Annotated in this window: 54 protein-coding genes and 1 riboswitch (1 of these 55 only partly in view); of the genes, 31 read left to right on the top strand and 23 right to left on the bottom strand. The window is 73.2% G+C overall.

Annotated elements, in window-relative coordinates; genetic code table 11:
- The first annotated feature begins 362 nt into the window (after positions 1-362).
- Together ACIQU4_RS25210 and ACIQU4_RS25215 are read left to right on the top strand one after the other, a co-directional pair.
- Positions 363-1,892, top strand: coding sequence for a hypothetical protein (locus tag ACIQU4_RS25210; RefSeq protein ID WP_403734764.1), 1,530 nt, complete (start codon positions 363-365; stop codon positions 1,890-1,892).
- Between the two features lie 170 nt (positions 1,893-2,062).
- Positions 2,063-3,502: an alkaline phosphatase PhoX gene (locus tag ACIQU4_RS25215; RefSeq protein ID WP_403734767.1), complete on the top strand. Its 1,440-nt coding sequence runs from the start codon at positions 2,063-2,065 to the stop codon at positions 3,500-3,502.
- Positions 3,503-3,527: 25 nt separating this feature from the next.
- On the opposite strand, the gene ACIQU4_RS25220 is transcribed toward ACIQU4_RS25215, so the two are convergent.
- The 4 genes from ACIQU4_RS25220 to ACIQU4_RS25235 form a co-directional block, all read right to left on the bottom strand.
- On the bottom strand, positions 3,528-3,713 hold the full coding sequence (locus ACIQU4_RS25220; RefSeq protein ID WP_053688657.1) for a hypothetical protein: 186 nt from the start codon (positions 3,711-3,713) through the stop codon (positions 3,528-3,530).
- A gap of 112 nt (positions 3,714-3,825) precedes the next feature.
- Entirely contained in the window at positions 3,826-5,019 is a 1,194-nt protein-coding gene (locus ACIQU4_RS25225; RefSeq protein WP_403734770.1) for a TerD family protein, read from the bottom strand.
- 62 nt (positions 5,020-5,081) lie between these two features.
- Positions 5,082-5,303, bottom strand: a complete 222-nt coding sequence (locus tag ACIQU4_RS25230; protein WP_403734773.1) for a hypothetical protein — start codon at positions 5,301-5,303, stop codon at positions 5,082-5,084.
- A gap of 41 nt (positions 5,304-5,344) precedes the next feature.
- Positions 5,345-6,874 (bottom strand): aldehyde dehydrogenase (NADP(+)), encoded by a 1,530-nt coding sequence (locus tag ACIQU4_RS25235; protein WP_403734775.1) that lies wholly within the window; start codon positions 6,872-6,874, stop codon positions 5,345-5,347.
- 146 nt (positions 6,875-7,020) lie between these two features.
- Here ACIQU4_RS25235 and ACIQU4_RS25240 point away from each other — a divergent pair, with 146 nt between their 5' ends.
- From ACIQU4_RS25240 to ACIQU4_RS25270, 7 genes are all read left to right on the top strand, one after another.
- Complete coding sequence (locus ACIQU4_RS25240; RefSeq protein WP_403734777.1) at positions 7,021-7,833, top strand: IclR family transcriptional regulator; 813 nt, start codon at positions 7,021-7,023, stop codon at positions 7,831-7,833.
- Between the two features lie 93 nt (positions 7,834-7,926).
- Complete coding sequence (locus ACIQU4_RS25245; protein WP_403734780.1) at positions 7,927-8,877, top strand: hypothetical protein; 951 nt, start codon at positions 7,927-7,929, stop codon at positions 8,875-8,877.
- On the top strand, positions 8,877-10,163 hold the full coding sequence (locus ACIQU4_RS25250; RefSeq protein ID WP_403734783.1) for a sensor histidine kinase: 1,287 nt from the start codon (positions 8,877-8,879) through the stop codon (positions 10,161-10,163). Before ACIQU4_RS25245 ends, ACIQU4_RS25250 begins: the two co-directional genes overlap by 1 nt.
- Positions 10,160-10,831 carry a response regulator gene (locus tag ACIQU4_RS25255; protein WP_403734786.1) on the top strand — a complete coding sequence of 224 codons (672 nt, stop codon included), beginning with the start codon at positions 10,160-10,162 and terminating at the stop codon, positions 10,829-10,831. Before ACIQU4_RS25250 ends, ACIQU4_RS25255 begins: the two co-directional genes overlap by 4 nt.
- A 62-nt stretch (positions 10,832-10,893) precedes the next feature.
- Positions 10,894-12,342, top strand: a complete 1,449-nt coding sequence (locus ACIQU4_RS25260; RefSeq protein ID WP_403734788.1) for a peptidoglycan D,D-transpeptidase FtsI family protein — start codon at positions 10,894-10,896, stop codon at positions 12,340-12,342.
- Between the two features lie 62 nt (positions 12,343-12,404).
- Positions 12,405-12,914 (top strand): GNAT family N-acetyltransferase, encoded by a 510-nt coding sequence (locus ACIQU4_RS25265; RefSeq protein WP_403734792.1) that lies wholly within the window; start codon positions 12,405-12,407, stop codon positions 12,912-12,914.
- 43 nt (positions 12,915-12,957) lie between these two features.
- Positions 12,958-13,665, top strand: a complete 708-nt coding sequence (locus ACIQU4_RS25270) for a DsbA family oxidoreductase (protein ID WP_403734795.1) — start codon at positions 12,958-12,960, stop codon at positions 13,663-13,665.
- 49 nt (positions 13,666-13,714) lie between these two features.
- On the opposite strand, the gene ACIQU4_RS25275 is transcribed toward ACIQU4_RS25270, so the two are convergent.
- Positions 13,715-14,782, bottom strand: a complete 1,068-nt coding sequence (locus tag ACIQU4_RS25275) for a pyridoxal-phosphate-dependent aminotransferase family protein (RefSeq protein WP_403734797.1) — start codon at positions 14,780-14,782, stop codon at positions 13,715-13,717.
- Between the two features lie 78 nt (positions 14,783-14,860).
- Between ACIQU4_RS25275 and ACIQU4_RS25280 the strand changes: the two genes are divergently transcribed.
- Together ACIQU4_RS25280 and ACIQU4_RS25285 are read left to right on the top strand one after the other, a co-directional pair.
- The gene (locus tag ACIQU4_RS25280; protein WP_403734800.1) at positions 14,861-15,949 is read left to right on the top strand and encodes an amidohydrolase family protein; all 1,089 of its coding nucleotides are present in this window, start codon (positions 14,861-14,863) and stop codon (positions 15,947-15,949) included.
- Between the two features lie 331 nt (positions 15,950-16,280).
- The gene (locus ACIQU4_RS25285) at positions 16,281-17,204 is read left to right on the top strand and encodes an SCO1860 family LAETG-anchored protein (RefSeq protein WP_403734803.1); all 924 of its coding nucleotides are present in this window, start codon (positions 16,281-16,283) and stop codon (positions 17,202-17,204) included.
- A gap of 45 nt (positions 17,205-17,249) precedes the next feature.
- On the opposite strand, the gene ACIQU4_RS25290 is transcribed toward ACIQU4_RS25285, so the two are convergent.
- A complete protein-coding gene (locus ACIQU4_RS25290; protein WP_403734805.1) occupies positions 17,250-18,488 on the bottom strand; it encodes a CapA family protein in 1,239 nt (412 codons plus the stop codon).
- Positions 18,489-18,639: 151 nt separating this feature from the next.
- Positions 18,640-20,070 carry an Rv2231c family pyridoxal phosphate-dependent protein CobC gene (gene cobC / locus ACIQU4_RS25295; protein ID WP_403734808.1) on the bottom strand — a complete coding sequence of 477 codons (1,431 nt, stop codon included), beginning with the start codon at positions 20,068-20,070 and terminating at the stop codon, positions 18,640-18,642.
- An 86-nt stretch (positions 20,071-20,156) separates the two neighbouring features.
- Here cobC and ACIQU4_RS25300 point away from each other — a divergent pair, with 86 nt between their 5' ends.
- Positions 20,157-20,882: a ZIP family metal transporter gene (locus ACIQU4_RS25300; protein ID WP_030163119.1), complete on the top strand. Its 726-nt coding sequence runs from the start codon at positions 20,157-20,159 to the stop codon at positions 20,880-20,882.
- 2 nt (positions 20,883-20,884) lie between these two features.
- Here the strand turns inward: ACIQU4_RS25300 and ACIQU4_RS25305 are convergent, their stop codons facing one another.
- From ACIQU4_RS25305 to ACIQU4_RS25335, 7 genes are all read right to left on the bottom strand, one after another.
- Positions 20,885-22,285, bottom strand: a complete 1,401-nt coding sequence (locus ACIQU4_RS25305) for a cobyrinate a,c-diamide synthase (RefSeq protein WP_403734810.1) — start codon at positions 22,283-22,285, stop codon at positions 20,885-20,887.
- Entirely contained in the window at positions 22,279-22,878 is a 600-nt protein-coding gene (cobO, locus tag ACIQU4_RS25310) for a cob(I)yrinic acid a,c-diamide adenosyltransferase (RefSeq protein WP_054222705.1), read from the bottom strand. The genes ACIQU4_RS25305 and cobO overlap by 7 nt, the downstream gene beginning before the upstream one ends.
- On the bottom strand, positions 22,878-24,992 hold the full coding sequence (locus tag ACIQU4_RS25315) for a putative cobaltochelatase (protein WP_403734813.1): 2,115 nt from the start codon (positions 24,990-24,992) through the stop codon (positions 22,878-22,880). The genes cobO and ACIQU4_RS25315 overlap by 1 nt, the downstream gene beginning before the upstream one ends.
- 79 nt (positions 24,993-25,071) lie before the next feature.
- Positions 25,072-26,616: a cobyric acid synthase gene (locus ACIQU4_RS25320; protein WP_403734815.1), complete on the bottom strand. Its 1,545-nt coding sequence runs from the start codon at positions 26,614-26,616 to the stop codon at positions 25,072-25,074.
- Positions 26,613-27,572 (bottom strand): cobalamin biosynthesis protein, encoded by a 960-nt coding sequence (locus tag ACIQU4_RS25325; RefSeq protein ID WP_403734818.1) that lies wholly within the window; start codon positions 27,570-27,572, stop codon positions 26,613-26,615. Before ACIQU4_RS25325 ends, ACIQU4_RS25320 begins: the two co-directional genes overlap by 4 nt.
- 57 nt (positions 27,573-27,629) lie before the next feature.
- Positions 27,630-27,721, bottom strand: a riboswitch (cobalamin riboswitch).
- 171 nt (positions 27,722-27,892) lie between these two features.
- The gene (locus ACIQU4_RS25330) at positions 27,893-28,114 is read right to left on the bottom strand and encodes a hypothetical protein (RefSeq protein ID WP_385581468.1); all 222 of its coding nucleotides are present in this window, start codon (positions 28,112-28,114) and stop codon (positions 27,893-27,895) included.
- A gap of 28 nt (positions 28,115-28,142) precedes the next feature.
- A complete protein-coding gene (locus ACIQU4_RS25335; protein ID WP_403734821.1) occupies positions 28,143-29,435 on the bottom strand; it encodes an anion permease in 1,293 nt (430 codons plus the stop codon).
- A gap of 355 nt (positions 29,436-29,790) precedes the next feature.
- Here ACIQU4_RS25335 and ACIQU4_RS25340 point away from each other — a divergent pair, with 355 nt between their 5' ends.
- Together ACIQU4_RS25340 and ACIQU4_RS25345 are read left to right on the top strand one after the other, a co-directional pair.
- Entirely contained in the window at positions 29,791-30,921 is a 1,131-nt protein-coding gene (locus ACIQU4_RS25340) for an alpha/beta hydrolase family protein (RefSeq protein WP_403734824.1), read from the top strand.
- A 117-nt stretch (positions 30,922-31,038) separates the two neighbouring features.
- Entirely contained in the window at positions 31,039-32,508 is a 1,470-nt protein-coding gene (locus ACIQU4_RS25345; RefSeq protein WP_403734827.1) for a hypothetical protein, read from the top strand.
- Between the two features lie 39 nt (positions 32,509-32,547).
- On the opposite strand, the gene ACIQU4_RS25350 is transcribed toward ACIQU4_RS25345, so the two are convergent.
- Together ACIQU4_RS25350 and ACIQU4_RS25355 are read right to left on the bottom strand one after the other, a co-directional pair.
- Entirely contained in the window at positions 32,548-32,943 is a 396-nt protein-coding gene (locus ACIQU4_RS25350; protein ID WP_403734830.1) for a VOC family protein, read from the bottom strand.
- A gap of 60 nt (positions 32,944-33,003) precedes the next feature.
- Positions 33,004-33,894: a neutral zinc metallopeptidase gene (locus ACIQU4_RS25355; protein ID WP_403734833.1), complete on the bottom strand. Its 891-nt coding sequence runs from the start codon at positions 33,892-33,894 to the stop codon at positions 33,004-33,006.
- Positions 33,895-34,143: 249 nt separating this feature from the next.
- On the opposite strand from ACIQU4_RS25355, the gene ACIQU4_RS25360 reads away from it, so the two are divergent.
- The 3 genes from ACIQU4_RS25360 to ACIQU4_RS25370 all read left to right on the top strand — a co-directional run bounded on the left by ACIQU4_RS25360 (position 34,144) and on the right by ACIQU4_RS25370 (position 37,258).
- On the top strand, positions 34,144-35,742 hold the full coding sequence (locus ACIQU4_RS25360; RefSeq protein WP_403734836.1) for an ABC-F family ATP-binding cassette domain-containing protein: 1,599 nt from the start codon (positions 34,144-34,146) through the stop codon (positions 35,740-35,742).
- 352 nt (positions 35,743-36,094) lie between these two features.
- Positions 36,095-36,316, top strand: a complete 222-nt coding sequence (locus ACIQU4_RS25365) for a helix-turn-helix domain-containing protein (protein ID WP_030163146.1) — start codon at positions 36,095-36,097, stop codon at positions 36,314-36,316.
- A gap of 162 nt (positions 36,317-36,478) precedes the next feature.
- Positions 36,479-37,258, top strand: a complete 780-nt coding sequence (locus ACIQU4_RS25370; protein WP_053692585.1) for an enoyl-CoA hydratase/isomerase family protein — start codon at positions 36,479-36,481, stop codon at positions 37,256-37,258.
- A gap of 2 nt (positions 37,259-37,260) precedes the next feature.
- On the opposite strand, the gene ACIQU4_RS25375 is transcribed toward ACIQU4_RS25370, so the two are convergent.
- Complete coding sequence (locus tag ACIQU4_RS25375) at positions 37,261-38,214, bottom strand: zinc-binding dehydrogenase (RefSeq protein ID WP_403734839.1); 954 nt, start codon at positions 38,212-38,214, stop codon at positions 37,261-37,263.
- Between the two features lie 186 nt (positions 38,215-38,400).
- On the opposite strand from ACIQU4_RS25375, the gene ACIQU4_RS25380 reads away from it, so the two are divergent.
- The 5 genes from ACIQU4_RS25380 to amaP are packed head-to-tail and all read left to right on the top strand — an operon-like array spanning position 38,401 to position 40,628.
- Positions 38,401-38,832: an Asp23/Gls24 family envelope stress response protein gene (locus ACIQU4_RS25380; protein ID WP_403734842.1), complete on the top strand. Its 432-nt coding sequence runs from the start codon at positions 38,401-38,403 to the stop codon at positions 38,830-38,832.
- A gap of 10 nt (positions 38,833-38,842) precedes the next feature.
- Positions 38,843-39,025 carry a hypothetical protein gene (locus tag ACIQU4_RS25385; RefSeq protein WP_403734845.1) on the top strand — a complete coding sequence of 61 codons (183 nt, stop codon included), beginning with the start codon at positions 38,843-38,845 and terminating at the stop codon, positions 39,023-39,025.
- A gap of 7 nt (positions 39,026-39,032) precedes the next feature.
- Positions 39,033-39,443, top strand: coding sequence for a hypothetical protein (locus tag ACIQU4_RS25390; RefSeq protein ID WP_403734848.1), 411 nt, complete (start codon positions 39,033-39,035; stop codon positions 39,441-39,443).
- A complete protein-coding gene (locus ACIQU4_RS25395; protein ID WP_403734851.1) occupies positions 39,440-40,048 on the top strand; it encodes a DUF6286 domain-containing protein in 609 nt (202 codons plus the stop codon). The genes ACIQU4_RS25390 and ACIQU4_RS25395 overlap by 4 nt, the downstream gene beginning before the upstream one ends.
- Before the next feature lie 4 nt (positions 40,049-40,052).
- Positions 40,053-40,628, top strand: a complete 576-nt coding sequence (gene amaP / locus ACIQU4_RS25400; RefSeq protein WP_403734853.1) for an alkaline shock response membrane anchor protein AmaP — start codon at positions 40,053-40,055, stop codon at positions 40,626-40,628.
- A gap of 218 nt (positions 40,629-40,846) precedes the next feature.
- Here the strand turns inward: amaP and ACIQU4_RS25405 are convergent, their stop codons facing one another.
- From ACIQU4_RS25405 to ACIQU4_RS25425, 5 genes are all read right to left on the bottom strand, one after another.
- Complete coding sequence (locus ACIQU4_RS25405; RefSeq protein ID WP_403734856.1) at positions 40,847-41,602, bottom strand: SDR family oxidoreductase; 756 nt, start codon at positions 41,600-41,602, stop codon at positions 40,847-40,849.
- 9 nt (positions 41,603-41,611) lie between these two features.
- Positions 41,612-42,406 (bottom strand): SURF1 family protein, encoded by a 795-nt coding sequence (locus ACIQU4_RS25410; RefSeq protein WP_403734859.1) that lies wholly within the window; start codon positions 42,404-42,406, stop codon positions 41,612-41,614.
- Positions 42,407-42,559: 153 nt separating this feature from the next.
- Positions 42,560-42,793, bottom strand: coding sequence for a hypothetical protein (locus tag ACIQU4_RS25415; protein ID WP_403734861.1), 234 nt, complete (start codon positions 42,791-42,793; stop codon positions 42,560-42,562).
- A gap of 64 nt (positions 42,794-42,857) precedes the next feature.
- Positions 42,858-43,835, bottom strand: a complete 978-nt coding sequence (locus ACIQU4_RS25420) for a DEDDh family exonuclease (protein ID WP_403734864.1) — start codon at positions 43,833-43,835, stop codon at positions 42,858-42,860.
- Between the two features lie 74 nt (positions 43,836-43,909).
- Entirely contained in the window at positions 43,910-44,545 is a 636-nt protein-coding gene (locus tag ACIQU4_RS25425) for a TetR/AcrR family transcriptional regulator (protein ID WP_403734867.1), read from the bottom strand.
- 125 nt (positions 44,546-44,670) lie between these two features.
- Between ACIQU4_RS25425 and ACIQU4_RS25430 the strand changes: the two genes are divergently transcribed.
- The 7 genes from ACIQU4_RS25430 to ACIQU4_RS25460 all read left to right on the top strand — a co-directional run bounded on the left by ACIQU4_RS25430 (position 44,671) and on the right by ACIQU4_RS25460 (position 52,240).
- Positions 44,671-45,468: an acetoacetate decarboxylase family protein gene (locus ACIQU4_RS25430; protein ID WP_403734869.1), complete on the top strand. Its 798-nt coding sequence runs from the start codon at positions 44,671-44,673 to the stop codon at positions 45,466-45,468.
- Between the two features lies 1 nt (position 45,469).
- Positions 45,470-46,354, top strand: coding sequence for an SDR family NAD(P)-dependent oxidoreductase (locus tag ACIQU4_RS25435; RefSeq protein ID WP_403734872.1), 885 nt, complete (start codon positions 45,470-45,472; stop codon positions 46,352-46,354).
- Between the two features lie 12 nt (positions 46,355-46,366).
- Positions 46,367-47,674, top strand: a complete 1,308-nt coding sequence (locus tag ACIQU4_RS25440; RefSeq protein ID WP_403734874.1) for an amidohydrolase family protein — start codon at positions 46,367-46,369, stop codon at positions 47,672-47,674.
- Positions 47,671-48,894, top strand: a complete 1,224-nt coding sequence (locus tag ACIQU4_RS25445) for an amidohydrolase family protein (RefSeq protein WP_403734877.1) — start codon at positions 47,671-47,673, stop codon at positions 48,892-48,894. Before ACIQU4_RS25440 ends, ACIQU4_RS25445 begins: the two co-directional genes overlap by 4 nt.
- Positions 48,895-49,519: 625 nt before the next feature.
- Positions 49,520-50,458 (top strand): sterol desaturase family protein, encoded by a 939-nt coding sequence (locus ACIQU4_RS25450; RefSeq protein ID WP_403734880.1) that lies wholly within the window; start codon positions 49,520-49,522, stop codon positions 50,456-50,458.
- Positions 50,455-51,168 carry a lysoplasmalogenase gene (locus ACIQU4_RS25455; protein WP_403734883.1) on the top strand — a complete coding sequence of 238 codons (714 nt, stop codon included), beginning with the start codon at positions 50,455-50,457 and terminating at the stop codon, positions 51,166-51,168. The genes ACIQU4_RS25450 and ACIQU4_RS25455 overlap by 4 nt, the downstream gene beginning before the upstream one ends.
- A 28-nt stretch (positions 51,169-51,196) precedes the next feature.
- Positions 51,197-52,240, top strand: a complete 1,044-nt coding sequence (locus tag ACIQU4_RS25460; protein ID WP_403734886.1) for a zinc-dependent alcohol dehydrogenase family protein — start codon at positions 51,197-51,199, stop codon at positions 52,238-52,240.
- A 76-nt stretch (positions 52,241-52,316) separates the two neighbouring features.
- On the opposite strand, the gene ACIQU4_RS25465 is transcribed toward ACIQU4_RS25460, so the two are convergent.
- Positions 52,317-53,858: a S8 family peptidase gene (locus ACIQU4_RS25465; protein WP_403734889.1), complete on the bottom strand. Its 1,542-nt coding sequence runs from the start codon at positions 53,856-53,858 to the stop codon at positions 52,317-52,319.
- 276 nt (positions 53,859-54,134) lie between these two features.
- Here ACIQU4_RS25465 and ACIQU4_RS25470 point away from each other — a divergent pair, with 276 nt between their 5' ends.
- Entirely contained in the window at positions 54,135-54,512 is a 378-nt protein-coding gene (locus ACIQU4_RS25470) for a DUF485 domain-containing protein (protein WP_403734892.1), read from the top strand.
- Positions 54,509-55,735, top strand: partial view of a cation acetate symporter gene (locus tag ACIQU4_RS25475; protein WP_403734895.1) — the 5' portion only. It continues 411 nt past the right edge of the window; the window shows 1,227 of its 1,638 coding nt (coding positions 1-1,227); the start codon lies at positions 54,509-54,511; the stop codon falls past the right edge of the window. The genes ACIQU4_RS25470 and ACIQU4_RS25475 overlap by 4 nt, the downstream gene beginning before the upstream one ends.

Raw genomic sequence — 55,735 nt, forward strand, 5'->3', positions numbered from 1 at the left:
ACGAAAGCGAGAGGGGTGTTGCGTGCGTTTGGCGGGATACGTACGGAGGCCGTGCGGCCGGGCCGCAGGCGATCCGCAGGAATCCCGGAGGTTCCCCATAGATCTACGCGCGTCAATTTCCTGTGTGACCAGGGAAGTTGTCAAGGTCTCCAGGGGATACGGAAGCTGACTGTGGGATGAACCAAAGGAGATGGCCCCCCGGGAGCGCCCGATATGCGTCTACGCTGGTGCGCCGGACGGCCGCCCCGTGGCGGCCGGACCGGCGCCCCGGGGAGCCGCACCACCGTCCCGCGGGGCCGTGACCCACCGCCCCACCGCCCCATCGCCCCACCGCCCCACCGCGTTCGCGAGGAGACCGTCCCATGTCCGCAGAGCCGCACCCCACGCTGCCGCCGGTCCGGCTGCCCTCCGATGCGGAACTGGCCCGCCACGCCCTCGTCGCCCCGCTGTTCGCCCGCGCCGTACGGCTGGCCCGCTGGGCCGGACCGCACACCCGCGTGGACGCCGGCGGCGAACTCGCCGCCGCGCAGCTGCCCGAGGCCGCCGCCGCGCTGGGCTTCGACCCCGCCGACGAGGAAGGCCCGATGCTCGCGAGCCAGGCCTGGCGGGTGGCCGTGGACACCGGCCTCGTCGACGTGGCCGACCCCGGCGACAACGACAACGGGGACGGGGACGGGGAAGAGGACGGCGACGAGGAGTCCGGCACGGCCGTAGCGGGCGAGGACCTGGCCCTGGTGACCGGCGGCGCCCCCGGCGAGGTGCTCGGCCTGTGGCTGGCGGCGCTGGACTCCGTGCTCGCGGACGCGGCCGTGCCCGATCTGGACGACCTCGTCGACGCGTTGGACGAGGGCGGCGAGATCGACTTCGACCGGCTGGACTGGAACCCGAGCCGCGAGGCGGACTTCCTCGACGGGGTCCTCGCCAACCTCTACCTGCTCACCGTCTCCGAGCACGGGGCCTCGGACGGGCCGATTCCGCTGCCGGTGCTCGCCGCCTCGATGGTCATCCCCGAGGACATGGGCGAGCCGACCGACGCCGTGCTGGAGCAGGTCTCGGACGCGATGATGCGCCTCGACGACCAGTTCCGGCAGCTGGAGCCGATCGGGCTCGTCGAGTTCCGGCCCGTGGACGAGGCGCTGATGGCGGAGGCGGACGACGAGGAGTTCGCCGCGGCCGGTTCCGCGGCCGGTTCGGCCCCCGGTTCGGCCGCCGGCGAGGTCGACGACGAGGACGTCTCCCGGTACGGGCTGGTACGGCTGACCCCGCTCGGCCTGTACGGGATCCGTGCCCGCATGCTGGAGGCCGGGGTCACCGCCCCGGCCGTCGGCGAACTGGCCGACAAGGGCGCGGACGCGCTGCTCGACGCGGTCTCCGGATACCCCGAGGGCGCGGCCCAGGCGGAGATCGAGCAGTGGCTGGCCGGCCGCGAACTGCCCGACGCCGTCGCCGAACTGCTGGCCGCCGCCCGGGGCGCCGACGAGGGCGGCCCGCTGCGCCGGCTGCGCTGCCAGCAGGCCCTCGCCCCGGCCGGTCCGGAGGCCGAGCAGGCGGTCCGCGCGGTGCTGGACGACCCGGAGCTCGGCGGGCTCGCCCGGGTCTGGCTCTCCGAGCGCGGGGTGGCCGACGTACCGGCGCCGGAGGGGGCCATGGTGTTCTGGCTGACCGTCGACACGATCGCGGCGCAGCTCGCGGCGGACGGGGAGACGGCGGAACTGCCGCTGCTGATGCGGTCGCTGACCGAGCACCACACGGGGTTCTTCGACCAGGTCTGGCGGGTGGACCACCCGGCGACGGCGTACGTGCTGGAGGCGATGGGCCGGATGCACCCGGACAAGAAGGCCGCCAAGGAGGCCCGCAAGGCGGCGTTCAAGGCCCGTTCGCGCCAGACCTGACGATGGCCGGGCGGATGGGGGCGGATGGGGGCGGATGGGGGCGGCCGCCGGGCCCGCCAGGGATCCGGCCGTCCTTCGCGGGTAGTTCAGCCGCCGTTCACGTGCGGACGGGAGCCTGTGCGCCGACGACCGAACGACAGGCGCACCACCTCCCCACCCCTGGAGACCCGATGCCGCTCAGCCGTAGAGACTTCACCGCCCGCACCGTCATCGCCGGCGCGGGAGTCGCGCTCACCGGGACGGTCGGCGCACTCGCCACCGCCCCGGGAGCGCTGGCGGCCGACGACAGCACCCGGCGCGACGAAAACGGCCGGCCGTGTGAGCCCGGCTACGGCCCGCTCCTCGCGGACCCGGCCGGACTGCTCGCCCTCCCCGCCGGATTCAGCTACCGCGTGATCACCCACAGCGGGGTCACCACCCTCGACTCGGGCGAGTCCACCCCCTCCAACCACGATGGCACCGCTGCCTTCGAGGGCCACCGCGGGGTCACCCTCCTCGTCAACAACCACGAGCTCAAGGGCAAGCGGGCGGACTGGGCGCATCCCGTCCCGCTCACCGAGGGCCTCGTCTACGACCCGGCCGCGGCCGGCGGCTGCACGGTCGTCGAGGTCCGGCGCGGCGGCGAGGTCGCCGAATGGGTGGGCATCGCCGGTACGTCCACCAACTGCGCGGGCGGCGCCACCCCCTGGGACACCTGGCTGACCTGCGAGGAGACCGAGGACCTCGCCGGCAAGAACGGCATGACCAAGGACCATGGATACGTCTTCGAGGTCGACCCGCACGACCGCCGCGCGAACCGCGACCCGAAGCCGGTCAAGGCCTTCGGCCGGTACGCCCACGAAGCCGTGGTCATCGACCCGCGCCACGGCCACGCGTACCTGACCGAGGACGCCTCCGGACCCAACGGGCTGCTCTACCGCTGGACCCCGCCGAGCGGCTTCCGCCACGGGCGCGGCAAGCTCCGTACCCTCGCGGCCGACGCCGGCGTGCTCGCCGCCGCCAAGTGCTTCGACAGCGCGGGCCGGTTCGTCGACGACCTCTCGCGCGCGACGAAGATCGGCACCGTCTACGGGGTCGACTGGCTGACCGTGCCGGACCGCGACGCGCGGACGGTGTCCGTGCGCAAGCAGTTCGGGGAGGGCACGGTGACCCGCGCCCGCAAGCTGGAGGGCATGTGGTGGGCCGACGGGGGCACGTACTTCGTCTCCTCGTACGCCCGTGAGGAGAGCCCGGGCACGGCCCACGACGGCCAGGTGTGGTTCTACGACCCGAAGCGGCGCACGATCCGGCTGACGGTGGTGCTCGGGGTGAACGCCGACCCGGCCAAGGACGGCTCCTTCGACGGCCCGGACAACATCACGGTCTCCCCGTACGGCGGCCTGGTCATCGCGGAGGACGGCAGCGGCCTGCAGCACCTGTTCGGCGCGACCGAGTCGGGGCGCACCTACCCGCTGGCGCGCAACGAGCTGAACATGGGGACGGCGCAGGAGCCGGAGTACTCCGAGTTCACCGGTGTCTGCTTCTCCCCGGACGGGCGCACGCTGTACGCCAACATCCAGGAACCGGGCATCATGCTGGCCATCACCGGACCCTGGCGCCGCGCGCACTGACGCCGGGACGGCTGCGCCGCCGCCCTCACTGGGCGGCGGCGACCTCGGCGATATCGGTGCGGCTGGCGGCGGCCCATTCCTCCAGGAGGAACTCATACGCCTCGGAGGGCCACTCGTCGTCCACCCGGGTCTCGACGAGGTGCCGTATCGCCTCGTTCGCCTCTGCGGCGGACGGGCGGGCGGGACCCGCGGGCCGGAGTGTGCTGTACATGCTTTCAAGGCTACGGGCGGGCACTGACAGTCACCCACCTATTAAGGGTGGAATCCATCACCTCGGCCCTCCGGCCGCCGGTCACGGTCGCTCCATGTGCCCGCCCACCTGCTCAGAGTGTCTGCGAGGCGGGCTTGACCATCCCGCGCACTGTGCGGGACTTCACAAACTCTCCGATGGCCGTCATCTCCCATTCGCCCGAGAACTGGCGAATCAGTTTGGCCATCATGACCCCGGTCTGCGGTTCGGCACCGGTGAGGTCGAAGCGCACCAGCTCCTCCCCGCTCGCTGCGTCGATCAGGCGGCAGTAGGCCTTGGCGACCTCGGTGAACTTCTGGCCGGAGAAGGAGTTGACCGTGAAGACCAGGCCCGTGGCTTCGGCGGGCAGCCGCCCGAGGTCCACGACGATCACCTCGTCGTCCCCGGCGCCCTCGCCGGTGAGGTTGTCGCCCGAGTGCTTGATGGCGCCGCCCAGGATGGACAGCTTGCCGAAGTAGCAGCTGTCGATGTGGTTGCGCTGCGGGCCGTACGCGATCACGGAGGCGTCGAGGTCGATGTCCCGGCCGCGGAACGCCGGCTCCCAGCCCAGGCCCATCTTCACCTGGGAGAGCAGCGGGCGGCCGTTCTTGACGAGGGACACGGTCTGGTTCTTCTGGAGGCTGACCCGGCCCTTGTCGAGGTTGATCTTCCCGGTGCCGGGCGCGGCGGCCGGGGCAGCGGCGGGCGGGGCAGCGGGCGGGGCGGGCGCTGCGGCGGCGGGCGCTGCGGGGGCGGCAGCGGTCGCTCTGGGCGGGGCGGGCGGCGGGGTGGGCTCCTCGTCCACGGAGACCCCGAAGTCCGTCGCGATCCCGGCGAGGCCGTTCGCGTACCCCTGGCCGACCGCGCGCACCTTCCACACGCCGCCGCGCTGGTAGACCTCGACGACCACGAGCGCGGTCTCGGCACCGAGCTGCGGCGGGGTGAAGGAGGCGATCACCGCGCCGGTCTCGGCGTGCCGCACGGTGGCGGTGGGCTCGATGCCCTGGAACGTCTGACCGGCGGCGTCGGGGCTGGCCGTGACCACGATCCGCTCGATGCCCGGCGGCAGGGCGCCCGTGTCGACGGTGATCGAGTCCGGCGCCGCCCCGCCGCCGGACCGGTAGCTGACACCGGGCCCGGACGGCTGGTTGTAGAAGATGAAGTCGGCGTCGGAGCGCACCTTGCCGTCCGCCGCGAGGAGCAGTCCCGACACGTCGAGCCGCACCGGGGCAGCCACGTCCACCGTCACACGGACGGTGTTGAGCGGCAGGTTGGAACCTGGGGTCATAGCGGTCATGCCCGGAGAACGACCGGAGGCGCTTTGCCGTTCCCTTACCCTCGCGGCAGATTTCAGCGCCGGTTGCGGGGGTGGTTCTTCGCCGTCCGCTCGTTGCCGAACTTGTACGCGCCCGTCCAGCGGGCCATCACGAGCTGCGCGTCGCCGGACTCCAGCTCGGCGAGGAACTTCTCGGCCCGGCCGCCGCGCAGGGTGCTCGCGGCCCGCCCCTGGTGCGTGATGACCACGCTGCCGTCGGCGCGCTGTTCGTACGTGAATCCGTGAGGTCTCGGCATGACCGGCAGCCTGCCCCGCGGGGCCGGGGCGGGCAACGGATTTACGGGGCGGGGGGCGTGACCCGGCGCGGCAGTCCCAGCGGGTTCGCCTCGCGCAGCTCCGCCGGAAGCAGCGGGTCCGGCACCGACTGGTAGACCACCGGCCGCAGCCAGCGCTCGACGGCGGTCCCGCCGACCGAGGTGGAGTGCGAGGTCGCCGCCGGGTACGGGCCGCCGTGGTGCTGGGCCGGGGCCACCGCGACCCCGGTCGGCCAGCCGTTGACCAGGATCCGCCCGGCCAGCGCCGTGACCTGCGCGATCAGCTCCGCCGCCGGGCCCGGGCCGCCGTCGGCCTCGGCCGTGGAGAGCTGGAGCGTGGCGCTCAGGTTCCCGGGGAGCCGGCCGAGCACCGACCCCGCCTCGCTCTGGTCCGCGTACCGTACGACCACGGTCACCGGTCCGAAGCACTCCTCCAGCAGCACCTCGTACGCGCCGCCCTCCAGCAGGCTCCCGGCCGGCACGGTCAGGTACCCCGCGCCGACGGTGTGCTCGCCGCCGGAGCCCGGGGTGACGGGCGCGGAGACACTGGGCAGCGCGGCCCGCTCGCGCACGCCCGAGATGAAGTTCTCCCGCATCCGGTGATCGAGCAGGACGCCCGGCTCGGTCTCACCGAGCGCCTTCGTCAGCGCGCCGGTCAGCCGGTCGCCGTCCGCGCCCTCGGGGACCAGGACCAGGCCCGGCTTGACGCAGAACTGGCCGACCCCGAGGGTGACCGAGCCCGCGAGTCCGGCGGCGATCTCCTCGGCGCGCTCGGCGGCTGCCGCGGGCGTGACCACGACGGGGTTGAGGGAGCCGAGTTCGCCGTGGAACGGAATGGGCACGGGCCGGGCGGCGGCCGCGTCGAACAGCGCCCGCCCGCCCCGGATGGAACCGGTGAATCCGGCGGCGGAGACGAGCGGGTGGCGGATCAGCTCCAGGCCCGCGTCGAACCCGTGGACGACGGCGACCACTTCGGCCGGCAGCCCGGCCGCCACGGCCGCCCGGCGCAGCAGTGAGGCGCACAGCTCGGAGGTGGCCGGGTGGTCGGGGTGCGCCTTGACGACCACCGGGCAGCCGGCGGCCAGCGCGCTCGCGGTGTCCCCGCCGGGGACGGAGAACGCGAGCGGGAAGTTGGACGCGGCGTAGACCGCGACCACGCCCAGCGGCACCTTGTAGCGGCGCAGCTCGGGGCGCGGCGGGACGGCGCCGGGATCGGGGCGGTCGATGCGGACGTCGAGGTACGCGCCCTCGTCCACGGCGTCGGCGAAGGCCCGCAGCTGGCCGGTGGTGCGGGCGAGTTCGCCGGTGAGCCGGCCCGGCCCGAGGGCGGTCTCGGCGTCAGCGGCCTCGATCACGTGGGCCGCGGCCTCGTCGAGCAGCTCGGCGGCCGCGCGCAGGAAGGCCGCGCGGGCGGTGCGGTCGGCGAGGGCGGCGCGGGCCGCGTGGGCGGCGCGTACGGCCTCGTCCACCTCGCCGGACGTGGCTTCGACGGCAACTTGTTCGCGCTGCTTCCCGGTGCGGGGGTCCACACTCCAGACTGGTGTTGCTGCCATGGCGCACTGCCTCCTGGATCTCGCTGACCCGCGCGGTGGCGTTCAGTATTCTGAACGCCGTTCCGATGGATGGATGATCACATCCGTTCCGGACTCTATTTCCGGGTCTTCCGCGTTGACAAGGGACAAGAGGGGCAAGAAGGCGAATGACCACTGGTGAACCGGGCGGATCCGGCGCGCAATCGGAAGGGTCCGAGGGCCCGGGGGCGCCGGCGGCCGTCAAATCGGCCGTCCGTACGGTCCTGTTGCTCGAGCACTTCGCGGCCCGGCCCGGACTGCACAGCCTGGCCGACATCCAGCACGACCTCTCGCTGCCCAAGTCCAGCCTCTACATGCTGCTGCGCACCCTGGTGAACCTGGGGTGGGTGGAGACGGACGCGACGGGCACGCGGTACGGCATCGGCGTACGGGCCCTGCTCGTCGGCAGCTCGTACATCGACGGGGACGAGGTCGTCGCCGCGGCCCGGCCCACCCTGGACGGGCTCTCCGACGACACGACCGAGACCATCCACCTGGCCCGCAGGGACGGCACGAGCGTGGTCTACCTGGCCACCCGCCCGTCCCAGCACTACCTGCGGCCGTTCACGCGGGTCGGTCGGCGGCTGCCCGTGCACTCGACCGCGCTCGGCAAGGCGCTGCTGGCGACCCACTCCGACGAGGAGGTGCGGGCGCTGCTGCCGCGGCGGCTGGAGGCGGTGACCGAGCACACGATCACCGACCGGGAGCAGCTCGTGGAGGAGCTGGCGCTGGTACGGGAGCAGGGTTACGCGGTGGACCGGGAGGAGAACACGCTCGGGCTGCGCTGCTTCGGGGTGGCGGTGCCGTACCGGACGCCGGCCCGGGACGCGGTGAGCTGCTCGGTCCCGGTGGCCCGGCTGACGGCGGACCGCGAACAGCGGATCAAGGCGGCGCTGTTCGAGGCGCGGGACCGGCTGTCGGTGGCGACCCGGCGCATGTGAGGCGGTGGACGGGGAGGTTCCTCCCCCGGGCGGGGGAGGCGGTTCCCCTTCAGGGGGGAGGTGGCGGGGCGGCGGAGACGGGACCGTTGAGCCATGACCACACAAGCCGTTCACATGGGGGCGGGACGCAAGGCCCTGCGGGTGGCGGCCCTGGCCGCCACCGTGCCCTATCTGGTGCTCAAGTCCGCCTGGCTGTCGGGGAGCCGGGTCGGGATTCCCGACGACAGCCCGCTGCTGGACCCGGGGATGTTCCTCACCGCGGCCAACACGGTGACCCTGGCCATGGACGCGAGCGTGCTCGTGCTCGTCCTGGTCCTCACCAGACCCTGGGGGATGCGGGTGCCTCCCTGGCTGCTCACGCTCCCCGCGTTCGTCGCCACCGGGCTGCTCACCCCGATCCTCATCGCGTTCCCGGCCCAACTGCTCATACGGGCGGCGGGCCAGGGTGGGCCGGCGCATGCGGGGGAGGTGGCGCGGCCCTTCCTCGACTCCTGGGTGTTCACCGTCGTCTACAGCGGTTTCAGCATCCAGGCACTCGCCCTGGCCGGGCTGTTCGTGCCCTATGCGCGGGAGCGCTGGGGCCGGCGATGGCAGGGCGTCCTGGGCCGCCGGCTCCCGTCACCCACGGGGGTGGTGGCGGGAGCCGCGGCGCTGGGCGGACTGGTGCTCGCAGCCGTCCACGTGTACTGGGCCTTCGGCGGGGCGGCCGGGCTGGGGGAGGAGCGGGCGGCCGCCCATACGGCGGTGGCGGGCGTGGTGTCCGGGGCGCACGCGATATGCGCGCTCGCCGCCGCCGCGGGAGCGCTGCTGCTGGTCCGGGGCGGGAGCCGGGCCGCGTGGTGGCCGCTGGCCCTCACCTGGATCGGCTCGGCGGCGGCCCTGTGCTGGGGGCTGTGGCCGTGGGTCGCCTCGCTGGGCCCGCAGCTCGACGGCGGCGAACCGCCGTCCGGGGGAGTCCGGTTGATCTACGCTGGCCAGATGATCACCGGAATATGCGCCGCCGCCGTGTTGACCCGGTTCCTCACCTCTCGCCGCGAGGAGTGATGCGGACGGCGGCGTCCGGGCTGCTGGGGGCGCGGGCCCGGCTGCGCTGGGTGCACCTGGTCCTCGGCGGGGCCCTGCTGATGCCGTACTTCCTCGTCGCCGAGGTGGTGGTCGGCGTCTGGTCCGGCCGGGGCCACGTCTTCGGCTCCGCCCCGCTGACCTTCGCCTCGTACGGGCTGTCCCTGCCGCTGGTCGCCGCGACCGCCGTGTTCGGGCCCGTCCGGCCGCTGTCGGCCGGAGCCGTACGGGCCCTGTGCGGAGTGCCGGGCGAGCGGCTGGCCGCGGGGCCGGCCCGGTCCTGGGCGGCGCGGGGGCGGACCTCGGCCTGGTGGACCCTGCACCTGGGGGTCGGCGCGGCGCTCAGCGGGATGAGCCTCGCGGTACCGCCCATGGCGGTGGTGCTGATCGCGCTGCCGTTCGTGAGCGGGCTGCGGACCGCCGAGCTGGGGCTGGGCCGGTTCAGCACCGGCGCCGCGCAGTACGTCGCCCCGCTGCTCGGGATCGGGCTGCTGGGCGGGCTGGTCCTGTGCGCCGCCGTGGCCGGTGCGCTGCTGGCCCGGATGGCCCCCGTGCTGCTCGGGCCGACGGCGACGGACCGGCTGGCCGCGGCCGAGGAGCGGGCCGCCGACCTGGCCGTGCGCAACCGGCTGGCCCGGGAGCTGCACGACGCGGTCGGGCACGCCCTGAGCGCCGTCACCCTCCAGGCGGTCGCCGCCCGGCGGGTGCTCGACAGCGACCCCGGGTTCGTACGGGAGGCACTGGCCGCGATCGAGGACACCACCCGGCGGACGGTGGGCGAGCTCGACGCCGTGCTCGGCCTGCTGCGGGACGGAGACCCGGACCGGCCCGGCGCCGCGCCCGCCCCGACCCTCGCCGCCGACCTCGACGGGCTGCTGGCCCGCACCCGGGCCGCCGGGACGGCCGTCACCGTCCACCAGGACCCCGGACCGGCCGGGAGCTGGGAACGGCTCCCGGCGATCGCCTCCCGCGAGGCGTACCGGATCGTCCAGGAGGGCCTGAGCAACGCCCTGCGCCACGGCACGGGCCCCGTCGAACTGTGGATCGCCGTACGGGACACCGAAAGCGGCACCCTTCGTGAACTGGAGATCACCATGACCAATCCACCGGGTCCCGCCGCCGGGCCGCAGCCCCGTACCACCGGGGGGCGCGGGCTGCGCGGCGCCGCCGAGCGGGCCACCCTGCTCGGCGGCCGCGTCGAAGCCGGCCCGCACCAGGGGCAGTGGCGGCTGCGGGCCGTCCTCCCGCTCGGCGCAGGCTCCCGATGACCGCCGGGAGCCGGCCCCCGCTGCGCATCGTGCTCGCCGACGACGAGCGGATGGTCCGCACCGCCCTGCGGGTCATCCTCGAAGCGGAACCCGATCTGGAGGTCGTCGGCGAGGCGGCCACCGGTGCCGAGGCCGTCCCGCTGGTCCGCTCCCTGGCCCCCGACGTGGTGCTGATGGACGTCCGGATGCCCGAGATCGACGGCATCCGGGCCACCGAGCAGATCATCGCCACCCTGGCAGAACCGCCCCGGATCGTGGTCGTCACCACCTTCGAGAACGACGCGTACGTCTACGACGCGCTGCGCGCGGGCGCCGCCGGGTTCCTCCTGAAGCGGGCCGAGCCCGACGAGCTGATCGGCGCGGTCCGCCTCGTCGCCCGCGGCGACAGCCTGCTCTTCCCGGCGGCCGTCCGCGCCCTGGCCGCGTCCCACGCCCCCGGCGGCCGGGGCCGCGACGCCCCCTGGGTGGCGCGGCTCACCGGCCGGGAGGCCGCCGTACTGCGCCTGATGGCAACCGGACTGTCCAACCACGAGATGAGCGAGCGCCTCGGCGTCGGCCCGCAGACGGTCAAGACCCACGTCGCCGCGGTCCTCTCCAAGACCGGGTCCCGCGACCGCACCCAGGCGGTCATCGCGGCCTACGAGGGCGGCTTCATGAAGAAAGGCTGAGAACCCGGCCACAATCGGGGCAGAGCGGAACGCTCGGGGCCCTCGGCGCGTCCTTCTGGGGGATGAACAAAACGATCAGGCGTGCGTCGGTCTTCTGTCTGCTCCTGGTGCTGGCCCTTTTGGTGCGGGTCACCTGGGTGCAGGCCTACCAAGGCCAGGCCCTCGCAGACAACGAGAACAACCGGCGGAACCTCATCGGGCAGTACGAGAACCCGCTGGGCAACATCATCGTGGGCGGGGAGGCGATCACCGGCTCGGTGAAGACGGACGGAAAGGACTTCGGCTACAAGCGCACGTACGTCGACGGCCCGCTCTACGCGCCGCTCACCGGCTACAGCTCGCAGGCCTTCGGCACGAGCATGCTGGAGGGCGTCTACAAGAAGATCCTCAACGGGTCCGACGACCGGCTCAAGACGGTGATGGACATGCTCACCAACAAGCGGGCCGCGCCGGGCAACGTGCTGACCACCGTCGACAAGGACGTGCAGAAGGCCGCTTACGACGCGCTCCAGGGCAAGCAGGGCTCCGCCGTCGCCATCGACCCGGCGACCGGCGAGATCCTCGCCATCGTGAACAACCCCTCCTTCGATCCGGGCAGCATCGCCGGCGCCAACGACAAGGCCGCCTGGGAGAAGCTGATCGAGGACAAGGGCAAGGCCCTGGAGAACGTGGCCCTGCGCAAGCCGCAGGCGCCCGGCTCCACCTTCAAGCTGGTCACCCTCGCCGCGGCCATCGAGAACGGGCTCGTCACCAACCTCGACACGCCGACCGGCACCCCGGACCCGTACACGATCCCCGGGACCCGGACCCAGCTGCCCAGCGAGGCGGGCTCCGCGGCCTGCAACAACGTCTCGGCGCGCACCGCGCTGCGGCTGTCCTGCAACAACGTCTTCGCGGAGCTGGCGCACAAGCTCGGCCAGGACAAGATGCGGGCGATGGCCGAGAAGCTCGGTTTCAACACCGAGATCGCGACGCCCGTCACCGCCCGCCCGGCGAGCAAGTACCCGACGAACAAGATGTCCGTCGACCAGGTCGCACAGACGGGTATCGGCCAGTTCGACGTGCAGGCAACCCCGCTCCAGATGGCGATGGTGACCGCCGCGATCGAGAACGGCGGCAAGCTCGTCGCCCCGCACTCGGTCTCCGAGGTCACCGACGCGAACGGCAACGTGCTGGAGAGCTTCAAGGACCCGAAGTCCGAGCAGGTCATGAAGACCAGGACCGCTTCGATGCTCCAGGACGCCATGCGGACGGTCGCCACCGAGGGCGGCGGCAAGCCCGCGCAGGTGGCGGGCGCCGAGGTGGGCGGCAAGACCGGTACCGCGCAGCGCGGCGTGAACAACAGCCTGCCCCCGCTGGCCTGGTTCACCTCGTACGGCAAGCTCGGCGGCAAGCAGATCGCGGTTGCCGTGGTGATCGAGAACTCGGACACCGACCGCTCCGAGATCGGCGGCGGCAAGCTCGCCGCCCCCATCGCCCAGAAGATGATGGAGGCGTGGCTGAAGAAGTAGCCGCGCCGCCCGCTCCACGACGCGCCGGGAACCGACATGGCTCCCGGCGCGTTTCCTTTCCCATGATCAGAACCGCGCTGTCCGCAGATCTCGACGCCATAGCGGCCCTCCACACCCGGGCCCGGGCCACCTACTACCGCGGCCGGATCCCCGAGGACGCCTACGCCGGCGAGGCCGAACTCGCGCGGACGCGCGAGGGCTGGTCGCTGGCGGTCGCCCGGGCCGCGGGCGAGGGCGGGGTGCTGTGCGCGGAGCAGGACGGGGAGCTCACGGGGGTCGCCGCCTTCCGCACGGCGGACGGCGAGACGACGCTCACCCAGCTGCACGTGGACCCGGTCCACTGGCGCCGGGGCACCGGGGCCGCCCTGCACGCGGCCTGCGTCGACGCGTGGCGGCGGGCCGGGATCGGCCGGGTCCGGCTGGAGGTCTACGAACACAACCTCCGCGCCCAGGCCTTCTACGCCCGGCAGGGCTGGCACCGGGATCCGGCGGGTGCGGAGCGGTCCGGCTCGCACCTCACGCTGTGGCTCAGCGTCGGGTCCGGGGAATGCGACGCCCCGACAGGTGGTTGAAGTCGAAACCGTCCCATCCCGGAACAAGGAGAGATAAAGGATCATGCGCGTCGAGATCTGGAGCGACATCGCCTGCCCCTGGTGCTACATCGGCAAGGCCCGGTTCACGAAGGGGCTGGCCGAGTTCGCGCACCGCGACGAGGTGGAGGTCGTCTTCCGGTCCTTCGAGCTCGACCCGAACAGCCCCAAGGGCACGACGGCGCCGGTCCTGGAGATGCTCGCCAAGAAGTACGGCCGCACCCTCGACGAGGCGCGCGGCATGGAGGAGCACGTCGCCGCGAGCGCGCGGGCGGAGGGGCTGACGTACCGCACCGACGGCCGCGACCACGGCAACACCTTCGACATCCACCGCCTGCTGCACCTGGCCGCCGCCCGCGGCCGCCAGGAGGAGCTGCTCGACCTCGCCTACCGGGCGAACTTCGCGCAGGAGCGGTCGGTGTTCGACGCCGAGGTGCTGGTCGCCCTCGCGGTCGAGGCGGGCCTGGACGAGGCGGAGGCCCGTACGGTCCTCGCGGACGACACCGCCTACGCCGCCGAGGTGCGGGCGGACGAGCGCGAGGCGGCGGAACTCGGCGCCGACGCCGTGCCGTTCTTCGTCCTCGACCGCCGCTACGGGATCTCCGGCGGCCAGCCCGCCGAGGTGTTCACCCAGGCCCTGGAACAGGCCTGGGCCGGCCGCGAGGTCCCCGAGCCCGCCACCGAAGCCGAGGCCTGCACCCCGGAAGGCGCCTGCCAGGTCCCCCAGGCGTGACCGAGGTGCGGCCCCGGGTCGGCGGTGGCTCCGGCCCCGGGCAACCAGGTCAGTGCAGGGTTTCAGACCAGGCGGCTTCCGCGGCGGCCACGGCATCGGCGGGGTCCGCTCCGAGGGCCGTGGCCAGGGCCGTCAGGGACGTGAGGACCGCATCGAGGGATGCCGCCCGGCCGTAGTGGTTGACGCGGATCATCTCCCCGGCCGCCGCCACGGGGGCCGCGGGGGCGGCGGCCAGGGCCTTGGACGCCACCAGGGAGGCCTCCGGTACGCGGAGCGTGGTGGCCACCGGAGCCGCCTCCTCGGGGCGGGTGACGTACGGGGCGAGGCCCAGCGGCTGCGCGCCCGCGCGGGTCGCCGCCGCGGCGGCGGCGTGCCGGGCCGTCACCGCCGACAGCCCCTCGGTCCCGATCCGGTCCAGGCAGGCCTCCAGCGCCAGCATCTCCAGCTGCGCCGGGGCGTGCGGCAGCGCCTTGCGGCCCGCGTCGATCCAGCGCTCCTTCCAGTCCAGGAGGGAGAGGTACGAGCGGCGCGGGGCGGCCGGGTTCTCCGCGAAGCGGGCCCACGCGCGGTCCGAGACCGACACCGCCGAGACCCCCGCCGGGCCGCCCATCGCCTTCTGGGCGCCGATCACGCACAGGTCCACGCCCCACGCGTCCGGCACCAGCGGCTCCGCGCCCACCGAAGCCACCGCGTCCAGCATGAACAGCGCCCCGTGGGCCCGTACCGCCTCGCCGATCTCCGCCACCGGGTTGGTGTTCCCGGTCGCCGCCTCCGCGTGGACCAGAGAGACGAAGTCGATCTGCGGGTGCTCGGCCAGGGCCCGGGCCACCTGCTCGGCCGTCACCGCCGTGTCGAACGGCACCGCCAGGTCCACCACGCCCGCACCGCAGTCGCGCAGCCAGTTGCCGAAGGTGTTCCCGTACGGGCCGGTCACCACGTTCAGCGCCGTCGAACCGGGCCGCGCCCCCGACCGGATGCACCCCTCCAGCGGCAGCAGCGCCTCGCCCTGGGTGATCACCACTTCGTGCCGGGTGGAGAGGAGGTCCGCGACCCCCTGCTCGATCGACGCGAAGCGCTCCGCCGTGAGCGGCGGGAGGTCCAGCAGGGGGTGCGTCACGGTGGTGCTCTCTCTTCGTCCGCTGCGTCCGGGGTCTACCCGCACGAGCGTACCGAGACCGCACGTACAGTGCGGAACATGACCGATGACGTGCTGCATGTGAAGGGGCGTGTGCTCGTCGGACCCGACGACGCGCGCGACGAGCTCTGGGTGGTCGGCGGCCGGATCTCGTACGAACGCCCGCAGGGGGCCCGGGAGATCACCACGGTGTCCGGCTGGGCCCTGCCCGGTCTGGTGGACGCGCACTGCCACGTGGGGCTCGACGCCCACGGCCCGGTCGACGCGGAGACCGCCGAACGCCAGGCCCTGACCGACCGCGACGCCGGCACCCTGCTCATCCGCGACGCCGGATCCCCCTCCGACACCCGCTGGATCGACGACCGCGAGGACCTGCCGAAGATCATCCGGGCCGGCCGCCACATCGCCCGCCCGCGCCGCTACATCCGCAACTTCGCCCACGAGATCGAGCCGGCCGACCTCGTCGCGTACGTGGGCCGCGAGGCGCGGCGCGGCGACGGCTGGGTCAAGCTGGTGGGGGACTGGATCGACCGTGAGGTCGGGGACCTGGCGCCCTGCTGGCCGCGGGCCGAGGTCGAGGCCGCCATCGCCGAGGCGCACCGGCTCGGCGCCCGCGTCACCGCGCACTGCTTCGCCGAAGACTCGCTGCGCGACCTGGTCGAGGCGGGCATCGACTGCATCGAGCACGCCACCGGGCTCACGGAGGACACCATCCCGCTGTTCGCGGAACGCGGGGTGGCGATCGTCCCGACGCTCGTGAACATCGCGACGTTCCCGAAGATGGCGGCGGGCGGCGAGGCCAAGTTCCCGCGCTGGTCGGCGCACATGAAGCGGTTGCACGAGCGTCGGTACGACACCGTGCGGGCCGCCTACGACGCGGGCATCGGCGTGTACGTCGGCACCGACGCGGGGGGTTCCCTGCCGCACGGCCTGGTCGCGGCCGAGGTCGCGGAGCTGGTGCGGGCCGGGATCCCGGCCCTGGAGGCCCTCTCGGCGACGACCTGGGCGGCGCGCGAGTGGCTGGGCAGGCCGGGCCTGTCGGAGGGGGCGCCGGCGGACCTGGTGGTCTACGACGCCGACCCGCGGGCCGACGTACGGGCGCTGGCGCAGCCGCGGCGTGTCGTAGTGAACGGCAAGGTCCGTGGCTGAGGGCGGAGTTGACGCACCGGTTGACACGCCGGCTGACACTCCGATTGACGTGTCGCGTGACGCCGGTGCCCCGGCGGTCGTTGTGAACGGCCGCCCGGGGCGCCGGCGTCGGCGTGTTCCCCACGTCTGTGTGGCGGAAAAGAACTCCCGTTCCTCGTGATGCGCAGTTAATCGAATACATGCATGGAAACCACCCTTTGGGGTGAACTCACGTCAGGTTGTCGCCCGTTCACTCTCCGTGCGTAAAGATTCCCAGGGTTAGAGGCCGTCGGCGCGCGATGTCCCCCATTGGCGGCGCGACGGCTCCCATCTCCCCGGGGGTTCCACCACCGTGAACAGCAACACCTTCCGCATGCCCGCAGCCGTCCTGATCGCCACGGGAGCGGTCGCCCTGCTCACCGCCCCGCCCGCCCTCGCCACCGGAGGCGGCGGCTCCACCGGCGGGGGCGAGGGCAAGGCCGGCGCGGTCGTCCTGCGCGCCGGCCTCGACGTGGGCCTGCTCAACAAGACCGTCCACCTGCCGCTGACGACCACCCTCAACGAGGTCAGCGCCCCCGCGACGGCACAGAAGACCGCCCTGTCCGTGACCCTGGACGGGGTCGAGGGAGGGCAGCCGGTGAGCGTGCTGCGCGCCGACGTGGCCACCTCCGAGGCCACCGCCGACAAGAACCGCGCCGAGGCGGAGGCCAACCTGGCCAACGCCAAGGTGCACGTGCCGGGACTGCCCGTGCTCTCCCTGATCCAGGTGGAGAAGGTCACCTCCAAGGCCGTGTGCGAGGCGGGCAAGAAGCCCGTGGCCAGTTCGAACGTGCTGGGTTCGGTCACCGTGCTCGGCAAGAAGGTCACCCTCTCGGCCGGCGGCCCGACCAAGGTGGAGATCCCGAAGGTCGGCATGGTAAGCCTGGAGCTCTCCGGTACCCAGACCACCTCCACCACGGCCGCCGCGGCCGCGCTCCGGCTGAAGGTGTCCGTGAACCCGCTGGACCTGAACGTGGCTCAGGTCGAGGGCGAGGTCGTGCTCGCCGAGGCGCACTGCGAATCCCCCGCCGGGGCGCCGGCCCCCGAGCCCTCGGCGAAGCCCGACATCAAGCCGCAATCCGGAGCCTCCGGCACCGGCGCCGGCATCACCAACGAGGCCAACCTGGCCGAGACCGGCGGCGGTTCGGTGACCCCGTACGTCGCGGGCGGTGCGCTGGTCCTGCTCGGCATCGGGGCGGCCGCACTGGTCGTGACCCGGCGCGGCCGCACCTCGTAACCTCACTGCCTCACCGCCTCGCGCGAAAGACGGCCTCGCGAGCGCTCAGCGGGTGGCGCGCTCCAGGCCCTGCTTGTCCGCTCCGCGCGCCAGCACGGCCTCGCCGACCTGCTTGTCGACGGCGGCGTACGCGGACTTCGCGGCGGCCCCGAGCCCTGGGTCGGAGGCGGCGCAGGAGGTGCAGACGACGCGGAACGGCGGGTTCATGTCCGAGTACTGCGTGAGGTACTCGGCCTTGGTCACGTCCCAGCGGCCGGGGTGGGCGGCCGACGGGGTGAAGGTGAAGCGCGGGATCGAGGACATGTTGCCGCGCGCCTTGTCGGCCTCGTAGAAGCTGGCGATCTGGTCGCCCATGCCGAAGACGACCCACGTGCCGTTGATCTTCTCGTACGGCTGCGGCACGTGGTTGTGCGTCCCGATGATCAGATCGATGTCGGGGAGCCCGTCCGGGCCGCGCGAGGCGGTCAGCGCCTGCGCCAGATCGCGCTGCTGCTGGTCGGGCTCCGTCTGCCACTCGGTGCCCCAGTGGACGCTGAGGACGACGACGTTCGCGCCGGCCGCCCGGGCCGCGCGGGCGTCGGCGACGATCCGGTTCTGGTCGATCAGGTTGACGGACCAGGGCTTGCCGGCCGGGACCGGGATGCCGTTCGTCCCGTACGTGTAGTCCAGCTGGGCGACCTTGGCGCCGCCGGCGGAGAGCACCGCCGGGGCCTTGGCCTCATCGGCGCTGCGGGCCGAGCCGACGTGCTTGATGCCGACCCGGTCGAGGTGCTCCAGGGTGCGGACGAGACCGTCGTAGCCGTCGTCCAGGGTGTGGTTCGAGCCGGTCGAGCAGCTGTCGTACCCGGCGTCCTTCAGGGCGTCGGCCAGTTGGTGCGGAGCCTTGAAGGCGGGATATCCGGTGTAGGGGCCGCCGGGCCGGCCGTACGGTATCTCGTGGTGGCATATCGCCAGGTCGGCGGCGGCGACCAGGGGCTTGACCCCCGCGAATATCTTCCGGAAGTCGTGGCTCTGGCCGCTGCCCCGGGCGTCGTCCGCGGCCCGCTGGACGATCGACGGGTACGGGATGATGTCGCCGGTCGCGACCAGCGTGAACGGCTTGGCGCCGGCGGGCGCCGTGGGACTCGCCTTGCCCTGACCCGCCTTGCCCTGACCGGGCTTGGCCCGGAGCTGCTGCTCGCCGGCGTCCTTGCCGTGGTCGAGCAGGCTCGGCAGGGCGAGGATCCCGCCGGCTATGGCCGCCACCGCGGCCACGGCCAGAGCAGTGCTGGCTGATGTCTTCATTCCGGACCCCCCGGGGCTTCCCTGCTGATGCCGAGATCATCGCCTACCTCCGGCCGCCCCGCCAACGGAGCCGGAGCGTCCGGATAGCCTCGGCATCGCAGGTCAGGGGTGCGGGCCGCCCGCCGCAGGTGGGAACGGGTGGGGGCCCGGATCAGCGCGCCGTGAGCGCCAGGGCGTGGTCAAGGGCCTGGAGGAGGCGGCCCGTCGTGGCCCGGTCGCGGACCGCAAGGCGGAGCCAGGACTGGTCCAGGCCCGGGAAGGTGTCCCCGCGGCGGACCGCGAAGCCGAGGGCGCGCAGCCGGGTGCGGATCTCCGCGCCGCCCGCGACCTGGATCAGGACGAACGGCCCCTCCGCCACCCCCGACACGGCGATCTCCTCGAACTCCGCGAGCCCCGCCAGCAGATGCGCCCGGTCCACCGCGATCTGCCGGGCCGCCGCCTCCGCCTCCGCCAGCGCCGCCGGGGCCACACAGGCCTCCGCCGCCACCAACGCCGGCGTCGACACCGGCCACAGTGGCTGCGCGGTCGCCAGCTTCGCGATCACCTGCGGCTCGGCCAGCACGTAGCCGATCCGCAGCCCCGCCAGCCCCCAGGTCTTGGTCAGGCTCCGCAGCACCACCAGACCCGGCACGTCCGTCCGCCCGGCCAGCGCCTCCCGCTCACCCGGGACCGCGTCCATGAACGCCTCGTCCACGACCAGGATCCGGCCCGGCCGGGCCAGCGCGGTCAGCACCGCCGCCGGATGCAGGACCGATGTCGGGTTGGTCGGGTTGCCGACCACCACCAGGTCCGCGTCCTCGGGCACCGCCGCCGGGTCCAGCCGGAACCCGTCCGCCGCCCGCAGCACCACCCGCTCCACCGTGTGCCCCGCGTCGCGCAGCGCCGCCTCCGGCTCCGTGAACTGCGGGTGCACCACCACCGGCCGCTGCGCGCCCAGGGCCCGCGCGATCAGTACGAACGCCTCCGCGGCCCCCGCCGTCAACAGCACCCGATCGGCCGGCAGTCCGTGCCGAGCGGCCACCGCCGCGCGGGCCGCCCGCCCGTCGGGATAGGCGCAGAGGGAGTCGAGCGAGGCCGCGATGCGCTGCTTGAGCCAGTCCGGCGGAGTGTGCGCCCGTACGTTGACCGCGAGGTCCACCAGCGCGCCGCCGTCGCCGCGCACCTCCGCGTCCCCGTGATGGCGCAGGTCGTGCGCCTGTGCCGTGGCCACGGCACAGGTCGCCGCCACCGACCGGCGCTTCGGTACGAGCAGTTCCCCGCCGCCCGCGAGCGCCGCGGCCTCCGCCACCGAGGAGGTCCCGGCGGCATCGCGCACCGCGTCGGAGGGGTGCGGCACGGGGATGCCGGCCAGCTCCTCGGCGGGATAGCTGAGCAGGGGTACGCCGAAACGTTCCGCCGCGCCCGTGATCCCCGCCTCGCCCGCCTTCGACTCCACCGTGGCCAGCGCCTTCACCGCCCCGGCGGCCAGCCCGGCCCCGCGCAGCGTCTCCTCGACGAGGGCGCAGACCTCCGCCACGGACACCCCCGCGCGTCCGCCGACCCCGACCACCAGCTGCGTCGCGTACTCGCCCACCGGGATCATGCCCCCTCCGTAGTCGTCAATGGTTCGTGTCCCGCCGCCCGCGCGCACACGTGCACACACGGCGAGGAGTCGGTATTCAGGGGCACATGGCCGTGATCGTGGCGCTGGGCGCGTTCCTGATGACCCTGGCGGGCGGGTGGACGGCGCAACGCGTCACCGACCGCCGCCACCTCGTGCTGGGCCTGGCCGGCGGGCTGATGCTCGGCGTCGTGGGCCTCGACCTGCTGCCCGAGTCGCTGCACGCGGCCGGCCGCAAGGTGTTCGGTGTCCCGCTCGCCCTGCTGCTCTTCGTGGCCGGGTTCCTGATCGCGCACGTCGTGGAACGCCTGCTGGCGGTACGGCAGGCCGCGCACGGCGCCGAGAACGGGGGCCGCGTCCCCGAGGTCGGGCTGACGGCGGCCTCGGCCATGGTCGGCCACAGCTTCGCCGACGGCGTGGCCCTGGGCGCGGCCTTCCAGGTCGGCGGCGGGATGGGCGTGGCCGTGTCGCTGGCCGTCATCACGCACGACTTCGCCGACGGGTTCAACACGTACACGCTCACCCGGCTGTACGGGAACGCCCGCCGCAAGGCGCTGATGATGCTCTTCGCGGACGCGGTGGCCCCCGTGCTGGGCGCGGTGTCCACTCTGCTGTTCACCCTTCCGGAGGAACCGCTGGGGGCGTACCTCGGCTTCTTCGGCGGAGCCCTGCTGTACCTGGCGGCCGCCGAGATCCTGCCGGAGGCGCACCACAAGCACCCCGCCCTGTCCACGCTGATGTGCACGGTGGGCGGGGTGGCCGGGATCTGGCTGGTGGTGGGCCTCGCGGACTGAACTCACCTGGCCCGCGCCGCGGCTTCCGCGAACCGAAGGGCCACGGAGGGCTCCGCCGCCCAGTGCGTGTGCAGGTAGCTGGCGTGCACGCCCTGCTGTACGAAGCCCTCGACCCGGCGTTCGGGACGTGTGAACCCCCAGGCGGGGGCGGCGCCGGCACCGGGCTCGATCACCGTGCGGTGGAACTCGTGGCCGCGCAGCCGGGTGCCGGTGGCGGCGAGCGCGCTGTCCGAGACCGCGACGGCCTCGCGGTAGCCGAGGGTCAGGCGCTCCGACATGCGTGCGTCGGCGTCGAGCACCCCGCACATGGGCTTGCCGTCCAGGGAGCGGGCGAGGTACAGCAGCCCGGCGCACTCGGCGGCGACGGGCCCGCCGGCCGAGGCGAAGCCCGCGACGGCCTCGCGGAGCGGCGCGTTGGCGGCGAGCTCGGGGGCGTACACCTCGGGGAACCCGCCGCCGATCACCAGGCCGGTGGTTCCGTCGGGCAGGGCCTCGTCCCTGAGCGGGTCGAAGGTGACGACCTTCGCTCCGGCGGCGGTGAGCAGCTCGGCGTGCTCGGCGTACGAGAACGTGAACGCCGGCCCGCCCGCGACGGCGATGACGGGTGCGGTGGCGCTGCCCAACGGGTGCGGAGCCGGATTCTGCCCGGCGGCGCCGAACAGGGCCCGTTGCGGCGACCAGGCCTCGCAGGCCAGCGGAGGCGCCGTCCGGGCCAGGGCCATCAGGGCCTCCAGATCGCAACCCGCCCGGACCTGGTCCGCCAGGGCGGCGACCGAGGACAGGGCATCGGTGCGCCGCTCGGCGACCGGGACCAGGCCCAGGTGCCGCGAGGGCGCAGCCACCTGAGGGGCCCGCCGCAGGACGCCGAGCACCGGCATCCCGGCCTCCTCCAGAGCCTCCCGCAGCATCGCCTCGTGCCGGTCGGACCCGACCTTGTTCAGGATCACGCCGCCCAGCCGCACCTGCGGGTCGAACGACGCGAAGCCGTGCACCAGCGCCGCCACCGACCGCGACTGCGACGAGGCGTCGACCACCAGCACCACCGGCGCCCGCAGCACCTTCGCCACCTGCGCCGTCGACGCCAGCTCACCCCGCCCCGCGGCCCCGTCGTACAGGCCCATCACGCCCTCGACGATCGCGAGATCGCACCCCTCGGCCCCGTGCGCGAACAGCGGAGCGACCAGCTCCGGTCCGCACATGAACGCGTCCAGGTTGCGCCCGGGCCGGCCCGTGGCCAGCGCGTGGTAGCCGGGGTCGATGTAGTCGGGTCCGGCCTTGTGCGGGGACACGGCGAGGCCGCGCTCCGAGAAGGCCGCCATCAGGCCCGTGGCGACGGTGGTCTTGCCGCTGCCGGAGGACGGCGCGGCAATGACCAGCCGGGGGATGTGGAGCGAAGTCACCACTCGATGCCCTTCTGGCCCTTCTGGCCGGCGTCCATCGGGTGCTTGACCTTGGTCATCTCCGTGACCAGGTCCGCGAACTCCACCAGCTTCTCCGGCGCGTTGCGCCCCGTGATCACCACGTGCTGGGTGCCGGGCCGGTTCCGCAGCACCTCGATGACCTCGTCGACGTCGATCCAGCCCCAGTGCATCGGGTACGCGAACTCGTCCAGCACGTACAGCTTGTGCGTCTCGGCGGCCAGGTCACGCTTGACCTGCTCCCAGCCTTCCTTGGCCGCCTGCTCGTTGTCCAGCTGCGCGTCCCGCTGGACCCAGGACCAGCCCTCGCCCATCTTGTGCCAGACGACCGAGCCGCCCTCGCCGGAGGCGCCGAGCACCTTGAGCGCGTTCTCCTCGCCGACCTTCCACTTCGCCGACTTGACGAACTGGAACACCCCGATCGGCCAGCCCTGGTTCCAGGCGCGCAGCGCCAGCCCGAAGGCCGCCGTCGACTTGCCCTTGCCCGGGCCGGTGTGGACGAAGACGAGCGGGCGGTTGCGGCGCTGGCGCGTCGTGAGTCCGTCGTCCGGAACGACGGTCGGCTGTCCCTGCGGCATTACGCGGCCCTCCTGTGGGTGTCTGATGCGCTACGTACGTTCTTCACGAGCCCGGCCAGCGAGTCGGCCCGCAGCCCGTCGAGCGTGACGGCGGGTCCGCCGAGGTCGGCGGCCAGTACGCCGGCCAGCCCCAGCCGGACCGGCCCCGACTCGCAGTCCACGACCACCGACGCGACGCCCTCGGCCTGGAGCAGCCGGGCGCTGCGGCCCGCGAGCTCGCGCGGGTCCCCGCCGGCGGAACCGGCCGGTCCGGTCGAACCGGCCGAGGTGGCCCGCCCGTCGGTGACGACCACGAGCAGCGGGCGGCGGCTGGGATCGCGCAGCCGCTCGATCCGCAGCACCTCGTGGGCCTTGAGCAGGCCGGCGGCGAGCGGGGTGCGTCCGCCCGTCGGCAGCTGTTCGAGCCGGGCCGCGGCCGCGTCCACCGAGGAGGTGGGCGGCAGCGCGAGCTCGGCGGCGGCGCCCCGGAAGGTGATCAGACCGACCTTGTCCCGGCGCTGGTAGGCGTCCAGCAGCAGCGAGAGCACCGCGCCCTTGACCGCGCCCATGCGCTGCCGGGCCGCCATCGAGCCGGAGGCGTCGACCACGAACAGGACCAGGTTGCCCTCGCGGCCCTCCCGGGTGGCCTGGCGCAGGTCGTCCTTGCGGACGACGAGCCCGCGCCCGGTGCGCCCGCGCGCCTTCTGGTGCGGGGCGGCGGCCTGGACGGTCGCGGCGAGGTGCAGCTTCGTCAGGTGGCCGCGGGGGCGCTGGGCCCCGGTGGTCCGGCCGTGCGCGGTGCGGGCGCGCGAACGCCGCCCGGACGCGCCCTCGCCGAGGCCGGGCACGCTGAGCATCTTGGTCCGGAACGGCTCGGCCGCCCGTACCGCGGCCTGCTCGGGCGCGGCGCCCTCCTGGGAGGCGGGCTGGGGGGCGGGGGCCTCCGGTGCGTCCGGGGCCGACGGGGCCGGGTCGTCCTGTGCCTCGGGGGCCTGCGGGGCCTCGGGCGCCTCGGGTCCGCCCTGCGGGGGGACCCCGCCGCCCCCGCCGTCCGGGCCGCCGTCCTGCGGACCGTTGCCGTCCGGGCCCTCGGGCTCCGGGTCGGGCTCGTTCTCCGGCTCCTCGTCGGGGAACCGGTCCAGGATCTCGTCGAGCTTGTCCTCGTCGAGGCCCGGCGCGTCGAACGGGTTGCGGCGCCGCCGGTGGGGGAGCGCCAGCAGCGCGGCCTGCCGCACGTCCTCCTTGCGGACGTCGGTCCGCCCGGCCCAGGCGGCCAGCGCGGTCGCGGTGCGGGCCATCACGATGTCGGCGCGCATGCCGTCGACCTCGAATGCGGCGCAGGTCGCGGCGATCTGGAGCAGGGAGGCGTCGCCGAGGCGGACCTGGGGGAGCAGGGCGCGGGCGGCCACGACGCGGGCGCGGACGTCCTGCTCGTCACCGGCCCAGCGGGTGGCGAAGGCGGCCGGGTCGTCCTCGTACGCGAGCCGGCGGCGCACCACCTCGACGCGCTGGGCGGGCTCGCGGGAGGCCGCCACCTCGACGGTGAGCCCGAACCGGTCGAGGAGCTGCGGGCGCAGCTCGCCCTCCTCGGGGTTCATGGTGCCGACGAGCAGGAAGCGGGCGGCGTGGCGTACCGACACGCCCTCGCGCTCGACGTAGGAGGCGCCCATCGCCGCGGCGTCGAGGAGGAGGTCGATGAGGTGGTCGTGGAGGAGGTTGACCTCGTCGACGTACAGGATCCCGCGGTGCGCGTCGGCGAGCAGGCCGGGCTCGAAGGCCTTCACGCCCTCGGCGAGGGCCCGTTCGATGTCGAGGGCGCCGACGAGCCGGTCCTCGGAGGCGCCGACGGGCAGCTCGACCATGCGCGCGGGCCGGGCCGTCCCGGGGCCGGGTTCGTGTGGGCCGTCGGGACAGGCCGGGTCGGGGGCGGCGGGGGCGCAGGAGAAACGGCAGCCGGGGACGACGTCGACCTGCGGCAGCAGCGCGGACAGCGCGCGGACGGCGGTGGACTTCGCGGTCCCCTTCTCGCCGCGCACGAGGACGCCGCCGACCGCCGGGCTCACGGCGTTGAGCAGGAGCGCCAGCCGCAGGTCGGTCTGGCCGACCACTGCGGTGAACGGGTAGGGCGTGCTCATGCGATGCCTCTCTCTGTGCGGGTGCGGGTGCGGGTGCGGGTATGCGGGCGCGGGCCGTTGCGAACGCGGGCCGCCGCCCTCACGGGGCGCCCGGGGGGAGGAACGGGAGGCCCGTGGGGGCGCCGCCCTCGATCAGGCGGAGCAGGCCGTCGGTGTCCGCGTGCTCGGCGATCAGGTCGCCCAGCAGGTCCAGCTGCTCCTCCCGGAGGGAGGAGAACGAGGTGTCCGGGGACGGGACGAAGCGGCGGCCCGACGCCGAGGCCACCTCGCGCAGGAACGCCCGCCGGAAGCCGTCCGACTCCAGCGAGCCGTGCCAGTGCGTCCCCCACACCGAGCCGACCCGGCAGCCTTCGAGACTGCGTCCATTGTCATCAGAGATGAACGTCTCCCCGCCCAGGACCTCGGCCACCCCGTGGTGGATCTCGTACCCGGAGACCTCCTCGCCGAGCGCGGTCCCGGAAGGCCGCGCCAGGGTCTTCTCCCGCTCGAAGCGGATCCGCACCGGCAGCAGGCCCAGCCCGTCCACCGAGCCCGCCCGCGACTCGACCTCGTCCTCGATGTGCTCGCCGAGCACCTGGAAGCCGCCGCAGACGCCCAGCACCGGCCGGCCCTCCGCGGCCCGCCGCAGCAGCGCGTCCGCGAAGCCGCGCTCGCGCAGCCACTCCAGGGCCTTCACCGTGCCCCGGGTGCCCGGCACCACCACCAGGTCCGCGTCGGCCAGTTCCTCGGCCCGGTCCACGAACCGCACCACCACGCCCGGTTCCGCCGCCAGCGCGTCGACGTCCGTGAAGTTCGACATCAGCGGCACCGCGCACACCGCGACCCGCAGTACGTCCTCGCCGACCGGCGGGGCCACGACCGACTCGCGCACCGCGCCGCGCAGGGAGACCCGGAGCCCGTCCTCCTCGTCGATGCCCAGACCGTGCTGGAACGGGAGGACGCCGTACGTCCCGCGCCCGGTCAGGGAGCGCAGCATCTCCATGCCGGGCTCCAGCAGCGACACGTCGCCGCGGAACTTGTTGACCATGTATCCGGCGATCAGCGACTGGTCCTCCGGCGACAGCAGCGCCGTCGTCCCGAAGAACGAGGCGAAGACCCCGCCCCGGTCGATGTCCCCGACCACGATCACCGGGAACCGCGCGGCCCGCGCGATGCCCATGTTCACGATGTCCGTCCGGCGCAGGTTGATCTCGGCCGGACTGCCCGCCCCCTCGCAGATCACGGCGTCATACGTGCCCCGCAGCTGCTCCAGGCAGTCCGTGACGACACCGAGAAGCTGCTCCTGCCGCCCGCCGTGGTAGCCGCGGGCGCTCATCTCGCCCACCGGCTTGCCCAGCAGCACCACCTGGCTGCTGCGGTCGCTGCCGGGCTTGAGCAGCACCGGGTTCATCAGCGCCGTCGGCTCCACGCGCGCCGCCTGCGCCTGCATCGCCTGCGCGCGCCCGATCTCGGCGCCCTCGCGCGTCACGAACGAGTTCAGCGACATGTTCTGCGCCTTGAACGGCGCCACCTTCACGCCCTGCCGGGCCAGCCAGCGGCAGATGCCCGCCGTGACCACGCTCTTGCCCGCGTCCGATGTGGTGCCCGCGACGAGGAGTCCCCCGCCGAGCTTCCCGCCGCTCATCCGCGTCCCTTCCGTATGCCGTGCGACACCGCACAGCGCAGTGCCACACACGCCCCCAGCGCCAGCCACGTCACCTGACGCGACAGCCGCACCGCGCGTTCGATGTCCGCGACCTGCACCGGCCGCCCCGCCCCGCCGTTCAGCACGGCCCGGTGCTCGACCCGCCCCCCGTACGCCAGGGTGCCCCCCAGCCGTACGCCGAGCGCCCCGGCGAAGGAGGCTTCCACGGGCCCGGCGTTCGGGCTCGGGTGTGCGGCGGCGTCCGCCCGCCAGGCCCGTACGGCTCCCCGCCGGTCGGGCCCGGCCAGTACGGCGGCCAGGGCGGTCAGCCGGGCGCCCGGCCAGCCCGCGAGGTCGTCGAGCCGGGCCGAGGCCCAGCCGTAGCGCAGGTAGCGCGGCGACCTGTGGCCGACCATCGCGTCCAGGGTGTTCACGGCGCGGAAGGCCAGCAGCCCCGGGACACCGGCGGCGGCGCCCCACACCAGGGCCCCGACCACCGCGTCGGAGGTGTTCTCGGCGACCGACTCCACGACGGCGCGGGCCATCTGCTGCTCGTCCAGGGCCTGCGGATCGCGCCCGCACAGGTGCGGCAGCCGCTCGCGGGCCACCTCGGCGTCCCCGGCGGCGAGCGCCCCGCCGATGGCGCGGGCCTCCCGGCCCAGCGAGGTGCCGCCGACGACGGCCCAAGTGGCCGCTGCGGTCAGGGCGATACGGGCGGCCGCGGGCCGGGAGCGCACGGCGCGGGCGCCCAGCGCGCCGACGGCGGCCGCGCCCCCGGCGCACAGGAGGGTGTGTACGACGCCCCGGCCGCGGTCGTCGCGCCACAGGGCGCGCTCGACGGCGGCGGCGGCTCGTCCGAAGGCGGCCACGGGGTGCCCTCGGCGCGGATCACCGAGGATCCGGTCGCCGATCAGGCCCGCCGTGGCGCCGTACGCGAAGACGCGGTCGGCACGCATGGTGTAGGTATGTCCTCACTCAGGGTCCGCGCCCTGGTTCGACGTGTCCGGCGGTGGGAGTTCCTGGCTCCCGGGGCGCACGGCGCGCATGCCGCGTGCTCCCCGGTGACAGTGGCGGGACCGCGCCGGATTCGCACCGGACTTCCTCTCCATGCCGCCGTATTGGCTCGCGCAGTCCACCACGCACCGCGAAGGCCCGTCAACTCGCCGTTGACCTGCGGCGAGGCAGGTCACAGGCACAGGTCACAGACGTACGAAAGCTCCCCCCGGGAAACCCGGAGGGAGCTTTGGTACGCCGTGCCCCGATCGGTCGGATCAGGTCAGCTGACGATCAGGTAGATCCCGTACCCCACGGCCGCCGCGACGAGCGCGAAGGAGGCGTACGCGCCGCTGCGGGCGAGGGTGGCGGTGCCGCCCTGCTCGGTGGCGGCCTCGTGCTTGGAGAGGCCCACCAGGCCCAGCGTGAACAGGGCCACGAGGCCGACGGTGGCGGAGAGGCTGACCCCGAAGACGGAGCCGAGTGCTGCCCAGTCGATCTTCATACTGCGGATTCCTCTGTCGTTCTCGGGGTCAGACCGCTGCGGCGGGAGCCGCGGGCGTCGTCGGAGCGGCCGCCGGGATGGTGGCCTTCAGGGCTTCGTCCGTGACCGCGGCGGTCGTACCGGCGGCCGCTTCGGCAGCGGCCTCGGCGGCCACGGTCGGCGGGACGGTGACGGCGGCCATGGCCGTGGTGACGACACCCGGCTCCTCGGCCGCGGCCGGCTGCACGCCGTTGACGTTGCTGTGGTCGACGACCTGGCGGCGCGAGATGACCCAGATGGCGACGCAGGAGGCGATCAGGAAGAGCGCGACGGCGGCGACGCCGACGTCACCGGTGCGCATGACCAGCTCGGCACCGGAAGCGACGGCGGCCGCGGCCGGCAGGGTCAGGCCCCATGCGATGAACATGCGGGTGGCGGTGGACCAGCGGACCACGCCGCCCTTGCGGCCCAGGCCCGCACCCATGACGGCGCCGGAGCACGCGTGCGTGGTGGAGAGGGAGAAGCCGAGGGTGGAGGAGGCCAGGATGACGCTCGCGGCCGAGGTCTGGGCGGCGAAGCCCTGCTGCGGCTGGAGGTCGGTCAGGCCGCTGCCCATGGTGCGGATGATGCGCCAGCCGCCCAGGGAGGTGCCCAGGGCGATGGCCATGCCGGCGGAGATGATGACCCAGACCGGCGGGTTGGCGCCGGAGTCCAGGGCGCCGCCGGCGATGAGCGCCAGGGTGATGATGCCCATCGTCTTCTGCGCGTCGTTGGTGCCGTGCGCGAGGGAGACGAGACCGGCCGAGGCGATCTGCCCGGCGCGGTAGCCCTTGGTGGCGGTCTTGCCGCCGACCCTGCCGCCGAGCTTGTACGTGACCTTGGCCGCCAGCATCGCGGCCACACCGGCCACGATCGGCGCGGCGACCGCGGGGAGCAGCACCTTGGTGACGAGCGTGCCGCCGTTGACGGCGCCGAGGCCGGCGGAGGCGACGGCCGCGCCGACCAGGCCGCCCATCAGCGCGTGGGAGGAGCTGGAGGGGAGTCCGACCAGCCAGGTGACGAGGTTCCAGAGGATCGCGCCGACCAGGGCCGCGAAGATCACTTCTGGCTGGATGCCCTCTTCGTTGACCAGGCCCTTGGAGATCGTCTTGGCGACCTCCACGGACATGAACGCGCCGACGAGGTTGAGCACGGCGGACATGGCCACCGCCGTCTTGGGCTTGAGGGCGCCGGTCGAGATGGTGGTGGCCATCGCGTTGGCCGTGTCGTGGAAACCGTTCGTGAAGTCGAACACGAGAGCGGTGATGATCACGATCCCGAGGAGAAGCGTTATGTGCTCCATTTACCCAGGCTTCTGTTTGACGTCAGTGGCTCGGCGACCGTAGGCAACCTGGATGAACGGAAGGTGAACTGGCTCGGGCGGAGCGGTGTACTGGCCCGTCGTGTCATCGGGACCTTCATCCCCATTTTGCGGCTGATACGGCGATTAATGCACGTCAAAGCCGGGTGATCGCGTGGCTCCACAAGGGGCCCGAGGTCGCCGGGCCCGCCCCGGAGGGCTTCGGAGGGAGATGCAGATCACTCTCGTCCCGCAGGCCCGCCGGGCCGCCCGGTCATCTCTTCCCGCCCCCGCCCGGCCGCAATCGGAGCATTCCGCTCCAGTGGCCCGCCCGCCCTCCCGCCCCGACACTGGAGCCGTGCCTTCCGCCACAGCGACGGCCGCGGCCGTCGCGACCACTCTCGTCGGGGCCGGCGCCGCCGCGGTCGCGGCCGGCCGGTACGCCGCCGACGCCGCCCTGCGGCACGAGCCCGGCCGCCCCCTGCCCGGCGGGCCGCGGCTCAGCGTCCACTCCAGCGGCTCCGGGCGGATCACGCTGACCCGCTCGCTGGCCTCGCTGCGCCCCGGTACGTACGGGCTCTGCGCCCCCGGGGTGCACGCCGTGGTCGGGTCCGTGCTCGACGGGGTCGACCACGGCCCGGACGCCGTCGTACGCCGGCTCCTCGCCGTCACCCACGGCAGCCTCGACCCCGGCGCCCGGGTCACCCTCACCCCCGAGGTCCACGTGGGGAACCCCCGTACCGCCCTCGGGCTCGACCACGCCGACGTGGACGTCCCCGGAGAGCTCGGCGGACTGCCCGCGTGGTTCGTGCCCGCCGCCCGCGACACCTGGGTGATCACGGTGCACGGGCTCGGCGCCGGCCGCGAGCACCCGATGGTGGTCATGCCGTTCCTGCACCGCCAGCGGATGCCCGTCCTCGACCTCGCCTACCGCGGCGACCTCGGGGCCCCCGCCTCACCGGACGGTCTCGGCCACCTCGGTGAATCGGAATGGCGGGACGTGGACGCCGCCATCCGCTACGCCGTGCGCTACGGCGCCCGCCGGGTCGTCCTGCACGGCTGGTCCACCGGGGCCGCCATGGCCCTGCACGCCGCCGAGCGCTCGGCGCTCGCCGACCGGATCTCCGGGCTCGTACTGGACTCGCCGGTGCTCGACTGGCACACCACCCTGCGCGCGCTCATCGCCGCCCGCCGCACCCCGGCCGCGCTGGTTCCGTTCGCGGTACGGGCCGCCGAGGGGCGCGCCGGGCTGCGCGCCGACCGGGCGGCGCCCGGGTCGGACCCCGCGGCGCTGCGCGTCCCGGTCCTGATCTTCCACGGCCCGGACGACACGCTCGCCCCCTGGGAGCCCTCGCGCCGGCTCGCCGCCGCCCGCCCCGACCTGGTCACGCTGCGGACCGTCCGCGAAGCCCCGCACGGGGCCATGTGGAACGCGGATCCGGCCGGATACGAGGAAGCCCTGAGGCGCTTTCTCACCCCTCTTATGTGAAGGCCGTGTGCCGGACGGGACAGGGAGGGGTCATTCTCCCGGTATGTCCCTCTGCCGAGTGGCGATAATGGCTGGTTCCGTTTGGGCTTTCGGCCGGTGACGGGCGAGACTGCTTCCGTGACGTCCCGAAAGCCTGATGAGCAGTTGGCTCGCGACTCCAGACTCCGACTCGTCTCCCCGCGTTCCGTCGCCGCGGCCCGCAAGGCGGTGACCGACCGGCGCGCCCGTTCCGCTTCCCGGCCCCCGGCGGGCACCCCGGCCACGGCCGAACTCGCGAGGCGGGCCCGGGCCTCGCTGGCCGACGCGGTACGGCTCGCCCGCTGGGCCGAGCTCAACCTCGGTGCCGGCGACGGAGGCAGGCCCGCCCCGGCGGGAGCGCTGCCCGCCGCCGACGTCGAACGCGCCGCCCGTGAACTGAACCTGACACACGGGCAGATCCGGGTCGGATGGGACCGCACCCGGCTCGCGGGCCTCGTCGAGGTGCACGGCGGCCAGGCCCGGCCCGGCTGGCGGCTGCGCGCCTGGGACCGCGACGACACCGCCGTACTGCGCGGCTGGGTGGCCCTGTTCGACGCCTGGTCGCTGGTCCACCCGGCCCCCGCCGACATCGCTCCCGCGGTCGTCGCGGAGGTGGTCGAGGCGATGCCCCAACTGCTGTCCCTGCTCCAGCTGTCCGCCGGTCCCGTGACCGTTCCGGACCTGCTGGACCTGCTCGGGCAGCGGGTCACCGAACTGCGCGACGAGCGCTGCGAGATCCCGTACGACGCCCCCGCGCGCGAGATCCCGCCCGCCGACGGGACACCGGACACCGCCTCGGCGGCCGACACCGAGACCGCCCCCGAGGCCATCGGCCACACGGCGCCCGTGCCGCTCGCGCGGCTGCTGCGCTGGGCGCTCGGCGGGCTCGCCGCCGTCGACGCCGTCACCCTCGGCCCCGCGCAGGCCGCCCTCACCCCGCTCGGCAGCTGGGCCGTCTGGGTCAAGCTCGAACAGATCTGCGTCGCCGCGCAGAGCCCCGCCGGGAACATCGAGCAGTCCGCCGCCGCGATGCTGCACGGCTGCGCCCGGCTCACCCCCGGACCGGCCCGCGCCGAGTACCAGGCCTGGCTCGCCGCCCGGCCCGTGGGCCACGCCGTCAGCGAACTGCTCCACGCCGCCCGCGGCGAGGACGCCCTGCTGCGCGGGCTCGCCTTCGAGGCCCTGCGGGTGGTCGGCGCCCCGGCCGAACCCGAGGTGCGCGCCGCCGTACGCGACGCGGCCCTGCGGCCCTACGCCCTGCTCTGGCTCGCCGAGCACGACGGGGTCGATCCCGACGAGGCGCAGGACGTGCTCACCGCCGAGGAGACGACCTGGCTCTGGGTGGACACGGCGGCCGCCATCGCCGACCACGGCGAGGCGGACCTGCTGGCGCGCCACCTCGACTCGGCCGTCCGGACCACCGTCCCGCGGCTGCTGGACGAGGTCCGCGCGGTCGGCCATCCGCGCACCGTCCAGGTCCTGGTCGCCCTGGCGGCCGCGCACCCGGATCCGGCCCTGGCCAAGGCGGTCCGCCGGGCCGCCTTCCAGGTCCACACCGGCGGCGCGTAGCGCCCGCGGCCGTCCGTACGGAGGAACGCGCCGCGGGTCTCAGACCTGCGGCGCGTACGTCCCGAAGCTCCAGATGTTGTCCTCGGCGTCCTTGGCCATGTAGTCGCGGGACCCGTGGTCCTGGTCGGTGGGCTCCATCAGGATCTCCACGCCGTGCTCCGCGGCCCGCCGGTGATGGGCGTCCACGTCGTCGACCACCACGTAGACCCCCACGGGCCCGCCGTCCCCCATGGACTTGTCGAAGACGCTGCCGGTGCCCTTGCTGCCCAGCATCACCAGGCCGTTGCCGTAGGCCAGCTCCGCGTGCATCACCGAGCCGTCCTCGCCCTCGTACACCGCGACCTGACTGAAGCCGAAAGCCTCGGTCAGCAGCTTGATGGCAGCCTTCGCGTCGCGATAACGCAGTGTGGGACAGATGGACGGAACCCCTGCCATGACGACCACTCCCTCTCGTGACGGTGACCTGCGTCACAGCATGGCAGGCGCCGCCGACCGTCAGCGGAAGGTGTTGCACTGGGCCATGTCACCCGTGCGGTAGCCCTGGTAGAACCACTGCTGGCGCTGCTGGGCAGAGCCGTGCGTCCAGGACTCCGGGGTCACCCGGCCCTGGAACTTCTCCTGGATCCGGTCGTCGCCGACCGCGGCCGCCGCGTCCAGGCCGTCCTTGATGTCCTGGTCGGTCAGGCTGGTGATCAGCGGCCGGCCCGTGGACTTGTCCGGGGTCTTCGTCGCGTTGTGTGCCCACACCCCGGCGTAGCAGTCGGCCTGCAGCTCGACCTTGACCGCGTTGCTGTTCGCACCCTGCCGCCCGTCCTGGGCCTTCTGCAGGGTTCCGGTCAGGTTCTGGATGTGGTGCCCGTACTCGTGCGCGACGACATAGGCCTGGGCGAAGGGGCCGCCGCTCGCGCCGAACTTCGTCCGCAGCTCGTCGAAGAAGCCCAGGTCCAGGTAGACCTGCCGGTCGGCGGGGCAGTAGAAGGGGCCGACCGCCGAGGTGGCGGTCCCGCAGGCGGTGTTCACGCGGCCTGTGAAGAAGACCGTCGACGCCGGGGTGTAGCGGCCGCCGCGCCGGGTGAACTCGTTCTTCCAGAAGTCCTGCGTGCTGTTGACGACCGCGACCAGCCGGCAGTCCTCCCGCGTGTTCGCGTCCCGGCCGGTCCGGCAGGTCTGCTGCACCTCGCTGACGGACGAGGAGGTCGCCGCCGGCTCCGGGTTCCCGGATGACAGTCCCAGCTGGTCCGGGCCCACGCCGAAGATCAGCCCGAGGATCAGTGCGATGAGGCCCGCGATGCCGCCGCCGATCGTCGCCCGCCCGCCCGGGATGCGGCCGCTGCGCACATCCTTGACCTCGGATGTGTCCAGATCGGCGTCATCGTCGAACTGCATCCCGCACCGCCTCGATTCAACGTGGCCGCCCCTGCGGCGAGTATCACCCGGTCCATCCTGATACGTGCCGCGGCCCACCGGGGCGATCCCTGCGCCGAACGGGGGACCTGTCAAGGGCCGGGCGTCCCCCCAAACCGGTTGCGCACCCCCGGTAGAATGAATCCCATGGCAAATCTCCTCGCGGATTAGCGGCGTCGAAGCATCGCGTCCTGCCCCCCTTCCGCCGTCCCCCCGCCCTGGAGTATTTCCGTGATCACCGCCACCGGCGTCGAGCTGCGCGCCGGCGCCCGCGTCCTCATCGAGTCCGCTTCCTTCCGCATCGCCAAGGGCGACCGCATCGGCCTGGTCGGCCGCAACGGAGCGGGCAAGACCACGCTCACCAAGTGCCTCGCCGGCGAGGGCCAGCCCGCGGGCGGGTCCATCACCCGCTCGGGCGAGGTCGGCTACCTCCCGCAGGACCCGCGCACCGGCGACCTCGACGTCCTGGCCCGCGACCGGATCCTCTCCGCCCGCGGTCTCGACGTCCTGCTCAAGAAGATGCGCATGAACGAGGAGCGCATCGCCACCGGCGCCGGCGCCACCCGCGAGAAGGCGCTCAAGCAGTACGAACGCCAGGAGACCGAGTTCCTCACCAAGGGCGGGTACGCCGCCGAGTCCGAGGCCGCGACCATCTCGGCCGCCCTGAGCCTGCCCGACCGGGTCCTCGGCCAGCCTCTGCACACCCTCTCCGGCGGTCAGCGCCGCCGCGTCGAGCTCGCCCGGATCCTCTTCTCGGACGCCGACACCCTGCTCCTCGACGAGCCGACGAACCACCTCGACGCCGACTCGATCGTCTGGCTGCGCGACTACCTGAAGAACTACCGCGGCGGCTTCGTCGTGATCTCCCACGACGTGGACCTGGTCGAGACCGTGGTCAACAAGGTCTTCTACCTTGACGCCAACCGGTCCCAGATCGACATCTACAACATGGGCTGGAAGCTCTACCAGCAGCAGCGCGAGGCCGACGAGAAGCGCCGCAAGCGCGAGCGCCAGAACGCCGAGAAGAAGGCCGCGGCGCTGAACTCGCAGGCCGACAAGATGCGCGCCAAGGCCACCAAGACCGTCGCCGCCCAGAACATGGCCAAGCGCGCCGACCGGCTGCTCGCCGGCCTGGACGCCGTCCGCGTCTCCGACAAGGTCGCCAAGCTGCGCTTCCCGGACCCGGCGCCCTGCGGGAAGACCCCGCTGACCGCCGAGGGCCTGTCGAAGTCGTACGGCTCCCTGGAGATCTTCACCGACGTAGACCTGGCCATCGACAAGGGCTCCCGCGTCGTCATCCTCGGCCTCAACGGCGCCGGCAAGACCACGCTGCTGCGGCTGCTCGCGGGCGCCGAGAAGCCGGACACCGGCGAGGTCACCCCCGGCCACGGCCTCAAGCTCGGCTACTACGCCCAGGAGCACGAGACGCTCGACCCCGAGCGCACCGTCCTGGAGAACATGCGCTCGGCCGCGCCCGACCTGGACCTGGTCGCCGTACGCAAGACGCTCGGCTCCTTCCTCTTCTCCGGCGACGACGTGGACAAGCCGGCCGGGGTCCTCTCCGGTGGCGAGAAGACCCGTCTGGCCCTGGCCACGCTGGTCGTCTCCTCCGCGAACGTGCTGCTCCTCGACGAGCCCACCAACAACCTGGACCCGGCCAGCCGCGAGGAGATCCTGGGCGCGCTGCGCACGTACAAGGGCGCGGTCATCCTCGTCACGCACGACGAGGGCGCGGTCGAGGCGCTGGAGCCGGAGCGGATCATCCTGCTCCCGGACGGCGTCGAGGACCTCTGGGGCCCGGACTACCGGGACCTCGTCACCCTCGCCTGATCCTCCCGGAGCCGGTGATCCAGTTCCTTATGGATCATTCGGCTCAGGCGTGATCCATCATCTGAGTGAGACGGTCTCGTACCTCTGCGCTCTGTACGACGGCCCCGGCCGTGCCCGCCCGGGTACGCAGCCGGGGCCGCCGTTTTCTGTCGTCCGGCCCCTGACCTGGAGATTCCCGGTGAGGGCGGAGAAGTGTGACGGACGTCATGCAGCGGAAGAGAAGATTCCGTTCTGCTGATGTGTCCACGACTCGGGAAATGTCGTCGTACCGACCTTGCTGAATGGGTGGCCAGGAAGCCGGGGAGGGGTGATCATGAGAAGTCCAGAGCGCACTTCCCATGAGGAGGCACGGGTGGCCGAGACTCTGAAGAAGGGCAGCCGGGTAACCGGCGCCGCGCGCGACAAGCTCGCGGCAGACCTGAAGAAGAAGTACGACTCCGGTGCGAGTATCCGTGCGCTGGCCGAGGAAACCGGCCGGTCCTACGGATTCGTCCACCGGATGCTCAGCGAGTCCGGAGTCATTCTGCGTGGTCGCGGTGGCGCGACGCGCGGCAAGAAGGCGGCTTCGGCCTGACCCCGCTCCAGGCCGTCAGGCCCGGATCCGGGGCGGATCACGCTCGCCTGCCCACACCGTAGTTCCTTCGGTGACCCCCGGTCGGCCTTCCGGTCGACCGGGTGGTTACTGTGCAGTCACTTAGGCCGGGATTGCGGCCGACTGCACACCGGAGGCACACCGATGGCTCTGCTCGACAAGGACGGCGTACGGCTCACCGTGGACGACTCGGTCGCGACGGTGACACTGACCAATCCGGCCAAGCGAAACGCTCAGTCCCCCGCGCTCTGGCGGGCGTTGGCGGAGGCCGGAAGGTCGTTGCCGGGCACCGTCCGGGTCGTGGTGCTGCGCGGTGAGGGCAAGTCCTTCTCCGCCGGACTCGACCGGCAGGCGTTCACCCCCGAAGGTTTCGAGGGTGAGCCGTCCTTCCTCGATCTGGCGCGCGGTTCGGACGAGCTGCTCGACTCCACCATTGCCGAGTACCAGGAGGCATTCACCTGGTGGCGGCGCAACGACATCGTCTCCATCGCCGCCGTACAGGGCCATGCGATCGGCGCCGGCTTCCAGCTCGCGCTGGCGTGTGACCTGCGCGTGGTCGCGGACGACGTGCAGTTCGCCATGCGCGAGACCAGCCTGGGTCTCGTGCCCGACCTGGCCGGGACGCAGCCGCTGACCTCGCTGGTCGGCTATGCCCGCGCGCTGGAGATCTGCGCGACGGGCCGCTTCGTGCATGCCGAGGAGGCCGAGCGGGTCGGGCTGGCCAACCTGGTCGTACCGGCCGATGAGCTGGACGCGGCGGTGCAGGACCTCACGACGGCGCTGCTGGCTCCGCCGCGCGATGCCGTCATCGAGACGAAGGCCCTGCTCCGCGATGCCGGATCCCGGCCCTACGATGCCCAGCGCTCGGCGGAGCGCGCCGCCCAGGCCCGCCGCCTGCGCGACCTGGCCGGCCTCTCGGACTGACCTCAGGGGATCAGGAGGGCTTTGCCCGGGATGGCGCGCGCCTCGATGGCGCGGTGGGCTTCCGCTGCGTCCGCCAGCGGGAACCTGCGTGCGATCACCGGGCGGAGCCGCCCCGCCGCCGCTTCGGCCAGGGCGAAGCCCGCCAGGCGGGTGATCTCCGCCGGCGGGAACTGGACCTCCGCGATCCCGCGCAGGGCGATCCCGCGCCGCTCCGCCTCCGCCGGGTCCAGTGCGGTGAAGCCGCCGCTCGGCGCGCCGTGCGCCGAGACCCGCCCGCCGTCCCGGACCAGCCCGAAGCCGGCCAGGCCCAGCTCGCCGCCGACCCCGTCCAGCAGGACGTCCACCGGACCGCCGACCGCCCCGGTCCAGCCCGGCTCCGTGTAGTCCACCGCCCGGTCCGCGCCCAGCTCCCGGATCAGCGCGAGCTTCCGCTCGCCCCGCGCCGCCCCCACCACGTACGCCCCCGCCGCCACCGCGAACTGCACCAGCAGCGTCCCCATCCCGCCGGCCGCGCCCAGGATCAGCACCCGGTCGCCCGCCTTGATCCCGACGCCCTCGGCGATGCCCGAACCGGTCACCCCGTCGTGCGCCAGGGCTGCCGCCTCCGCGGACTCCAGGCCGTCCGGAACCGGGACCAGCAGTTCCACCGGGACCCGGACCAGCTCCGCGTACGTCCCCTTCGTACCCGGGGCGGCCACCACCCGGCGGCCCCGCCAGTGCGGGTCCACCCCCTCGCCCACCGCGACGACCGTCCCCGCGGCCGCGCCGCCCGGCACGTACGGCGGGTGGATGCCGAAGGACTCGCCCCAGCCCCCGCGGATCTGGGTCTCCACGAAGATCGTGTCCACGGCCTCGGCCCGGACCACCACCTCGCCCGCGCCCGGGAGCGGATCCGGCAGCTCCACCGGCACCAGGACCTCCGGACCGCCGTACCCGTCCACCCGTATCGCCCGCATGATGTTCTCCCTGTCCGAAAACGGCCTCTCGGCCTTGATCACCGGCCACTCTCCGACCTCAACCGCAGTTGAGGTCAAGCAGTGGCGGGGGTCCGTTCCCGGCCGACCGGCGTAGTCCCGGCGCGCCACCGCCGCCCCGCGCTTACCGTGGTGCGGAGTGAGTCCATCCGCGCGAAGGGACACGCGATGACCGAATCCGCATCCGGGGGCGCCTCCCGAAGCCCGGCCGACCGCGGCCGCACCACCATCGCCGACGGGGTGGTGGAGAAGATCGCCGGACTCGCCGCCCGCGAGGTGGTCGGCGTCCACGCCATGGGCAGCGGCACCGGCCTCGCCCGTACCTTCGGCGCCGTCCGCGACCGCGTCCCCGGCGGGGCGAAGTCCTCGGTCACCCGCGGGGTCAAGGCCGAGGTCGGCGAGGTGCAGACGGCCCTCGACCTGGAGATCGTCGTCGACTACGGCGTGTCGATCCGCGACGTGGCCCGGGCCGTCCGTGAGAACGTCGTCTCGGCCGTCGAGCGGATGACGAGCCTGGAGGTCGTCGAGGTCAACATCGCGGTCAGCGACGTCAAGCTCCCCGACGAGCCCGACGAGGAGCCGGAGTCCCGACTCCAGTGAAGGAGCCCGTATGAGGATGACGGTCGTCGGCCTCTTCGCCGGCATGGCGCTCGCGTTCGCCGGATACTTCGGCGGGTTCGGGGCCTTCCTGCTGGTGGCGGCGCTCGGCGCCATCGGCTGTGTCGTCGGCCGGTTCCTGGAGGGGGACCTGGAGCCCGGCGACTTCTTCCGCCCCCGCGACCGCGACAAGTGAGGCCCCGATGAGCACGCCACGGGCGACCCCGCAGCGGGTCCCTCCCGCCGATCGGGGGGCCACCCGGATCGCCGACCGGGTCGTCGCCAAGATCGCGGCCCAGGCCGCGAGGGAGGCGCTCACCGCGCAGCCGGACGGGCCGCCCGAAGCCGATCGGGCCGGCTCGGCGGGCGGCGCCGTGGCGGGCGCCCCGCACGCCACCGTCACCGTGCACCACGACATCGCCCGGGTACGGGTGAGCCTGGAGCTCGAATACCCCTCCGACCTCGCCGCCCAGTGTGCGGCCGTACGCCATCAAGTGGTCCGCCGCATCGAGGAGTGCGCCGCCATGTCCGTACCCGAGGTGGACATCGACATCGAGCACCTGCACTCCGCGCACACCCGCACCGCCGCCGTACGGGACCGGAAGCTGCGGTGACGGCGCCCGCCCCCGGCCGGGCGCCGGCCCCCGATCAGGCGCCGGTTCCCGTCCGCGTCGCCCGGTTCCGCTCCGCCCGGCGGATTCCGGCCGCGCTGACCGCCCTGGCCGTGCTCGGGGCGGCGGGCCTGTTCCTCTACGACCTCGCCGCCGTACGGACCCACCGACCCGGCATGGAGTGGCGCCGACAGCTGGCCGACCAGCTGGAGCGGCACACCCCCGCCGACCCGGGGGTGCTGATCGGCGCCGGGGCCCTCGCCGTGGCCGGGGCGGTGCTCCTGTTCCTCGCGCTGACCCCCGGGCTCCGCGGGATCCTGCCGATGCGGCCGCCGGACCCGGACGCCGAGGTACGGGCCGGGCTCGGCCGGAAGGCCGCCGCGCAGGTGCTCCGGGACCGGGCCATGGAGGTGTCCGGGGTGCGGTCGGCGCGGGTCGCGGTGCGGCGGTCCCGCGTCGCGGTCCGTGCGGAGTCCCACTTCCGCGAGCTGGACGACGTACGGGCCGACCTGGAGGAGGTCCTGGCCGTCGGCATCGGGGAACTGGGCCTCGCGCACGCGCCGCGGTCGCGGGTACGCGTCACCCGGGCCCCCGTCGGGAAGGGGTGAGGGGATGCTCGGGACGGTGAACCGGATCCTGCTCGGGATCATCGGCGCCGTGCTGCTGGCCGCCGGGGTGGCGGTGCTGACGGCGCTGCGGCCGCTCGGCGGCCGCCACGAGCCGCTGCTGGGCGAGGCGACCCGCGAGCGGTACTGGCACGCCGAGGGCTGGTGGTGGTGGGCGGTGCTCGCCGGGCTCGGGGTGTGCGTGGTACTCGCCCTGTGGTGGCTGCTGGCGCAGCTGCGGCGCCCGCGGCTGCCCGCGGTGCTGGTGGACACCGGCGACGGGGCGTTCGCGGTACTGCGCGGGCGGGCCCTGGAGGAGGCGGTGGCCGCGGAGGCGGGGGCACTGGACGGGGTCGCCCGGTGCAGCGTCGTCCTGCGCGGCCGGCAGGGGCGCCGGAGCCGGCGCACGGCCCCGAAGCTGCGGGTGGAGCTGGAACTGGAGCCGCATGCCGTCCCGGCCGACGCCCTGGCGGAGCTGGCCGGGCCGGTGCTGAGCCACGCCCGCCGGTCGGCGGGCCTCCCCGAACTGCCCGCGGAGGCCCGCTTCCGAATCACCTCCCACCGGGCCCGGCGCGTCACCTAGGGGGTGTCTTACGGATCAGGCCGGGCTCGCGGCGTCTGGTGCCGCGCCTCGCCGCGTTGTCCTCACTCGCCGACGTCCCCCAGCCACCGCCGGGAGGTGCCCCCACCGCGTCGACTCCCTCGTCCGCCTTGCGATGCACGGCACCAGACACCGCTCCCTGATCCGGCCCGATCCGGTAAGACACCCCCTGGACCGTGGCGCAGGGGAGGGAGGGGGCGTCAGAAGCCGCGGCGGGCGCCGCCGTCGACCGGGAGCATGATGCCCGTCAGGTACGAGGCCGCGGGCGAGAGAAGGAACGCCGCCGAGCGGCCGAACTCCTCCGGGGTGCCGTAGCGCCGCAGCGGAATGCCGGATTCGTTGGCCGCGCGGGCCGCCGCCGCATCGCCCGACAGGGCGTCGAGCTCGCGGACGCGGTCGGTGTCGATCCGGGCCGGGAGCAGCCCGACCACGCGGATGCCGCGCGGTCCGAGCTCCACCGACAGGGACTTGGCGAAGCCGGCCAGCCCCGGCCGCAGGCCGTTGGAGATCGTCAGCCCCTGGACCGGCTCGTAGACCGAGCTCGACAGGACGAAGCCGATGACCCCGCCCTCGCCCAGCTCGGCCGCCGCCGCGCGGGCCAGGCGTACCGCGCCCAGGAAGACCGACTCGAACGCCGCCGCCCACTGCTCGTCGGTGTTGCTCGCCGCCGAACCGGGGGCGGGGCCGCCGACGCTGATGAGGATGCCGTCGAGGCGGCCGAACCGTTCCTTCGCGGTGGCGACGAGCGCGGCCGCCGCCCGGGGGTCGGAGTTGTCCGCGGCGACGCCCACGGCGTTCGGACCCAGCGAGGCCGCCGCCTCGGCGGCGCGCGCCGCGTCGCGGCCCGTCACGATCACTTTCGCGCCGTCCGCCGCCAGTTCGCGGGCCGAGGCGAAGCCCAGGCCGCGGGTGGCTCCGGTGACGATGTAGACACGGTCTTTCAGTCCAAGATCCATGCCGACACGCTACGCCGTCGGCGCCGGCTCCCGATCGGGGTCGGCGCCGGCCGCCGCGGCCGCCGCGCGGTCGCGCTTCTCGCGCCGTACGAGGACCAGCCAGCCCACCGGTACCGACGCGGCGAACAGCCACCACTGCACGGCGTACGCCATGTGCGGGCCGATCGAGTCGTGGTCGGGGTCGGCGACCGGCTCGGGGCTGCCGCCCGCCGCGGCCGGAGCGGTGAGCTCCATGTAGCCGCCGAGGACGGGCTTGCCCAGGTACTCCGCCTGCTGGGCGCTGTTGATCAGCATCACCTGGCGGTCCGGCAGGCCCTTGCGGTCCTTGATTCCGCTGCCGCCGCTCGTCTCGTCGGCCTTCAGCCGCCCGGTGACGGTCACCTCGCCCGAGGGCGCGGCCGGTACGGGCGGGTACGCGCGCGGGTCGTCGCCGCCCGCCACCCAGCCGCGGTTGACCAGGGCCACCCGGCCGTCGGCGAGCACCAGCGGGGTCAGGACGTGGAAGCCGACCTTGTCGTCGTTGTCGGTGCGCATCCGTACGACGACCTCGTGCGCGGTGTCGTACGTGCCGGTGGCGGTGACGGCGCGCCAGAAGTCGGCCCGCGGGACCTGGTGGCCGGGGGAGGTCACCTCGGTCACGGGCACCGGCTTCGCGGACAGGTTCGCCGCGATCAGCTCGTTCTGCGCGACCCGGTGCTCATGCCGGTGGTACTGCCAGAACCCGAGCTTGATCATCGCGGGGATGAGGGCGAGGGCGATGAGGGTGAGGCACACCCATTGCCGGGTCAGCACAAAGCGGTACACGCCCACGACGGTACCCCCAGCCGAGAAGACCCCGGCGGCCGGGTGGCCGTCCGGGGTCGGGGAGGGAGAGGGGGAGGGGGAGGGACGGGGGAGGGGAGGGGAGGGAGGGGAGGGAGAGGGGAGGGAGAGGGGAAGTGACGGGGGCGGGGAGGGTCACACGCGGTCGACGATGCCCACCTTCCCCTCCGCGCGGGCGCAGTGCGCCCCGCAGAACCACTGGCCCCCGACCTCGACGCCCTGTCCGATGATCTGCACCCGGCAGTGCTCGCAGATGGGCGCCATGCGGTGGATGGCGCAGGAGAAGCAGTCGAAGACGTGCACGCTGCCCTGCGCGTGCACCTCGAAGGACATGCCGTAATCGTTTCCGCAGACCTCACAACGTGCCATGCGCCACAGGGTGGGACCGGACGGGCGGGACGGGAAAGCGGGCGCCGGGCGAGTCGCCCGACGCTCACCCGTCTGCCGCAGCCACGTCCCGCAGCAGTTGGGTGAAGGCCGCCTCGTCGACCACCGGCGTACCGAAGGACTTCGCCTTGACCGTCTTGGAGGTGGCCGAGTCGGGGTCGTTCGTCACGAGCAGGCTCGTGAGCCGCGACACACTCGTCGCGACGTGCAGCCCCGCCTCGATCGCCCGGTCCTCCAGCAGCTCCCGGTCCACCGAGGTGTCACCCGAGAAGGCGATCCGCATGCCCTGCTTGAGCGGTTCGCCGTCCTCGAAGCGCCCCGGGTTCGGGTGCGGACACGGCGGCCGCTTGCGCGAGGGCCGCCAGCCGGAGCTCCCGTACGAGGCCTGGTGGCCGATCCGCGGGGTGACGGGGGAGTCCGACCACTCCGTCAGCGGCCGGCACTCCAGCAGGGGCAGCCGTACGCCGTCCCGCGCGGCGGCGTGCAGCGACGGACGGAACGCCTCCGCGAGCACGCGGGCGTCGTCGAGCGCGTGGTGGGCGCGCTGCTGGACCACGCCGAAGTGCGCGGCGAGCGACTCCAGCTTGTGGTTGGGCAGCGGGAGGTTCAGCTCCTTCGACAGGGCGATGGTGCACAGCCGCTGACGGACCGGCGCGGTCTCGGCGGCCCGCGCGTACTCCCGGGCGATCATCTGCCAGTCGAACATGGCGTTGTGCGCGACGAGCACCCGGTCCGCGAGCCGGCCCGCGAACTCCTCGGCGATGTCCTTGAAGAGCGGCGCGTCCTGGAGCATGTCGCTGGTCAGTCCGTGGATCCAGACCGGACCCGGGTCCCGCTGGGGGTTGACCAGGGTGTACCAGTGGTCCTCGACGTTGCCCTGCGCGTCGAGCCGGTAGACGGCGGCGGAGATTATCCGGTCGTCGCGAGCGAGCCCGGTCGTCTCCACGTCGACGACCGCGTACCCCTCGGGGTACGCGGTCGGCCACGTCGTCTCTGCGGTCGTACGGTCGTCGAGCATGGTCACAGAGGATATCGGCACCGACTGACACCCGGTGCCCGACGGGTTCGGCCGCCCGAGCGCGGGGTCCGCAAACCGGATTACCGCAGGGGTGGGTTCGGGGATGCCAGCAGGGAGCGGACGAGGGCGCGCAGGGAGAGCAGGAACAGGCGTTCCGGGTCGGCCGGGCGGGCGAGGGCGCGGGCGAGCTCCGGGTCGTCGGGGGCCACGGCAGGGTCCCAGAGGTCGCTCTCGGCGGGGGACTGGGTGGGGGAGCGCTCGCGGTTGCGCTCCACGAGGAGGTACCCGACGATCTGGAACTGGACCGCGCGCACGGCGTCGGCGGCCCGCGCCCCGCGCAGCCCGGCCGCGTGCACCTCGTGGACCAGGGCCTGCTGGGCGGGCAGGAACATCCGCTCGGTGAGGCCGCGTTCGTGGACCATCGCGATCAGGTGCGGCCGCTCGCGCAGTTCGCGGCGCAGGGTCCGGGCCACGGACAGGATCCGCTCGACGGGGGTGCGGCCGGCCGGCCGTATCGCGCCCATCTCCTGGACGGTCCGCTCCACGAGGGCGTCGAGCAGCGATTCGCGGTTGCCGACGTGCCAGTAGATGGAGGTCACCGCCGTGCCCAGCTCGGCGGCGAGTTTGCGCATGGTGAGGGCGGCCGGGCCGTGCTGCTTGACCAGGGAGGCGGCCGCCGCCAGTACCTCGTCACGGGTGAGCGTGGTTCTGGCCATGGCCGTCTCCCGCCAATCTGTCGGATCGTCAGTTCTGGTCCGTGCAGGGGTCTTTACCCTTCATCGGTCGCGGTGTAACTGTGTTACAGAACCGATCCGCTCAAGGACGAGGGATGGTGCGAGACATGGCACGCGTACGGTACGGAGCGCGCACCGAGGCCGAGATCACGGCGTCGCGCGAGAAGAGTTCCCGGCTCCCCGACATCTGGTCCACCGGAGTGGTGGCGGTCTGGGAGAGCGACCCGGACGTGGTGGCGGCCGTCCTGCCGCCGCCGCTCAAGCCCGCCGAGCGGCCCCTCGTACGGGCCAACATCAGCAAGGTCGACCTGCCCGGCTACCCCCTCGGCGCCGGCTCGGTGGCCGTCGCCGCCCAGCACGACGGGGTCGAAGGCTGGTACCCGCTGGTCATGCCGATGACCCACGAGCGGGCCCTGATCGGCGGCCGCGAGGTCTTCGGCGAGCCGAAGAAGCTGGGCGAGGTCGACGTCGAGCGCGAGGGCCTGGTCATACGGGCGTCCCTGGCCCGGCACGGGATCGCCTTCGTGGAGGTGCGCGGGGCGGTGGACCGCGAACTGCCGCTGCCCGAGCCCGCCGCCAAGACCGACTTCTACTTCAAATTCCTCCCGGCGGTGGACGGTTCGGGCTTCGACGCCGACCCGGTGCTCGTACACGTCACCCGCAACGAGAAGGTCCGCAAGCTGGAGCACATCACCGGTGACGTGGTCCTGCGCGAGTCGATGTTCGACCCCGTCGCCGACCTCCCCGTACGCCGGATCGTGGAGATCACCATCGGCGAGAAGACCACCGACCAGAAGGGTCGCGTCGTCGAGCGCGTCAGCGCCCGGGCCCTCCTCCCGTACGTCCACCAGCGCTACGACGACCCGATGCAGATCCTCGACGGCCCGCCCGAGGGGAGCGTGTGACATGCGGCTCGAACCCGGACAGGTGGCCGTCGTCACCGGCGCCGCGAGCGGCATCGGTCTCGCGATGGCCCGCCGCTTCGCGGCCGAGGGGCTGAAGGTCGTCCTCGCCGACGTGGAGGAGGGGGCCCTGCGCAAGGCCGCCGACGAGCTGACCGCCGACGGCGCCCAGGTGCTGGCCCGGCTCGTCGACGTCAGTGACCGCGACTCCGTGATCGCGCTGGCCGACGCCGCGTACGACGCCTTCGGCGCCGTGCACGTGCTCTGCAACAACGCGGGCGTCGGCTCCGGCGCCGAGGGCCGGATGTGGGAGCACGAGCCCAACGACTGGAAGTGGGCCTTCTCCGTCAACGTCTGGGGCGTCTTCCACGGCATCCAGGCCTTCGTCCCGCGCATGATCGCGGGCGGCGGCCCCGGCCACGTCGTCAACACCTCCTCCGGCGACGGCGGCATCGCCCCGCTGCCCACCGCCTCCGTCTACGCCGTCACCAAGGCGGCCGTCGTCACCATGACCGAGTCGCTGTACGCGCACCTCAAGGCGGAACGCGCGGCCATCGGCGCCTCCGTCCTGTTCCCCGGACCGCACATGCTGCGCACCGGGCTGTGGGAGTCGCACCGCAACCGGCCCGAGCGGTACGCGAAGCAGCGGCCGCGCAAGACCCCGTACCGCAGCCTCGACCAGTACGAGGCCGCGATGAAGCAGGCCGGCCACGAGGTGGACTTCACCCCGGTCGAGGAGGTCGCCGAGCACGTCGTCGACGGCATCCGCGCCGACCGCTTCTGGATGCTCCCGGCGAGCGAGCACAGCGACCGGCAGATCCGCGCCCGGTCGCAGTCGATGCTCGACCGCGCCAACCCCGCCTACCTGGAGAGCTTCATCCTCGACTGAGGAGCGTTTGCAGTGAGTGAGACCGTGAACGACAGCAGCGCGTACGAAGACCCGTACCTGATCATCTCCTCCGACTGCCACGCGGGACTGCCGACCGAGCAGTACCGCCCGTACCTCGACTCCCGCTTCCACCCCCAGTTCGACGAGTTCCTCGGCCAGCGCGACGCCCGCCGCGCCGAGGCCACACGCCTCGGCGTCCGCAACGAGGCCTTCGCCGAGAAGTGGTTCCACGATCACGAGGAAGGCCTCAGGGGCGGCTGGGACACGGCGCAGCGCCTGAAGGAGCTCGACGGCGACGGGGTCGCCGCCGAGGTCGTCTTCCCCGACGCCGACGCCGTGGACAGCCAGACCGCCGCCCCCTTCGGGGTGGGCCTCGGGCTCTCCGGCGACCAGGACCCCGAGCTCGGCATGGCGGGCGCGCAGGCGCACAACCGCTGGCTGGCGGAGTTCGTCTCCGAGACCCCCGAGCGGCACTGCGGGGTCGCCCTGCTGCCCATCACGGGCGAGCCGTCGAAGGTCGTCGCCGAGATACACCGGGCCAAGGAGTCCGGACTGGGCGCGCTGATGATCCCCGCGATGTGGGTGGACAAGGCGCCGTACCACGACCGCCGCTACGACCCGGTGTGGGCGGCGGCGGCCGAGACGCGGATGCCGATCGTCACCCACTCGGGGTCCTCGCCGCGCCACGAGTACGGCGACCACCTCGGCATCTTCGTCTCCGAGGTCACGTGGTGGCCGTCCCGCCCGCTGTGGTTCCTGCTCTGGTCCGGGGTCTTCGAGCGGCACCCGGGGCTGCGGTTCGGCGTCGCCGAGTCGGGCTGCTGGTGGCTGCCGAACCAGCTGTGGTTCATGGACCGGCTCTACCTCGGCGCGCACGGCGGCAAGAAGCTGTCGCCGTTCGAGGAGCTCAAGCGCCCGCCGAGCGAGTACCTGGACCGCCAGGTGTTCATCTGCGCGACGAACACCAAGCGGCGCGAGCTCGCCCAGCGCTACGAGATCGGCGTGGACAACATCCTGTGGGGCTCGGACTTCCCGCACCCCGAGGGGACCTGGCCGCGCACCCGGACCTGGCTGAAGAACACCTTCCACGACATCCCGGTCGGCGAGACCCGCCGGATGCTGGGGCTGGCGGCGGCCGAGGTCTTCGGCTTCGACACGCAGAAGCTGGCCCCGCTCGCCCGCCGGATCGGCCCGACCCCGGCGGAGCTCGGCCAGCCGGCCGACCAGGCGTCGGTGGAGTCCTCCTGGGCCCGCTCGCGGGAGACGGGCCGCCACTGGCTGACGGGCGAGGACTTCCCCGCCTTGGGGGTGGACCGATGACGGACACGGACCGGTACACGGTCATCTCGGCGGACTGCCACGCGGGCGCGGACCTGCTGGACTACAAGCCGTACCTGGAGAAGCGGTACCACGAGGAGTTCGACGCCTGGGCCGCCACCTACGTGAACCCGTACGAGGACCTCCTCGCGGACACGGCGGACCGCAACTGGAACTCGGCTCGCCGGCTCGCCGAGCTGGAGGCGGACGGCATCGTGGCGGAGGTGGTCTTCCCGAACACGATCCCGCCGTTCTTCCCCAAGGCCTCGCTCATGGCCCAGCCGCCGACGGCCGCGGAGTACACGATGCGCTGGGCGGGGCTCCAGGCGCACAACCGCTGGCTGGCGGACTTCTGCGCGGACGCGCCGGGGCGGCGGGCGGGTGTGGTCCAGATCCTGCTGAACGACGTGGACGCGGCGGTGAAGGAGGTCCGCCGCACGCGGGAAGCCGGCCTGACGGGCGGGATCCTGCTGCCCGGCGTCCCGCCCGGCTCGTCGGTCCCCGAGCTGTACTCGGCCGCGTACGACCCGATCTGGGCGGTGTGCGACGAGCTGGACGTCCCGGTCAACCACCACGGCGGCTCGGCCTCGCCGCCGCTCGGCGACGAACCGGCCGCGAGGGCGGTCTTCATGGTCGAGACGACCTGGTTCTCGCACCGCGCCCTGTGGCACCTCATCTTCGGCGGGGCGTTCCGCCGCCACCCCGGCCTGAAGCTGGTCCTGACGGAGCAGGGCTCCGGCTGGATCCCGGGGGTCATGGAGATGCTGGACTACTACCACGGCCGCCTGGTCGCGGCGTCGGCCACGGCCGAGTCCAAATTCGGGGCGGGCCTGGCGGAGGCGATGGGCAGGGGCCCGAGCGAGGTCTGGCGGGACAACTGCTTCGTGGGGGCCAGCTTCATGCGCCCCCACGAGGTCCCGCTGCGGGACCGGATCGGCCTCGACAAGATCATGTGGGGCAGCGACTACCCCCACGACGAGGGCACCACCCCCTTCTCCCGCGAGGGCCTCCGCATCGCCTACGCGGGCCTCCCGAGGGACGAGGTGGCCGCAATGGCCGGCGGCAACGCGGCCCGCGTGTACGGCTTCGACCTGGCCCTGTTGGACGGGCTCGCCGCCAAGCACGGCCCGACGGTCGCGGAGATCGCCGAGCCCCTGACGGCGGTCCCGCCGGAAGCCACGAGCCCGGCCTTCGCCAAGGGCGGTTCGGTCCGCGTCTGGTGACGTGCCGTTCCCCTTGCCGGGGCGGCTCGGACGATGGTCCTGAGCCGCTCCGGCGCGATCCGGTCGATGCCCGTCACGGCAGTGCGCCGGTCGAGCTCGATGAACAGGGAGTCCAAGCCGGCCGGCGGGGAGAGGCCGACCTCGCCCGTGCACTCCCGCAGACGCAGCCGGGTGAGTGGCGGTCTGCAGGCTCGCCAGTCCGGGCAACGGAACCTCGCGGACCGACTGGCGGTACTGCCCGTTCCCCGCGATGGTCAGCCCGTCCACGCCCTGCCGGCCGGCGTTCGTGCTCCGGCAGGGGCTCGCACGCCGGGGCCGGGCGGGACGCCATGGTCCGGGCCGGGCGGCGGATCTCCGGTTCGCCGAGCTCGGCCGGGCGGCGCCGGCTCGGGGCCGGTGCGGCCGGATCCGCCGTCAGGCCCGCGCCCGGCGTGCGGCCCGGCAGGGACTTCACCAGCGCCCCCGCCGCCGTCCCCGCCACGCGTAGGAGAACCGTCTCGAAGCCCGTCATCCCCCCGCCCTCCCCCCGGCCCGGAGATTATCGCGCGAACCGCCGGTAACCCCGATGGATACCGATCGGTAACAACCCCTAGCGGCGCCCCCGAACCCGCTCTATGGTGCGGGCATGCCGAACCTGCCCGATGTCGTGCTGTGGTCCATACCCGCCTTTGTGCTGCTCACCGTCATCGAGGTGGTGAGCTACCGGCTCCATCCCGACGAGGACACCGCCGGCTACGACGCCAAGGACGCGGCGACGAGCGTCGCCATGGGCATCGGCAGCATCGGCTTCGACCTGCTCTGGAAGATCCCGGTCGTCGCGGTCTTCACGGCGGTCTACGAACTGACCCCGCTGCGCGTTCCGTTCCTGTGGTGGACCGCCCTGCTGATGCTGCTGGTCCAGGACTTCCTCTACTACTGGCAGCACCGGCTCCACCACGTCATCCGCATCCTGTGGGCCTGCCACGTCGTCCACCACAGCAGCCGGAACTTCAACCTCACCACCGCCCTGCGCCAGCCCTGGACCAGCGCCACCACCTGGTGGTTCTACCTGCCGATGGTCGCCCTCGGCGTGCACCCGGCCGCGATCCCGTTCTGCTACGGCATCAACCTCCTCTACCAGTTCTGGGTCCACACCGAGCGCATCGGGAAGCTCCCGCGGGCCTACGAGTACGTCTTCAACACCCCCTCCCACCACCGCGTCCACCACGCCTCCCAGGGCGGCTACCTGGACCGCAACTTCGGCGGGATCCTGATCATCTGGGACCGGATGTTCGGATCCTGGGTGGGGGAGACCGACCAGCCCGTCTACGGGCTCACCAAGAACATCAGCACCTACAACCCCCTGCGCGTCGCCACCCACGAGTACGCCGCCATCGCCCGCGACGTCCGAGCCGCCCGCAGCTGGCGCGAGCGCGCCGGACGCGTCTTCCGCGGCCCCGGCTGGCAGCCCGCCGCCCCGGTGGCGGCCGAGGTGGCCGAGGTGGCCGAGGTGGCCGAGGCGGCCGAGGCGGCCCAGGCGGCCGAGTCCGCCGCCCCCGCGAAGACCTCGGAGCACGCCGCGTGAGCGACACCGACTCCCGTGCGTTCCGTACGCCCTCCTGGGCGCGGCCCGTGCCCGAGGGAGCCGGCGCCGCCGGCCGCGTCCTGCTCGGCGCCTTCGCCGTCGCCACCGCCCTCGACCTCGGCTCGCTGCTGGCCGACTGGCGCCTCGGGCACGTCCTCGCCAAGCCGCTGCTGATGCCGCTGCTCGTCGCGTACGCCTGCCTTCACGGACACGGGGGCGGCAGGCGGGCGCCCCGCCTGCTGATCGCGGCCCTGCTCTTCGGGTGGGGCGGGGACCTGGCCCTCCTCTTCGACGCCGACCCCGCCTTCCTCGTCGGGATGGGCTCCTTCGCCGCCGGGCACGTCTGCTACCTCGTCCTCTTCGGCCGGGGCGGAACGCATCCCGCGCTCGGGAGCGCGTACGCCCTGGCGCTCGTCGGGACCGTCGCGCTGCTCTGGGGGGACCTGCCGGCCGACCTGCGCATCCCGGTCGCCGGGTACAGCCTGCTCCTCACCGCCATGGCCTACCGATCCAGCGCCCTCGGCCTGCGCGCCGGCCTCGGCGGGGCGCTGTTCCTGCTCTCCGACACGCTGATCGCCACCGGGGTCGCCGACTGGCCGCAGCTGCCGCGCCCCGACTTCTGGATCATGGCCACCTACGTCGCCGCCCAGTACCTGCTGGCCACCGGCGCACTCGCGCAGGCGTACCGTAGGGAAGTCCTACAAGACTGAACCAACTGATCCGGAGGGCTGCACACCCATGCTCGCCACCGTCATCCACGCCCCGCACGACATCCGCGTGGAGGAGGTGCCCGACGCTGCGATCCAGCGCCCCGAGGACGCCGTCGTCCGCGTCCTGCGTGCCTGCATCTGCGGCAGCGACCTGTGGGCCTACCGCGGCGAGGCCGCGCGCCAGCCCGGCCAGCGCATCGGCCACGAGTTCCTCGGCGTCGTCGAGGAGACCGGCTCGGCCGTGTCCGGCCTGAAGGCCGGCGACCTCGTCGTCTCCCCCTTCATGTGGTCCGACGGCACCTGTGACTACTGCTCCGAGAGCCTGTACACCTCCTGCGTGGGCGGCGGCTTCTGGGGCTCCGTCGGCTTCGACGGCGGCCAGGGCGAGGCCGTCCGCGTCCCGCACGCCGACGGCACCCTCGTGAAGCTGCCCGCCGCGGCCGTCTCCGACGACCACCTGCTGACCGGCCTGCTCGCCCTCTCCGACGTCATGGGCACCGGGCACCACGCCGCCCTCGGCGCGGGCGTCCGCAAGGGCTCCACGGTGGCCGTCGTCGGCGACGGCGCGGTCGGCCTGTGCGGGGTCCTCGCCGCCAAGCGTCTCGGCGCCGAGCGGATCATCGCACTGGGCCGCCACACCGTCCGTACGGACATAGCCAAGCTCTTCGGGGCCACCGACGTCGTCGCCGAGCGCGGGGAGGCCGCCGAGGCCGCCGTCCGCGAGCTCACCGGCGGCCAGGGCGCCCACGCGGTCATCGAGGCCGTCGGCACCGAGCAGTCCATGCGCACCGCCGTGAACATCACCCGCGACGGCGGGGCCATCGGCTACGTCGGCGTCCCGCACGGCAGCGGCACCGGCCTCGACCTCGGCGTGATGTTCGACCGCAACATCAGCCTGCGCGGCGGCGTCGCGCCCGTGCGCGCGTACATCCCGGAGCTGCTGGAGGACGTGCTGAGCGGCGCGATCGACCCGGCGCCCGTCTTCGACCGGGCCGTGTCCCTGAACGAGGTCCCGGACGGCTACCGCGCGATGGACGACCGCAGCGCGCTGAAGGTGCTCATCAAGCCCTGACGGTGCCGAACGGCGGGAGGGGCCGGCCCGGGGGGAATCCCCTGGGCCGGCCCCTCCCGTTCAAGCGGTCGAGGCGCTACTTCACGGCCTTCAGCGCGTCCACCACGCCGTAGCCGTAGTACCCGGTCTGGCCCCACTTGCTCTGGCAGGTGGCGGCGTCGACCAGCGCGCCCGTCGCGTCGTAGACCTTCTCCGGGCAGGCCGTCTTCGTGGCCTGGGCCTTCAGCATGGCCTGGAGCTGGGACGGCGTGGCCTTCGGGTGCGCGCTCTTCAGCAGCGCCGCCACGCCCGCCACGTGCGGGCCGGCCATCGAGGTGCCCTGCTTGTAGCCGTAGCCGCCGCCCGGCACGGTCGACAGCACGCGGCCGTTGGCGTCCGGGGTGGCCGGAACCTGCCACTTGTCGCCGCCGGGGGCGGCGACGTCGACGACGCCCAGCCCGAAGCTGGAGTAGTACGACCGGAAGCCCTGGTCGCCGGTCGCGCTCACCGTGACCACACCCGGGAGCTGGGTGGGGATGTCCAGGCAGACGTGCGGGTCGATCGTGCGCGGGACCGGGGTGGCGTCGTCCGGGCTCGTGTTGTCGACGATGGCGTTCGACGCCAGGTCGTGGTTCGAGTTGCCCGCCGAGGCCACGCTGAGCACGCCCCTGCGCTCGGCGTACTTGGTCGCCCGGCCGAGGGCCTCCACCAGCGCCTTCTGGTCGTCGTCCGCCTTGCAGTTGTAGAGCCACGGGTCGACGTAGTAGCTGTTGTTGGTCACCTCGATCCCCTTCTCGGCGGCGAACATGAAGCCGCAGACGACCGCCTCGGTGAAGAACAGGCTGGTGCCCGGCTCGCTCACCTTGATCGCGGCGACCTTCACGCCCGGTGCGACGCCCGCGACGCCGATGCCGTTGCGCGCGGCCGCGATGGTTCCGGCCACGTGCGTGCCGTGGTCGCTGCCGTCGGGGTACGGGCGCCACGCACCGTCCGTGGTGTCCGCGACGCCGCCGACGCAGTTGGCCGACTGGCCCTTGGAGAAGTTCGGGGCGAGGTCCGGGTGGGTGTCGTCGACACCCGTGTCGATGACGCCCACGGTGACGTCGGGGCTGCCATCGTTGATCTTGTGTGCCTGATCGGCCTTGATCGCCCGCAGGTCCCACTGGTTGGGCTCCAGCGGCTCCTGACCGTCCGTGGCCGTCGCCGCCGCCTTGGCGGCGTCCGCCGCGCTGAGCTTCTGCGTCGTGCCCTCCTCGGTGGTCGCCACCGTCTGGAGGGGGGCCGTCCGGGTGGCGCCGACCGACACGAAGAGGCTGCGCTGCGCGCGCAGCTGCTTGGCGAAGTCCGGGTTCTGGGAGTGTGCGACGACGACCCCGATCTGCTCATAGGACGTCACCACCGTTCCACCGGCCCGCTCGACGGCCTTCTTCGCGGCCTTCACCGAGGCGTACGTGGTCAGGTTCGCGACGTACGAGAGCTTGGGGCCGGTGGTGTCGGGCTTCGCCGCGGCCGCCGTACCCGCCGTGTTGCCCAGCGGGGCGGCGGAGGCCGCGACCGAGGGCAGGAAGGCGAGCGAGGCGGTGAGCGCCAGGCCGACCGGAACGGCGATTCGCCGGCGGCCGGGTCCCAGATGAGCCATGGGTTCTCCACATCATCCGTGAAAGAAGCCGTCCGCGCGGGGTCGCGCCGGACGGCGGGTTCATGACAAGTGAACCTAGTGCCGACGTACGACTTTCCGCCATCAGTTCGACGAAATCAGATTCCGAAGAATCATCCGAAGAATCAACGGGTGTTGAACCGTCCCGACGCGCCGTACGTGCCGTTGACAAGGGGGGATCAGCGCCACCGTCCCCCCCACACGGAGGTTGTTTTGTCCGTCGTCCCCACCGCACCCGCGTCACAAGGAGAGCCCCCCGTGACCACCGAAGCAGCGCCGCCCCACGGCAGCGCGGGAACGCCCACGGCGAGCCCTACGGCGAGCCCCACGGCCGAAGAGTTCACCGCCGTCCAGCAGAGCGCCGAATTCGCCGAACTGCGCGGTTCCTACCGGTCCTTCGCCTTCCCGCTCACCGTGGCCTTCATCGCCTGGTACCTGCTCTACGTCCTGCTGTCCAGCTACGCCGGCGAGTTCATGGGGACCAAGCTCTTCGGCAACATCAACGTCGCCCTCGTGCTCGGCCTCGCCCAGTTCGCGACGACCTTCCTGATCGCCTGGCTGTACTCCCGGCACGCCGCCGCGAAGCTCGACCCGAAGGCCGCGGCTATCAAGGCGCGGATGGAGGCCGGCGAATGAGCGACGCCCTCCCCCTCCACCTCGCGGGGAACGTGGCCGCAGGCGCCACCGAGCACCGGCCGCTGATCATCACCCTGTTCGGGCTGTTCGTCGTCGCCACCCTCATCATCACGATCTGGGCCGGCCGCCAGACCAAGGACGCCGCCGACTTCTACGCGGGCGGCCGTCAGTTCACCGGCTTCCAGAACGGCCTGGCCATCTCCGGCGACTACATGTCCGCCGCGTCCTTCCTCGGCATCGCCGGCGCCATCGCGCTCTTCGGTTACGACGGCTTCCTCTACTCCATCGGCTTCCTCGTGGCCTGGCTGGTCGCCCTGCTGCTCGTCGCCGAGCCGCTGCGCAACTCCGGCCGCTACACGATGGGCGACGTGCTCGCGTTCCGGATGCGGCAGCGGCCCGTCCGCACCGCCGCCGGCACCTCCACGATCGTCGTCTCGATCTTCTACCTGCTCGCCCAGATGGCCGGCGCCGGCGTGCTCGTCTCGCTGCTCCTCGGCATCACCAGCGACAGCGGCAAGGTCGCCGTCGTCGCGCTGGTCGGCGTACTGATGATCCTGTACGTCACCATCGGTGGCATGAAGGGCACCACCTGGGTCCAGATGATCAAGGCCGTCCTGCTCATCGCGGGCGCCCTGCTCATCACCTTCCTGGTGCTGCTGAAGTTCAACTTCAACATCTCCGACCTGCTCGGCAAGGCGGCCGAGAACAGCGGCCAGGGCGCCAAGTTCCTGGAGCCCGGACTCAAGTACGGCAAGGACGCGACGACGAAGCTGGACTTCATCTCGCTCGGCATCGCACTCGTACTCGGCACCGCCGGCCTGCCGCACATCCTGATCCGCTTCTACACGGTGCCCACGGCCAAGGCCGCCCGCAAGTCCGTGAACTGGGCCATCGGCATCATCGGCGCCTTCTACCTGATGACCATCGCCCTCGGCTTCGGCGCCGCGGCCCTGCTCAACCGCACCGACATCCTCAACTCCAACAAGGCCGGCAACACCGCCGCCCCGCTGCTCGCCCAGGAAGTCGGCGGCGGAGCCGGCTCCACGGGCGGCGCGGTCCTGCTCGCCGTGATCTCAGCGGTCGCGTTCGCCACCATCCTCGCGGTCGTGGCCGGGCTCACCCTCGCCTCCTCCTCGTCCTTCGCCCACGACCTGTACGTGAACGTGATCCGCAAGGGGAACGCCACCGAGCAGGAGGAGGTCCGCGCGGCCCGCTGGTCCACG

The organism is Streptomyces sp. NPDC090741 (assembly GCF_044769045.1).
GTDB lineage: Bacteria > Actinomycetota > Actinomycetes > Streptomycetales > Streptomycetaceae > Streptomyces.

Coding starts and splice junctions, on each gene's coding strand:
- ACIQU4_RS25210 (WP_403734764.1), top strand. CDS start 363: ATGTCCGCAGAGCCGCACCCCACGCTGCCGCCGGTCCGGCTGCCCTCC.
- ACIQU4_RS25215 (WP_403734767.1), top strand. CDS start 2,063: ATGCCGCTCAGCCGTAGAGACTTCACCGCCCGCACCGTCATCGCCGGC.
- ACIQU4_RS25220 (WP_053688657.1), bottom strand. CDS start 3,713: ATGTACAGCACACTCCGGCCCGCGGGTCCCGCCCGCCCGTCCGCCGCA.
- ACIQU4_RS25225 (WP_403734770.1), bottom strand. CDS start 5,019: ATGACCCCAGGTTCCAACCTGCCGCTCAACACCGTCCGTGTGACGGTG.
- ACIQU4_RS25230 (WP_403734773.1), bottom strand. CDS start 5,303: ATGCCGAGACCTCACGGATTCACGTACGAACAGCGCGCCGACGGCAGC.
- ACIQU4_RS25235 (WP_403734775.1), bottom strand. CDS start 6,874: ATGGCAGCAACACCAGTCTGGAGTGTGGACCCCCGCACCGGGAAGCAG.
- ACIQU4_RS25240 (WP_403734777.1), top strand. CDS start 7,021: ATGACCACTGGTGAACCGGGCGGATCCGGCGCGCAATCGGAAGGGTCC.
- ACIQU4_RS25245 (WP_403734780.1), top strand. CDS start 7,927: ATGACCACACAAGCCGTTCACATGGGGGCGGGACGCAAGGCCCTGCGG.
- ACIQU4_RS25250 (WP_403734783.1), top strand. CDS start 8,877: ATGCGGACGGCGGCGTCCGGGCTGCTGGGGGCGCGGGCCCGGCTGCGC.
- ACIQU4_RS25255 (WP_403734786.1), top strand. CDS start 10,160: ATGACCGCCGGGAGCCGGCCCCCGCTGCGCATCGTGCTCGCCGACGAC.
- ACIQU4_RS25260 (WP_403734788.1), top strand. CDS start 10,894: ATGAACAAAACGATCAGGCGTGCGTCGGTCTTCTGTCTGCTCCTGGTG.
- ACIQU4_RS25265 (WP_403734792.1), top strand. CDS start 12,405: ATGATCAGAACCGCGCTGTCCGCAGATCTCGACGCCATAGCGGCCCTC.
- ACIQU4_RS25270 (WP_403734795.1), top strand. CDS start 12,958: ATGCGCGTCGAGATCTGGAGCGACATCGCCTGCCCCTGGTGCTACATC.
- ACIQU4_RS25280 (WP_403734800.1), top strand. CDS start 14,861: ATGACCGATGACGTGCTGCATGTGAAGGGGCGTGTGCTCGTCGGACCC.
- ACIQU4_RS25290 (WP_403734805.1), bottom strand. CDS start 18,488: ATGAAGACATCAGCCAGCACTGCTCTGGCCGTGGCCGCGGTGGCGGCC.
- cobC (WP_403734808.1), bottom strand. CDS start 20,070: ATGATCCCGGTGGGCGAGTACGCGACGCAGCTGGTGGTCGGGGTCGGC.
- ACIQU4_RS25300 (WP_030163119.1), top strand. CDS start 20,157: ATGGCCGTGATCGTGGCGCTGGGCGCGTTCCTGATGACCCTGGCGGGC.
- cobO (WP_054222705.1), bottom strand. CDS start 22,878: ATGCCGCAGGGACAGCCGACCGTCGTTCCGGACGACGGACTCACGACG.
- ACIQU4_RS25315 (WP_403734813.1), bottom strand. CDS start 24,992: ATGAGCACGCCCTACCCGTTCACCGCAGTGGTCGGCCAGACCGACCTG.
- ACIQU4_RS25320 (WP_403734815.1), bottom strand. CDS start 26,616: ATGAGCGGCGGGAAGCTCGGCGGGGGACTCCTCGTCGCGGGCACCACA.
- ACIQU4_RS25325 (WP_403734818.1), bottom strand. CDS start 27,572: ATGCGTGCCGACCGCGTCTTCGCGTACGGCGCCACGGCGGGCCTGATC.
- ACIQU4_RS25330 (WP_385581468.1), bottom strand. CDS start 28,114: ATGAAGATCGACTGGGCAGCACTCGGCTCCGTCTTCGGGGTCAGCCTC.
- ACIQU4_RS25335 (WP_403734821.1), bottom strand. CDS start 29,435: ATGGAGCACATAACGCTTCTCCTCGGGATCGTGATCATCACCGCTCTC.
- ACIQU4_RS25350 (WP_403734830.1), bottom strand. CDS start 32,943: ATGGCAGGGGTTCCGTCCATCTGTCCCACACTGCGTTATCGCGACGCG.
- ACIQU4_RS25355 (WP_403734833.1), bottom strand. CDS start 33,894: ATGCAGTTCGACGATGACGCCGATCTGGACACATCCGAGGTCAAGGAT.
- ACIQU4_RS25370 (WP_053692585.1), top strand. CDS start 36,479: ATGGCTCTGCTCGACAAGGACGGCGTACGGCTCACCGTGGACGACTCG.
- ACIQU4_RS25375 (WP_403734839.1), bottom strand. CDS start 38,214: ATGCGGGCGATACGGGTGGACGGGTACGGCGGTCCGGAGGTCCTGGTG.
- ACIQU4_RS25380 (WP_403734842.1), top strand. CDS start 38,401: ATGACCGAATCCGCATCCGGGGGCGCCTCCCGAAGCCCGGCCGACCGC.
- ACIQU4_RS25385 (WP_403734845.1), top strand. CDS start 38,843: ATGAGGATGACGGTCGTCGGCCTCTTCGCCGGCATGGCGCTCGCGTTC.
- ACIQU4_RS25390 (WP_403734848.1), top strand. CDS start 39,033: ATGAGCACGCCACGGGCGACCCCGCAGCGGGTCCCTCCCGCCGATCGG.
- amaP (WP_403734853.1), top strand. CDS start 40,053: ATGCTCGGGACGGTGAACCGGATCCTGCTCGGGATCATCGGCGCCGTG.
- ACIQU4_RS25405 (WP_403734856.1), bottom strand. CDS start 41,602: ATGGATCTTGGACTGAAAGACCGTGTCTACATCGTCACCGGAGCCACC.
- ACIQU4_RS25415 (WP_403734861.1), bottom strand. CDS start 42,793: ATGGCACGTTGTGAGGTCTGCGGAAACGATTACGGCATGTCCTTCGAG.
- ACIQU4_RS25425 (WP_403734867.1), bottom strand. CDS start 44,545: ATGGCCAGAACCACGCTCACCCGTGACGAGGTACTGGCGGCGGCCGCC.
- ACIQU4_RS25430 (WP_403734869.1), top strand. CDS start 44,671: ATGGCACGCGTACGGTACGGAGCGCGCACCGAGGCCGAGATCACGGCG.
- ACIQU4_RS25435 (WP_403734872.1), top strand. CDS start 45,470: ATGCGGCTCGAACCCGGACAGGTGGCCGTCGTCACCGGCGCCGCGAGC.
- ACIQU4_RS25445 (WP_403734877.1), top strand. CDS start 47,671: ATGACGGACACGGACCGGTACACGGTCATCTCGGCGGACTGCCACGCG.
- ACIQU4_RS25450 (WP_403734880.1), top strand. CDS start 49,520: ATGCCGAACCTGCCCGATGTCGTGCTGTGGTCCATACCCGCCTTTGTG.
- ACIQU4_RS25460 (WP_403734886.1), top strand. CDS start 51,197: ATGCTCGCCACCGTCATCCACGCCCCGCACGACATCCGCGTGGAGGAG.
- ACIQU4_RS25465 (WP_403734889.1), bottom strand. CDS start 53,858: ATGGCTCATCTGGGACCCGGCCGCCGGCGAATCGCCGTTCCGGTCGGC.